This is a genomic window from Roseicyclus marinus, assembly GCF_030163795.1.
GTDB lineage: Bacteria > Pseudomonadota > Alphaproteobacteria > Rhodobacterales > Rhodobacteraceae > Roseicyclus > Roseicyclus marinus.
Genome location: NZ_JASJOF010000013.1, coordinates 1 through 55,568 on the forward strand (window position 1 = coordinate 1; position 55,568 = coordinate 55,568).

A 55,568-nucleotide genomic window follows, 5' to 3' on the forward strand; every position below is an offset into this window, starting at 1 on the left:
GGACGCGGGGACTGCCGCCTGCGCGCCCGGTCGGACCAATGGCCGGGGGGATCGGTCCGGGGCCTGGGCCAGCGCCGCCCCGCCCAGCGCCAGCGACAGGAGCGCGGCGAGATATGGCGCACCGCGCCCTTTCACGCGCCGGACACCTCGCGTTTCGCCTTGGACCGGCCGAAATCTGGGGCGTCGGTATCTTGTCCCGCCTCGATGATCCCGCGGCGGATGGCGCGGGTGCGGGTAAAATAGGCATGCAGGTGGTCGCCGTCGCCGCGCCGGATGGCGCGTTGGAGCGCGAAAAGCTCTTCGGTGAAGCGGCCGAGGATTTCCAGCGTGGCATCCTTGTTGGTCAGGAACACGTCGCGCCACATGGTCGGATCGCTGGCGGCAATCCGGGTGAAGTCACGGAAACCCGCGGCGGAATACTTGATCACCTCGCTGTCGGTGACGCGGCGCAGGTCATCGGCCACGCCGACCATCGTGTAGGCGATCAGGTGCGGCGTGTGGCTGGTGACGGCCAGCACGAGATCGTGGTGGTCGGCGTCCATCTCCTCGACCTTGGCACCGCAGCCTTCCCACAGCGCGCGGAGCCGGGCGATGGCTTGCGCATCGGTGCCCGGTTCGGGGGTGAGCAGGACATAGCGGTTGTCGAACAGCTCCGCGAAACCGGACCGAGGCCCGGAATGTTCGGTGCCGGCCAAGGGATGGCCGGGGACGAAATGGACACCCTCCGGGATATGGGGCCCGACCTGGGCAATGACATCGCGCTTGACCGAACCGACATCGGTGACGGTCGCGCCGGGGGCGAGATGGGGTGCGATCTCGGCCATGACGACGCCCATCGCACCGGGCGGTACGCAGAGAACGACCAGATCGGCACCCGCGACAGCCTCGGCCGCCGTATCGGTCACGCGGTCGCACAGCGCGATCTCACGGGCGATGGCACGGGTTTCGGCCGAGCGCGCGGTACCCGTGATTTCGCCTGCCAGATGGCCGCGCCGCATGGCATGGGCCATCGAGCCCGCGATCAGGCCCAGACCGATCAGCGCCACGCGGGTGTAGATCACGCTCATGCCGCACCCTTGAAGCTTGCCAGCGCGTCGAGCACGCGGGAATTGTCGTCCGGCTTGCCCACGGTGATGCGCAAGGCCTGCGGGAAGCCGTAGTTTTTCGGGTGGCGCACAATGATGCCCGCCCGCTTGAGATGGGCGTCGGCGGCCAGCGCCTCGGCCTCGTCCGCGAAGCGGGCAAGGACGAAATTGGCGAAACTCTCGTCGCAGCCGATGCCAAGCTGGCGCAGGCCGCCGATGAGGCGGGCGCGTTCGGCGGCGTTGACGCGCAGGCATTCGGCCACCCAATCCAGATCGCGCACCGCAGCCTCCGCCCCGGCCAGCGCCACGCCCGACAGGTTGAAAGGGCCTCGGATGCGGTTGAGGACATCCACGATCTCGCGCGGGGCGTAGCCATAGCCGACGCGCAGGCCGCCAAGCCCATAGGCCTTGGAGAAGGTGCGCATCATCACGACATTCTCGCGGGCGACGACCAGCGCCTTGCCGCCATCATAGCCTTCGGCGAATTCCGCATAGGCCCCGTCGAGGACAAGGATGCAGGTTTCGGGCAGGCCATCGGCCAGCCGCGTCAGTGCCTCGATCGGCAGGAAGGTCGCCGTGGGGTTGGCCGGGTTGGCGATGAAGACAAGCCGCGTGTCGGCATTGGCCCGGGCAAGGATCGCATCCACATCGACGACGCGGTCGCGTTCGGGCACCTCGACCGGCGTGGCCCCTGCGGCCAGCGCGCTGATGCGGTACATGGCGAACCCATGTTCGGTATGCATCACCTCAAGCCCCGGCCCGGCATAGGCTTGGCAGAGGAAATGGATGATCTCGTCCGAGCCCACGCCGCAGACGATGCGGTCGGGGTCTAGCCCATGCACCTGCCCGATCGCTGCGCGCAGGCCCGCGTGATCGGTGGACGGGTAGCGGTGGCTTTCGCCCAGCGCCCGCGCCATCGCCGCCACGGCGGCAGGCGACGGCCCGAACGGGTTCTCGTTCGAGCTGAGTTTCAGCGGTTCGGCATGGCCCGGCAGCGCGGATTGCCCGCCCTGATAGAGCGCGATGTCCAGAATGCCGGGTTGCGGGCAGATCGGGGCGGTCATGGGATGCACCGGTGAATTGGGCGTGGTCGGGTTTCTCTAACGGGCTTCAAGCCCCAAGAAAACCGCTATCAGTAGAAGCTTTGCGGGTCGATATCGACCGATAGCCGCAGGCGGGCAGAGAGCTTGATGGGCGAAATCCAGCGCGCGATGGCCGATTGAAGCGCAGCACCCTTGGGGGCCTTGACCAGAAGCCGCACGCGGTGACGCCCCCGGACGCGGGCGATGGGCGCGGGCGCGGGGCCATAGACCATGCCGCCGATGTCGCGGATCGGGCCATCGTTGCGCGCCAGCCGCGTGCCGAGATCAAAGGCCGCCGCCGCATCCTCGGCCGAGATGATGATACCCGCCAGACGCCCGTAGGGCGGCATCCCTGCGGCCTCACGCTCGGCGGCCTCGGCGCGCCAGAAGCCTTCTTCATCGCCACTCAGGATCGCGCGGATCACCGGGTGTTCGGGCTGAAAGGTCTGCAACAGCGCCGTGCCCGGCGCCTCGGCCCGGCCTGCGCGGCCCGAGACCTGCCGCATGAGTTGAAAGGTGCGTTCGGCCGCGCGCAGATCCGAGCCTTGCAGACCGAGATCCGCGTCGATGACCCCCACCAGCGTCAGCCGGGGGAAATTGTGCCCCTTGGCCACCAGTTGCGTGCCGATGATGATGTCGGTCTCGCCCGATGCGATCTCCTCGATCTGGGCCTTGAGCGCGCGGGCCGAGCCGAACAGGTCGGAGGACAGGATCGCGAGGCGCGCATCGGGGAAAACCCGCGCCGCTTCCTCTGCGATGCGTTCGACGCCGGGGCCGACGGCGGCCATCTTGCCCGTCACGCCGCAAGCGGGGCAGGTTTCGGGCAGCGGTTTCGTCTCGCCGCATTGGTGGCAGACAAGTCGTTTCTGGAACCGGTGTTCCACCATCCGCGCATCGCAGTGATCGCAGCCCACCTGCGCGCCGCAGGCGCGGCAGAGCGTAACCGGCGCATAGCCACGGCGGTTGAGGAAGAGAAGCGATTGCTCGCCCGCCTGCAACCGCTTGCCGACCTCCGATTGCAGGCTGGGCGAAATCCACGCCTGCCCCGGCAGATCCTCGGCGCGCATGTCGATCGCGCGCATCGTGGGCAGAACGGCGGTGCCGAAGCGCGCTTTCAGGTCAAGGCGCGCGTATTTCCCCGCCTCTGCATTGGCCCATGTTTCGAGCGAGGGCGTGGCCGAGGCCAGCACCACCTGCGCCTCGGTCAGGGAGGCGCGCAGGACGGCCATGTCGCGGGCGTTGTAGAGCGCGCCCTCCTCCTGCTTGTAGGAGGTGTCATGTTCTTCGTCGACGACGATCAGGCCCAGATCGCGGAAGGGCAAAAACAGCGCCGAGCGTGCGCCGACGACCAGTTGCGCGCCACCCTGCCCCACCATCCGCCACGCCCGACGGCGTTCGGTCATCGTGACGCCGGAATGCCATTCGGCAGGTTTCGCGCCGAAGCGTTCCTGAACCCGCGTGAGGAATTCGCTGGTCAGCGCGATTTCAGGCAGAAGAACAAGCGCCTGCCGCCCCTGCCTGAGACATTCAGCGACCGCTTCAAGATAGACCTCCGTCTTGCCCGAGCCGGTTACACCCTTGAGAAGCGTGGTGGCGTAGCGGCCGCTTCGGATACCCGTGCGCAGCCCGTCGGCCGCCGCCGCCTGATCTTCGGTCAGCGGTTTGCCGGGCAGATCGGGGTCGAGCGGCAGGAAGGGCGTGTCGCGGGGGGTATCGACCTCTTCCACGGCACCTTGGGCCGCCAGCCCCTTGACCACCGACGGAGTGACGCCTGCCAGATCGGCCAGTTCCTTGAGCGTGAAACCGAGGCCCCCGTATTCGACCAGCGCGGCGATGACGCGGGCGCGGGCATCGGTCATGCGATCGGGCGTGGTCTGGCCAAGGCGGTAGATCTTGCGCATGGAGGGCGGGTCGGACAGGCCGGGCGCGCGGGTGGCCAGCCGCAGCATCTGCGACAGCGGCGTCAGCGTGTAGGCCCCTGCCTTTTCAAGGAAAACACGCAATTCCTCGCGCATGGGGGCTGCGTCGAGGACCCGGCTGGCGGCGCGCACCTTGGCAAGGTCGTAGTCGCCTTGGCCCGGCCCCCAGACGACGCCGAGCACCCGGCGCGGCCCGAGCGGCACCTCGACGAAGGCCCCCAGCCAACAGCCGCCGTCGGGCGCGCGGTAATCCAGCACCCGGTCGATCGGTTCGGGCGTCAGCACGCCGATCAGCGCGCCCTCCTCGAAATAGCTGTCACTCATGCCTTCACGCCCGGGGGTCACTGCGTTAGAAGGCGGCCAACTCACCATGACCCAAGGCTGAAAGGAAGGCCCGCGATGAAATTCTTTGTGGATACCGCCGATGTCGACGCAATCCGGGAACTCAATGACCTTGGCATGGTCGATGGTGTCACCACGAACCCGTCGTTGATCGCCAAATCGGGCCGCGACATCAAGGAAGTCACGGCCGAGATCTGCGCCATGATCCCGGGCCGCCCGGTTTCGGCAGAAACGGTCGCGTTGGATGCCGAGGGCATGATCGCCGAGGGGCGGGAACTGGCCAAGATCGCCGACAACATCACGATCAAGGTCCCGCTGACCTGGGACGGGCTGAAGGCGTGCAAGGTGCTGACCGACGAGGGCCGGATGGTCAATGTCACGCTCTGCTTCTCGGCCAACCAGGCGCTTCTGGCGGCCAAGGCCGGGGCGACCTTCATTTCGCCCTTTGTCGGGCGCTTGGACGATCTCAACCTTGACGGCATGGAATTGATCGCGGAAATCCGCCAGATCTACGACAATTACGATTTCTCCACAGAGATCCTCACAGCCTCGGTCCGGACGGCCAATCACATGAAACAGGCCGCGCTGATCGGGGCGGATGTCGCCACCGCACCGCCCGCCGTGATCAAGGCGATGGCCGCCCATGTGCTGACCGACAAGGGGCTCGACGGGTTCCTCAAGGATTGGGCCAAGACGGGCCAGACCATCCTTTGACTTTCTTGGCCCGCGATCTTGCTGTACGATCGCGGGCAATGAACAAGAAAACCCGAGGGGCAGTATCCGTGAGCAGCGTGGAACCCGAGCATCTGTCGAGGTATGCCGACGACGATTGGCGCGACCGTATCATCGCGGACCCGGACCTTGTGCTGGATGACCGCGACCTGATGCGGGCGCTGATCGCAGCCAATGATCGGCAGATGGGCGGCAATATCGTCGACATGCGCGGGATCGCGATGGAGCGGCTCGAAAGCCGATTGGACCGGCTGGAGGACACCCACCGCTCGGTCATCGCTGCCGCCTATGAAAACCTTGCCGGTACGAACCAGCTGCATCGTGCGATCCTGTCGCTGCTGGACCAAGGCGATTTCACGGCCTTCCTCAAGACTTTGGCGACCGATGTTGCCGCCACGCTCCGGGTCGACCGGGTGCGGCTGGTGCTGGAAAGCGCCGAGGCCACGGCCACTGCAGCGCCCCATGTCCAGAAGCTCGAGGATGTGCTGACCATCGTCGCGCCGGGCTTTGTCGAGGGATATGTGACGGGCGGCCGCGCCATACCGCACCGGCAGGTCACGCTGCGGCAAGTGGGCGATGGCAGTGCCGCGATTTTTGGCGCGGATGCGGCTTGGATCAAATCCGAGGCGCTGATGATGCTGGATCTTGGCGCGGGCCGTCTACCGGCGCTGTTGGTCATGGGGTCCGAGGATCCGCACCAGTTCCGACCCAGCCAGGGCACCGATCTGTTGACCTTTTTCGCCGGTGTCTTCGAACGGTTGATGCGGCGCTGGCTGGATTGAGATGAGCCTCGCGCTCAGTCCCGCGGTCCGCGACCTGATGGCGGGCTGGCTGACAGACCTGGGCAGCCTGCGCGCGGCATCGGAGGCCACGACCGATGCCTATGTCCGCGATCTGACCGATTTCCTGACCTTTCAGGCGCAGCATCTGGGTGATGTCCCCGGTCCGGTCGCGTTGCGCGGCCTTGGCGCCTCCGACCTGCGGGCCTGGATGGCGGCACAGCGGGGGCGCGGGGTCGGGTCACGCTCCTTGGCGCGGCGGCTTTCCGCGGTCAAATCCTTTTACCGCTGGTGGGCGGAACGCGACGGGTTCGACGCCACAACCGTCCTGTCGATGCGCGCGCCGAAACACGGTCGCCGTCTGCCCCGCCCGCTGAGTGTCGAAGGCGCACGCGACATCATCGAGACCATAGGCCAGCAAGATGCCCGCGACTGGGTCGCCGCCCGTGACACGGCCATCGTGACACTGCTTTACGGCTGCGGCCTGCGCCGGTCCGAGGCGCTGGCCTTGGATGCGCGCGTCTTGCCGCTGGGCGAGGTGTTGCGCATCCGCGGCAAGGGCGGAAAGGACCGCGAGGTGCCGGTTCTGCCTGCGGCCCGCGACGCTGTGGCGCGCTACGCGGCGCTTTGCCCGCATGACCTGCAGCCCGGCACACCGGTCTTTCGCGGCATCAGGGGCGGGCCGCTCAACGGGCGGCTGGTTGCCAAGGTGATGGAACAGGCGCGGATGCAGCTGGGCTTGCCCGCCACGGCCACGCCTCATGCCATGCGCCACAGTTTCGCGACGCATCTTTTGAATGCGGGCGGCGATCTGCGCGCGATCCAGGAGTTGCTGGGCCATGCCTCGCTCTCGACGACGCAGGCCTATACGGCGGTGGATGCCGCGCGGCTTCTGGAGGTCTATGCCGCCGCCCATCCGCGCGCCTGAGGTCACAAAACCGTCACCCCCCTGTTGCCAAGCGCGCCACAACAGGCCATCAGGCTGACCATGCGCATTCGGGCCTATTCCGTTCACCTGTTCACCGCCGCCGGTGCTTCGCTTGCCATGCTGGCCCTTCTGGAGGCGGCGCAGCAGGATTGGGCGATGATGACGATCTGGCTGACCGTGGCCTTTATCGTCGACGGCATCGATGGCCCCCTCGCGCGCCGTTACAGCGTGACCGAGAATGCGCCGATCATCGACGGTGTGCTTCTGGACCTGATCATCGATTTCCTGACCTACGTGATGATCCCGGCCTATGCGCTTTACGGATCGGGGCTATTGCCGGGCTGGTCGGGGTGGCTGGTCGTGCTGCTGATCCCGTTCGGATCCGCGCTTTATTTCGCGGATACGCGGATGAAGACCGCCGACAAGTCGTTTCGCGGCTTTCCCGGCTGCTGGAACATGGTGACGCTGGCGCTGCTGGTGATCGTTCCAAACTGGGAGATCATCCTGGGCCTCGTGCTCGCGCTCAGCGTGGCGCAATTCCTGAACCTGAAATTCGTGCATCCGGTCAGGACGGCGCGCTGGCGCGTCGTGACCTTGCCCGTGGCGCTGATCTGGACCGGGGCCATCGCCTATGCGGCCTGGACCGGTTTCGCCCCTAATCCGGTGCTGACTAGCGTGGTCACCGGAACATCGCTCTACCTGCTGCTTGCGGGCATCGCACAGCAAGTGATCCCGACGCGCGCTTAAACTTCGCGCTCGCGGATCACCTTGGCGAATTGGTCGAAGATCGGTTCGGCGCCGGCGACGACATGGCCATCTTCGAGCAGGTCCTGCCCCTCGCGGATCGGTTGAACCAGCCCGCCCGCCTCGCGCACCAAAATGATGCCCGCCGCCATGTCCCAAGCGTTCAGCCCGCGTTCCCAATAGCCTTCGTAGCGGCCTGCCGCCACATAGGCGAGGTCAAGCGCCGCCGCCCCCCAGCGCCGCACACCCGCGCAGGTCGGCATAAGCCGCGCGAGATCCTGCAAGGTCGCGGGCAGGTAGCGCCCGCCGCCAAAGGGTACGCCGGTCGCAAAGACGCTTTCGATCATCTTGGTGCGGCCAGAGACGCGCAACCGCTTGCTGTCGTTCAGCCAGCAGCCTGCGCCCTTTTCGGCATAGAACATCTCGTCTTTGGCGGGGTCATAGACCACGCCCGCCACAATTTCGCCCTTGTGTTCGAGAGCGATCGACACCGCCCAATGCGGCATCCCGTGCAAGAAGTTGGTGGTACCGTCGAGCGGGTCGACGATCCAGCGCCGGGTCGGGTCAATGCCCTCGATCACGGTGCCTTCCTCGCCGAGGAAACCGTAGTTCGGGCGCGCCTCCATCAGCTCGGTCTTGAGGATTTCCTCGGCGGCGCGGTCAGCGCGGCTGACGAAATCGCCCGGACCCTTGGAGGAGACCTGAAGGTTCTCGACCTCGCGGAAATCCTTGACCAGGCTGCGCCCCGCCTTGCGGGCCGCCTTGAGCATGATGTTGAGGTTCGCGCTGCCCTGCATGTCTGGTCTCTCCGATCGGTCAGGGCGCGCGTATAAGCGCCGCGCCCCGGAATGCCAAGCGGGTTGATCCCTGCCCGCGCCTCAGGCCCCGGCCGGCCATTGCCCGCGGCGGATCAGAACTTCGCGCAGCAGGGTCGGGCGGTCCGTCATGATCGCGCCAACACCAAGATCGAGAAGGCGCTCCATCTCGGCCTCGTCATTCACGGTCCAGACCTGCACGTCGATCCCGCGCCTTGCGGCGGCCCGGATCAGGCGCGGGGTGACGACAGGAATGCCGTTGTGAGCGGGGGGCACCTGCACCAGCCCGAAATCCGGGGTCCGGATCGGCAGGCCCCAGCCCGCCAGCCAAAGCGCCAGAACGCCTGATTGCGCGGGCGACCAGCACAGGTCGGGGCCCAAAGCCGCGCGGATCGCCGCCGTTCGGGCGGGGGCAAAAGACCCGACGCAGATCCGGGACAGCGCGCCCGCGCGCCGGATCACCTCGGCCAAGGCCTCGGCCACTCGGTCGCATTTCAGTTCGAAGGTCACGCGAAGATGGGGAAATTGTGCGAGAAACGCGTCGACGCGGGGGATCGCCGCGCCGCCATGGGTGCGGACCCGCGCCAGATCGGCCCAATCCAGATCGGCAATGGCGCGCGGGTCGCCCGTCATCCGCATGAGCGTCGCGTCGTGGTGGATCACCGCCACCCCGTCGCGCGTCGCATGGACGTCGGTTTCGACATGGGTATAGCCCAGCGCGACGGCGCGCGCGAAAGCCTCCATCGTGTTCTCTTCCGCCTCAAGCGAACCGCCGCGATGGGCCACCGCCAAAGGGCGCGGATGGTCCAGAAACGGATGGCGCTGGGGCTTCATCCGCGTTGCAGCTTGGGCGGTTCGGTCCGGCACAGCCGCAGCATCTGCGCCATGAAGGGCTTGGCCGTATCCTCGGCGCGCGTGGCCCCGTAAAGCCGCCGGGTAATGCCCTTTTCGGTCAGACGCCGGGTGACGAGCGAGGGGTGTTTGGCCGTGTCGCGCACCACCCAATCGGGCAGAACCGCCACCCCGCGCCCCGAGGCGACCAAAAGAAGGATCACAGCGGACAATTCCACCTGACGGATCGATTTCGGCTCCACCCCCGCCGGGAACAGAAGCTGGCTGAACACATCGAGCCGCGCCCGGTCGACGGGATAGGTGATCAACGCCTGATCGGCGAAATCCTCGGCCTCGACAAAGGGTTTGGCCGCCAGCGGGTGATCGGCGGCGCAGACAAAGACAGGCTCGTAATCGAAGAGCGGCGTGAAATCGACACCCGCCAGCTTCTCCGGATCGGAGGAGACGACAAGATCAACTTCCTCGCGCATCAAGGCGGGCAGCGCTTCGAATTGCAGGCCCGGGCGGATGTCGACATCGATATCGGCCCAACCCACGCGAAACGCCTCCAGCACCGGCAGGAGCCAGTCGAAACAGGCGTGGCATTCGATGGCGATATGCAGCCTGCCGGACTTTCCTTTGCGCAGGCTGTCGAACTCATCTTCCAGCGCCGCGATGCGCGGCAGCACATCTTCGGCAAGGCGCAACAATTTCATCCCCGCCGCCGACAGCTTCATCGGCTTGGAGCGGCGCACGAACAATTCCAGCCCCGCCTGATCCTCCAACCCCTTGATCTGGTGGGAAAGCGCGCTTTGCGTGATGTGCAGCCGGTCGGCGGCACGCGCCAGCCCACCCTCCTCGTGGATGGCCTTGATCGTGCGCAGGTGGCGAAACTCAAGATGCATGTGAAACTCATATTGATCTTGAAGATTATGAATTTGTCGCAAGGCATAGTCTATGCGACATCCGATGGCGACACATCAAGGATCAGAATCGCCATGTCCGTCGCTGCGCCCCGCGTTTCCTTCGAATTCTTCCCGCCCAAGTCGCTGGAGGCCTCTTTCCGGCTGTGGGATACGCTGAACGTCCTGTCGCCCTTGGCCCCGACCTTCGTGTCTGTGACCTATGGCGCGGGCGGCACGACGCGGGCCCTGACCCATGACGCGGTCAAGACGATCCATGCCAATTACGGGGTCGAAGTCGCGGCGCATCTGACCTGCGTGGACGCGACGCGCCAAGAAACGCTCGAGATCGCGGAAAGCTATGCCGCCGCCGGCGTGACCCAGATCGTGGCGCTCCGCGGCGACCCGCCGAAAGGTCAGGGCCGCTTCACCCCCCATGCCGAGGGTTTCGCCAATTCCATCGAATTGATCGAGGCGCTGGCCAAGACCGGCAAGTTCCACCTGCGCGTCGGCGCCTATCCCGACCCGCATCCCGAAGCGCAATCGATGCAGGATTGCGTCGATTTCCTGAAGCGCAAGATCGACGCCGGCGCCTCCTCGGCCATCACGCAGTTCTTCTTCGAGGCCGAAACCTTCTTCCGCTTCCGCGATGCCTGCGCAGCCTCTGGGATCCATGCCCCCATCATCCCCGGCATCTTGCCGATCAATTCGTGGAAGGGCGTGCGCAAATTCGCCGAAATGTGCGGCACGCCGATCCCCGCATGGCTCGACGAAGCCTTCGACAAGGCGGGCCGCGACGGGCGTGAACAGCTTCTGGCCACCGCGCTTGCGACCGAGCTTTGCAGCGACCTGATCGCGGGCGGGGTGGAGGATCTGCATTTCTACACGCTCAACGCCCCCGACCTGACCCGCGATGTCTGCGCGGCGCTGGGTGTGACCCCCAAGGTCGCGCTCTCCGAGGTGGCGTGAAGAGGGGGCTCTGCCCCTGCCCCCTTGGGGCTCCCCCGGGATATTTTTGAAACAGAGAAGCTGGCCTCCATCACGTTGCCCACTTGACCCCATCAGCTTCCGTCAATTGACTTGGGCCATTCCCTGCGCAATGCAGGGCCTTTCAGTCCAGTCATGGAGACGGAGATGATCTCGCCTGTCCTGCCCAGCTACAACCGCGCCAAACTGTCCTTCGTGAAGGGCGAAGGCTCGTGGATGGTGGAGGCCGATGGGCGACGTTTCCTCGATTTCGCCTCCGGCATCGCGGTCATGTCCTTGGGCCACGGGCATCCGGCACTGGTCAAGGCGCTGACCGATCAGGCGAACGCGCTCTGGCACACGTCGAACCTCTATGTCGTTCCACAACAGCAGGCGCTGGCCGAACGGCTGGTGGAGCACACTTTTGCCGACACCGTCTTTTTCTGCAATTCGGGGACCGAGGCGACGGAACTGGCCGTCAAGATGACGCGCAAATACTGGGCCGACAGCGACACGCCCGAGCGCACCACGATCCTGACCTTCGAGGGCGCGTTCCACGGCCGCTCGATCGCCGCGATTTCGGCGGCGGGATCGGAAAAGCTGACCAAGGGCTTTGGTCCGCTCCTGCCAGGTTTCCGGCAATTGCCCTTCGGCGATCACGACGCGCTCCGCGAGGCGGCCGCCGCCCCCGATGTCGGCGCGATCATGGTCGAACCGCTTCAGGGCGAGGGCGGCATCCGCACCCTGCCCGATGCCTGCCTCAAGGGCCTGCGCGATCTCTGCGATGCACATGGGCTGCTCCTGATCTTTGACGAAATCCAGTGCGGCGTGGGTCGCACCGGGCGCCTGTTCGCGCATGAATGGGCGGGGATTGCCCCCGACATCATGATGGTCGCCAAGGGGATCGGCGGCGGCTACCCTCTCGGCGCCCTGCTTGCGACCGAAAAGGCCGCGCGCGGCATGACGGCGGGCACCCATGGCTCGACCTATGGCGGCAATCCCCTTGGCTGCGCGGTGGGCGTCGCGGTGATGGACGAAATCACGAAACCCGGCTTCCTCGAGGAGGTGCGCCAGAAAGCGGGCTTCCTGCGCCAGAAGCTCGAAGGGCTCGTCGCCGCCCATCCCGATGTCTTCGAAAGCGTGCGGGGGTCCGGCCTGATGCTTGGCCTCAAATGCCGCGCGGCCAATACCGATGTCGTCGCCGCAGGCTATGACGCGCAGGTTCTGACCGTACCGGCCGCCGACAACGTGCTGCGCATCCTGCCCGCGCTCACCATCACCGAAGACGAGATCGCCGCAGGCATCGACCGGCTCGATGCCGCCGCCAGCGCCGTCAGCCGAAAGATCGCGGCCGCCTGATCCTTTCTTCGTTTCACAAATATCCCGGGGGGTCCGGGGGGCTGGCCCCCCGGCGCCCGCCGCCAGCCGAAAGGCACCGCCGATGACCCATTTCCTCGACATCAACAAGACAGCGCCTGCCGAATTGCGCGCCATGATCGACCAGGCCGCCGCGATGAAATCCGCGCGCGCGGGCAGGCCGAAGGGCGCGCCTGACGACGACCAGCCGCTTGCCGGTCGCATGGTCGCGCTGATCTTCGAGAAACCATCGACCCGCACGCGCGTCAGCTTCGACATGGGTGTGCGGCAGATGGGCGGGCAGACCATGGTCCTCACCGGCTCCGAGATGCAGCTCGGCCATGGCGAGACCATCGCCGACACCGCCCGCGTGCTCTCGCGCTATGTCGACATGATCATGCTGCGCACCTACGAGGAGGACGTGCTGCTGGAAATGGCAGATCACGCGAGCGTTCCGGTGATCAACGGCCTGACCAACCGCACCCATCCCTGCCAGATCATGGCCGATATCCTGACCTACGAGGAACACCGCGGCCCCATCGCGGGCAAAAAGGTCGTGTGGTGCGGTGACGGCAACAATGTCTTTGCCAGTTTCGCCCATGCCGCTGGGCAATTCGGCTTTGATCTGACTTTTGCGGGGCCCGAGCCGCTGGATCCCGAGCGCGTTTTCCTCGAGGAGGCGCGCGCCAAGGGGGCCAATGTCGAGATCATCCGCGATCCGGTCCGCGCGGTCGAAGGTGCCGATCTCGTCGTCACCGATACCTGGGTGTCGATGCATGACAGCCAGACCACCCGCGAACGCCGCCACAACCAGTTGCGCCCCTACCAGGTGAACGAGGCGCTGATGAAACATGCCAAGCCCGACGCGCTCTTCATGCATTGCCTGCCCGCGCATCGGAACGAAGAGGTGACCGATGCCGTCATGGACGGCCCGCAATCGGTCGTCTTCGACGAGGCGGAAAACCGGCTCCACGCGCAAAAGGCCGTGATGCGTTGGTGTCTCGGGGTCTGACAGGGGCGCGATGACCAACCTCACCCCCCAGGGGCCGATCCCGCCCGGCGCCCTGCCCCCGCCCGGTGCCGCGGCGCCCGGTCGCGCCGTGACCCTGATGATCTGCGCCACGGCTCTGCTGGCCGGAACCACGCTGATCGCCAAGGCGTTGGGAACCGGTGCCCTTGGTCCTGCGCTTCACCCGATGCAGGTCAGTTTCGGGCGGTTCCTGTTTGCCTGGATCGTGATCGTGACGACACTTGCCGTGCTGCGCCCACGCCTGACGCGCCCCGATCTGCGCGGCCATGCCGCCCGCACGCTTTGCGGCTGGTCGGGGGTGACGCTGATGTTCGCCGCCGCCGCCGCGATCCCGTTGTCGGATGCGATCGCAATCTCCTTCCTGAACCCGGTTTTCGCCATGCTGCTGGCCATTCCCCTTTTGGGTGAAAAGGTCGGGCCATGGCGCTGGCTGGCCGCGGCGATCGCGATCACGGGTGCGATGATCCTGATCCGGCCCGGCGGCACGGCGATGCAGGCTGGCGCGCTTTTGGCTTTGGGGGCGGCGCTGGCGCTGGGTCTGGAACTGATCTTCATGAAACGGCTTTCGGGACGAGAGCGGCCGCTCCAGATCCTTGTCGTGAACAATTCGATGGGTTTGGCCATAGCCACCTGCGCGGTCGTCTGGGTCTGGCAACCGCCCACCGCGGCGCAATGGGCGGGAATGGTCGGCATCGGCGTGATCATGGCCTGCGCGCAGGGGTTTTTCATCACCGCGCTGGCCCGCGCCGACGCCAGTTTCATCACGCCTTTCTCCTATCTCACGCTGGTCTTTGCCGCGCTCTACGATGCGGCGCTCTTTGGCGTGATCCCCACAGCGTTCAGCCTTGGCGGAGCGGCGACGATCATCGCGGGGGCGGCCCTCCTCGCTTGGCGCGAGGCATTGCACCGGCGCAGGGCCTGATACGCCGCCAACCCTTGCACCACGCCCCCACGCCTATAGAATGGGGCTTCAATTCCGGGCCGAAAGCCGCCATATGGCTGGGTCTTGGGCGGGCCGCGATGGCCGACAAAGCAGGAGACGGGCATGTCCTGGACCGACGAACGGGTCGAGTTGCTGAAAAAGATGTGGACCGAGGGTCAATCGGCCAGCCAGATCGCCAAGGAGCTTGGCGGTGTGACGCGCAATGCCGTGATCGGCAAGGTGCATCGGCTTGGCCTGTCGAACCGCGCAGGCGGCGGCACGCAAGCCGCAAGTCCCGGCAAGCCCGAAGCGGCGCCCGAACCCGAGGTTGCAGCAGCCCCCAAGCCGCGCAAACCCGAACCGCGCGCTGTTCCCGCCGATCTCGACCCGCCCGAAACGGTCGCAGAACCCGAACCTGCGCCGCGTCCGTCGAATGTCACGCCGTTGCGCAAACCCATCGTGCCTGCGGGCCAACCCCTGCCGCCACAGCCCTCGGCCAATGAAATCAGCCCCGAAGCGCTGGCCAAGGTGCAGGAGGTCGAGAAATCGGCCAAGCGCATCAGCCTGATGGAACTGACCGAGCGGACCTGCAAATGGCCCATCGGCGACCCCGCGACCGAGGATTTCTATTTCTGCGGCCTGCCCGTGCAACAGGGTAAACCCTATTGCGAGGCGCATGTCGGCGTGGCCTTCCAACCGATGTCGAGCCGCCGCGACCGGCGGCGCTGACCGCCCGCAGGAGACCAGACGAAAGCCCCGGCCAGATCGACCGGGGCTTTTCATTATCCGGGGGGCGGCTCACCCCAAGGGCAGGAATGGCAGCCCCATCAGCGCCTGCACGAACAGCGCCAGCGTCAGCACCGCGTAGACCGCCGCCCCGATGCGCACCCCGCGCAGCACACCAGCGCCCCCGCGCCGGTCCAGCCACAGACCCAGAAGCGGCAGAACCTGCATCGCGTGGATCGCGGCGAAATGCGCCGGACGCAGATCACCCGTCACCCCCGACCAGCCCAGCAGCGGCAGGGTCGGCGCACCCTCGGGGTGCAGGCCCACAAAAGGCCCGCCCGTGCTGCTGAGGTATCCCGCCACGATGAAGGTCAGCACGAAGGTGCTGGCGAACCCGAGCCACACACCTTCGCGCAGGCCAACGCCCATTGCCGCCGCGCCATCGCGCCGGGCGACCCAGCCCATGACCGCGACGCCTGCGATCAGCGATACGGCACCCACCCCCATCACCGTGTACATCGTCTCGTGAAACGGGGTCGACAGGTTGAAATGCGACGCCTCGGCCCTTGCGGCCTGGTAGATCATGTAGGCCATCTCGACCAGGTAGGCCGCCGCCATCACCATGGCCGTCGTCCGCAACATCCGGCCCTCGCGCCATGCCGGCGACAGCCGCGCCTCAACCAGCGCCATGGTCCAGAACAGCACGAGAAAGCTCAGCGCGAATTTCATCGGCTTCAGCCAGACCGGAACGCCGCCGATCTGGCGCGCATCGACAAATCCCCAGGCGATGGTCAGGCCCAACAAGATCGCGGAAATCACCGTGAGGACGTGGAATTGCGACGGCTTCATGGCCGGCGTTGCGCGGACATCGGTTTCAAGAAACGACATGGCCAGTTCCCTCGATGGCGTGGGTATGGGTCGGGGCGACAACCGGGCGGGCCCGCAGACCCAGTTCGGTCAGCGCGGCCAGAAGGAAGCCGAGCGGGCCGAGCATGAAAATCGGGATCAGGATCGCCGCCTGCACGACGCGGCCCACGCCCACCCTGTCCATGCGCGCGGCCATCACCGCCCCGACGAAGAGATCGAAGGCCAGGTAATGCACCCAACCCGCCAAGAGCGCCCAGTCATCCGACAATAGCGTCGCAACCGAGGCGAGGCTGTCGAACCCGCCGCCCATGCCGGAAAACCGGCTGAGGACAATCAGGCCATAGACGCCCGATAGCCCTAGGGGGATCACCCAGAGCGGGATCGCGTTAAGCCCGGGATATCCCCGCGGGCCGAGGATCAGCAGGCCCCAGCCCGCCATCGCCGTCGTGCTGGCGAGGGAAAAGAGGTCTTCTGGTGTCATCGCCATATCTCCATTGTAAATTTCCACTGGTTACATAGGAAGCGCTCCGCCTTGCAAAGTCCAGCGCAAAAATTTACATTGGAAATATGAAGGGGTTAAATACTTGTCAGTAAATCGAAAAAACTATCATCACGGCGACCTGAAGCCGGCGCTGATCGCGGCCGGGCTCGACCTGCTGGAAGAGACGGGGCTCGAGTCCCTGTCGCTGCGCGCCATCGCCGCGCGCGTGGGCGTCAGCCATACGGCGCCCAAGAATCACTTCGACGGCCTGCGCGGCCTTCTGACCGCCATCGCGGCCGAGGGGTTTCGCCGCCATGCCGCCGAGATGCGACACGGCGTCGAGGATCACCCCCCCGGCAAGCCGCGCCTTCAGGCGGCTTGCGACGGCTATCTGCGTTTTGCCTTGGCCCATCCCGAATTGTTCAGGCTGATGTTCTCGAAGACCCTGTGCAACCATGACGACCCCGCGCTTCGGGCCGCTGCCTCGGGCAGCTATGAAGTGTTGCGCGGCATCGCCGCCGGTCTCGACTGGGACAAGGCCGATGCGCCCGGCGCGCCGCAGCGGACGGAATGGATGCTCTGGAGCATTGTCCACGGCTACGCGATGCTCCTGATCGAAGGGCAGATCCCCCGCGCCCCCGACGGCAGCGCACCTTTCCCGGCCTCCGGTGTCGTGCCCGATTTCGGTTATCGCGCTGATCTTGCAGAATGACACGGCACGAAGCACCCATAGCAGGCGTGCTGTTGTTGTCCCGTATCGGGAGGAATAGACTGAACGCGGTCGCGTCTCAGCGGCAGTGCCGGGCGATCTCGCGGTCGTTCAGGCCCGTCTCGACCAGCAGGCAGCGGTCGCGCGCTTCGAAGTAATAGCCGCGGGCATACCACATCACCGCCTCGTCGATATCGCCATCCGACACCAGCCACGCGCCGCGCAGGTAACGGCCCGCATAGGTCAGGTTCACCTCCGGATCGAGCAACCGTTCGGGCGGCCCCTCGAAGCCCATCGTGCCGGCGGTCTGGGGCAAGATCTGCATCAACCCGTAATAAGGCCCGTTGCGCGCATCGGCCCGGTAGTCGCTTTCGCGCTGGATCACGCGATGCAGCAACGGCTCCGGAATGTCATGGATTTGTGCGTAGCGCTGTACCAGCGCGCGCATCTGCGGTGTCTCGCCGGGATAAAGATCGGCCGATACAGCGCCGTCACCGGCGCCGTCGCGCCCGGCCCCGCAGGCCGCCACCGCCAGCACGGCCAGAACCGCCGCAAGACCCCTCGCACCCCACATCGTCATTCCCCTGTCAGTCGCGTCCCAGAAGACGCCGGAGTTGCTGCTCCGCCTCTTCGCGCAGGCGGCGTTCCAATTCGTCACGCGCGGCGTCTTCGGTGGTCGTGGCATCGAACTGGGTGCCCAAAGCTTCGTTGATGCGGTTGCGCGCCTCTTCCTCCAACCGCGCGGCCTCGGCGTCAAGACGGGCGCGCGCCTCGGCTTCAAGCCGGGCGGCCTCTTCGGCAAGTTCTTGCTCTGCCAGAAATTCAAGATCTGGCCGGATGCTGGGATCGGCCCAAGAGCCGGTGATCAGGATCGGCACCCGGATCGCCGCGCCGCCCTCGCCACGCGAAAGACCCGGTGTGAGGCGATAATCCAGCGTCTGTGCCCCGATGTTCACGCGGCCCGCACCGGTCACCTCGCCCCAGGGCGCATCCAGCCGCAGATCGTCATTTTCCATGACGCCGCCCGAAAAGGTCATATTGGCGGAGACGCTGTCATAAACCGTGCGCGCGCCCTCGCCCCGGAAGGACGGGTCGAAATTGCGGATCATCCCGGCAAGATCGAGACCCCGGATCGCCCCGGTGCCCAGCGCGAAATCGCCCTCACCCTCAAGGCTCGACATCAGCGTGGCCATGTCGTTGCCAACGCCCAGAACCTGCAGGCTGAGGCTGCCGCGCCCGTCGAGACGGTCATAATCCGCAAGATCGGTGAACAATGGATTGAGATCGACATCGGCAAGGATCACGTCGCTGCGCACCGACAATCCACCACGGCCATTGACCACGAATTGCCCGGCCAAGACGCCGCCGTAGGTGCCGATACGGTCGATGTCGAGGACAAGCCGCCCGTTGTCGAGCCCCGCCCGCAGCCGCGCCGGGCCCAACGTGACCCCTGCACCTTCGATCCGTTCTACGGCCAGCGCGAGTTCTGCATCGACGGCGAAAAGTCCGGATACGTCGATCGGAGCGCGCGACCAACCCGACGTCGCGGGCGCTGCCGCGCCGCCCCCGCCACCGCCCGATGCGCCGCCACTCGCGGCCTGCGCCGGGGCCGCGCCACCGCTCTCGGGCAGGATCAGCCGGGCGCCGCTGACCGTGCCCCGCACCATGGGCCGCGCGGCCCCCTGCGTCACGTCGAGTTCCAGCGCCAGCGCCGTATCGTCGAGCCCAAGCTGCGCGCCCCGAAGGTGCAAGGATCCCTCGGACGTGAGTGTCACATCGCCGGAAAACGACAGCCGGTCGCGGCCATAGCCCTGCGGCAGGTCGGGCATCGCCGCGCCGAGAATCGCGAGAAGCGGCCCCAGATCCGTCGCCTCGACCTCAAGCGCGCCGCCAAAGGACGGGTCGAGCCCGGCTTGCCCGTCAAACCGCGCGGAGCCGCCGGACCAGTCCAACGCTGCGGTGACCGCCGAAATCCTGCCTTCCGCCAGCCCACGGGGATGGCCCAGCAATGCCTCGAGCGCCAGATCGGTGCCGTTCACGGTGGCGGAGCCCGCGATCTCGGCAGCGCCTTGGGCCGGCAGGGTCAAACGCGCATCAACGCCACCGATCCGCAAACTGTCGCCGGTACCCTGATCGATATAGGTGAATCGCCCATCGGTGATCTGGGCCGCGCTGATGGCAAAGGCGCGGGCGGGCGCGGCGGTTGGTGCGTCGGAAGTCGCGACGGCGGCATCGCTGGGCGCGGTGGTGACCGGCTCTTCCACCTCGTCGAAGCTCCAGCTGACGCGTCCATCGGTGGCCCTGACCAACGTGATCTCGGGCGCGATGAGCGTGATCTGTTCGATCTGCACCTCGCCCGACAGCGCGGCGGCCCATGGCACACGCAGGCTGAGTGCCTCTGCGGCGATCAGCGGCCCCTCGCCCGCCCAATCGGGATTGCCGACGCGCAATCCCTCGGCACGGACGCCAAGATGCGGCCAAAGCGTCGGGCGCACCTCGCCCGAAAGGCGCACTTCTCGGCCCAGCGCCTGCGACAGCCGATCCGCCGCAACGGCGGCGATACGGTCGGCGGGCACCGCGAACAGGACCCCGACCATCAGGACCGCCACAAGAACAAGACCACCGATCGCCCGAAAAACCCAACGCATGACTGCCCCCCTTACGCCTCGCGTCGATCCTAACGCGAAGGGGCGGGCCTTGTGCACCCCTTTCGCATGACAAGACGGCTGGTCAGCGCTGCCCTCTTTCGCATTGGCCCGGTCCGCGCTATCTGCGCATCCCATGAGCCAGAACCCTCCCCAGCTTCGCCCCGACCTCGCCCGCGCCGAGGTGCCCGACACCACCCGCCCGGGACAGCCCCGGATCGGGATGGTCAGCCTTGGCTGTCCGAAGGCGCTGGTGGACAGCGAGCGCATCCTGACCCGGCTGCGCGCGGAGGGTTACGCGATCTCGCCCGATTACGCGGGCGCAGAGGCGGTGATCGTGAACACCTGCGGGTTTTTGGACAGCGCCAAGGTCGAAAGTCTCGAGGCGATCGGGGAAGCGCTGCGGGAAAACGGGCGGGTGATCGTCACCGGCTGCCTCGGCGCCGAGCCGGAGTACATCACCGGCGCGCATCCGTCGGTTCTGGCGGTTACGGGGCCGCATCAATACGAGCAGGTGCTGGATGCGGTCCATACCGCCGTGCCACCCGCTCCGGATCCGTTCATCGACCTCTTGCCGCCTGCGGGCGTAAAGCTGACGCCGCGCCATTACAGCTATCTCAAGATCGCGGAAGGCTGTGATCACAAGTGCAAGTTCTGCATCATCCCCGACATGCGTGGCCGCCTGCAATCGCGCCCGGTCAAAGCGGTGTTGCGCGAGGCGGAAAAACTGGTCGAGGCCGGTGTGAAGGAACTGCTGGTGATCAGCCAAGACACCAGCGCCTATGGCACCGACTGGAAGGGCCGCGAAACCAAGTTTCCGATTCTCGATCTATCCAGAGATTTATCCACACTCGGCGCGTGGGTTCGCTTGCACTATGTCTACCCTTACCCGCATGTGCGCGAGTTGATCCCCCTGATGGCGGACCCTGCGAACGGCTTGCTGCCCTATCTCGACATTCCGTTCCAGCACGCCCATCCCGACACCTTGAAACGCATGGCGCGCCCTGCCGCCGCCTCGCGCACGCTGGAGGAAATCGCGGCCTGGCGGCGCGACTGCCCTGACATCACGCTGCGGTCCACCTTCATCGTCGGCTACCCCGGCGAGACAGAGGCGGAATTCCAGACGCTGCTCGACTGGCTGGACGAAGCGCAACTCGACCGCGTGGGATGCTTCCAATACGAGAATGTCGCCGGAGCACGGTCGAACGCCCTGCCCGATCATGTCCCCGAAGAGGTCAAGCAGGATCGCTGGGACAGGTTCATGCAAAAGGCGCAGGCGATCTCCGAGGCGAAGCTGGCGGCCAAGGTCGGCCGCACCCTGACCGTTTTGGTCGATTCCGTGGACGAGGATGGCGCAACCTGCCGCACCACGGCCGATGCGCCCGAGATCGACGGGAACCTGTTCATCGACGACGGTTTCGAAGGTTTGGCCCCCGGCGACATGGTCGAGGTCGAGGTGGAAGAAGCCGGGGAATACGACCTTTGGGGCCGTATCCGCGCTTGAGACCTGTGCCCATGGCTGCGTAGACTGCGGCCATGATCCACGTCACGACCACCTGCCCCGATGCGCAAAGCGCCGAACGCCTCGCCCGCGCGGCACTGGCGGAACGCGTCGCCGCTTGCGTCAACATCGTGCCGGGCCTGCGCAGCCTCTACCATTGGGAAGGGGCAGTTGCCGAAGACGAGGAGGTGCTGGTGATCTTCAAGACCTCAGGGTCGGCGCGCGCGGCCCTTGTCGCCTTCATCGAGGCGGAGCATCCCTACGACCTTCCGGTCATCACTTGGGAAAGACTTGAGACGACGCCCGAAGCCTTGGCGTGGCTGGACCGCGAAACGGGGTGATCAGGTGGGCGCACCCGCCTGACGCACGCGGTTGAACACTTGGGCGCTTGCGCAGATGGCGGGCACCTCTGCAGCCCTGTCGTGTTGCACCGAAAGCCACCGGTCACATTCGTCGGCCCAACCGCAGCCACGGCAGCGAAGGACAACCGCAGCCCAATCGGCATGAGAGATCATGCTTTCGTCGAGCGCGCGTTGCATCGCCGCGCCGGTCTTGCGCGCCATGGAAACGGCCAGCCAGTAATGCCGGGTCTCGTCGCCCAGCAGATGGGGGATCGGATCACGCATCGCCACATTCGTTCCCCAATGTCATTCCGCCGCGAGAGCCGCGAGGATACCGCCGTTGCGGCAAAAGCCGGGGGCGGTATCGGCGGCTTGCGTCTTCGCGAGCCAATGGGCGCAGCCCTGCGGATCGGAACAACCAACGCAGGCCGACAGCATGTCGTCGCGCATCTCCGGCGGCAGGTCGCCGCGCAATTCGGCATCGTCCAGATCGGCCCCCAAGGTCCGGGCCATCCGGGTCATGAGGCGTTCGTGCTGGTCACGGGTCGTATCGGCTGGCATCGGCGGAACCTTTTGCTGCGCTGCAGGGGAAGCCCCCCATGCGGGCAAGCCTATGCCGCCGGACAGGAACCGCCTTGACCCAGATCAAATGTCGGGGCCGCGCAGCCCAAGAAGCGTCCGGCGCACCACGTCGATCCGGGCCGCGTTGGGTGGATGCGTCGACAGGAATTCGCGCGCCGGATCGGGAATGCGGGTAAAGAATTCCGCCCCGATCAAGGCGTCGTATCCTGCGCGCTCCGCGATCACCGTACCAAGCGCATCGGCCTCCAGTTCGGCCCGCTGCCCGAATTCGCGGGAGGCGACGAAAGCCCCGATCTGCGCCGCCTCGTCCACCTCCAGCTGCGAGGCGCCCCGCGCCCGCGCCAAATCGGAAAAGACGCGCGCGCCCTCAGCGGCCTGCCTTTGGCCCAAGGGCAGATGTCGGCCGATGTGATGTCCGGCTTCGTGACCCATGATGAAAGCCAGTTCGTCGACGTTGCGCGCCACGGCGATCAGGCCGAGCGTAAAGATGATGGCCGGCCGCCCCTGTGGATCGAGCGTGTGAAAGGCGTTCACGCCGCTTTCAGGGGCGCGGTCCACGTAAATGGCGAAATCGCACACCTGATCGGGTGTTTCCTCGCGGCAAACTCGTTCGGCCACAGGTTCGACGCGGCGCACCACCTCGTCGAAGTTCAGGGCCGCCTGCCGCGCCCGCGCCGCGATGTCGGGGGCTGGCGGCGGCGGGGGCGGCGGCACCATGACCTGCACGCATCCCGACAGGACAAGGGCAAGGAGCGGCAGGAGACGGATCGGGCGCATGGCGGATTGTTTCAACGGTTTGGCTTGGGTCGATGGCGTGATCGCTCTTTAAGCCTAGAGGCCCGGCGCGCGAGGTCCAGCCCGCTTTCGTAGGGTAGGCGCGGCTTGACGCAGGCGGTCCTGCCCTTACCTCAACGCGCATGACCGACATCCGTATTCTTTACAACGCGCGCTGCCCGATCTGTCGGGCCGAGATCGCCCATTACCAAAAGCGCGCGGAGGCCACCCACGCGCCGCTTTCGTTCGAAGATCTGAATGAGGCCGATCTGGGTGATTGGGCCCTGACGGCGGATCAGGCGAAACGCCGGCTTCATGCGGCCCTGCCCGACGGGCGCATCGTGAGCGGGATCCCCGCTTTCGCCGCGATCTGGTCCGCATTGCCCGGTATGGGTTGGCTGGCGCGGCTGGTGATGGCACCGGGCGTGCGGACGGTTGCCGACATCGCTTACAACCGGTTTGCGGCACCGTGGCTTTACCGGCGCCAGATACGGCGCGAGCGGCAGGGCCTTGCCGCGGGAGACGGGCGGGCCTAGGCTTGGCCCCATGTTCACAATCGAGCACGAATTCGACGCAACGCTGATCACCCTTGTCGATGACGGCGAGGCTGGGCAGCCCTTGCAAGAAGACGTGACAATCGCCGCTTTCGCGGAATGCGTGACGGTCACGCAATATGATACCCGTACCGATCGCGAGCACGTTATCACCCTGTCGCTCGCCCAGATCCGCGACCTTGCCGCAGCGCTGGACCTGCCCGAGGGGGTCTATCGTCTTGAAAAGGGCTAAGAGGACCAGCTGACTGGCCTCTACGCCACTTGGCGGCGCGGTCCATGCGAGCTTTTGTTAATCCCGCACAATCTTGGCCTGACGGGCCCAATCCAATCCGCAAACTTGCGATAAGGCGATCTGTCCCCAGCCTTGCCCACAGGCGCAGATCGTCATGGACAGCCCACGGATCCGCCCGCCATACTTGCCCTGCGAAACGGGAGAAATGCCATGGCCACCGGGTTTTTCGTCAATGAACGCTGTTTCTGGCATTCGGGCGGGAATTACAGCTTTCTCGTGCCGGTCGGCGGGTTGATGCAACCCTCGACCGGGGGCGGTCTGCCGGAAAATCCGGAGACAAAGCGGCGGTTCAAGAACCTTGTCGAGGTCACGGGGCTGATGCGGACACTGGCCACGCCCGATGCAGACCCCGCCACGGAGGAGGATCTGCGCCGCATCCATCCCGCCAGCTATCTGGAAAACTTTCGCCGCAAAAGCGCGGAGGGCGGGGGCGAATTGGGCCTCAGGACGCCCTTTGGTCCCGATGGCTATGATATCGCCGCCCTGTCGGCGGGCCTGACCAAGGCCGCGCTTTTCGAGGTCCTGCAAGGCCGGCTCGACAATGCCTATGCACTGTCGCGCCCACCGGGCCACCATTGTCTGCCGGATTTTCCCAACGGGTTTTGCCTGTTGAACAACATCGCCATCGCGCTGGAGGCCGCGCGCGCCGCAGGGCTGGCCGACCGGGTCGCCGTGATCGACTGGGATGTGCATCACGGCAACGGAACCGAAGCGATCTATTACGAACGCGCCGACACGCTGACGATCTCGATCCACCAGGAACGGAATTATCCGCGCGATTCAGGCGATTTCGAGGATCGCGGCGCAGGCTCTGGCGAAGGGCTTAACCTCAACGTGCCGCTGCCGCCCGGGGGCGGCCATGCCACCTATCTGGAAGCCTTCGAGCGGCTGGTGATCCCGCAACTCCACGCCTTCCAGCCCGATGCGATCGTGGTCGCCTGCGGTTTCGACGCTTCGGGCGTCGATCCCTTGGGGCGCATGATGGCCGGATCGGAAACCTTCCGCGCGTTGACCGAGATGACGATGGAGGCGGCAGGCGAGTTGTGCGAGGGCAAGCTGGTCCTGACCCATGAGGGCGGCTATTCCGAGGCGCATGTGCCGTTCTGCGGCCATGCCGTTCTGGAGGCGTTGTCAGGCAGCGACATCACCGCACCCGACCCGTTGAAGGACCGGATTGACAGCCAGCAGCCGGGTCCGCGTTTCGAACATTACTGTTCCACGCTGATCGCCGAAATGGAGGCCGCGCTGGAAGCCTGAGGCCGCGTTGACTTCGCCGCGACGCGGCGGCAGGGTGCGCGGCGACCACCAGATCGGAGGATGTGTGCGATGAAAAAGGTCTATGGCTCGGCGGCGGACGCGCTCGACGGTGTGCTCTTCGACGGCATGCTGATCGCGGCGGGCGGCTTTGGCCTCTGCGGCATCCCGGAACTCCTGATCGACGGGATCGTGGCATCCGGCGTCAAGGATCTGACCGTGGCCTCCAACAACGCGGGCGTCGATGATTTCGGGCTCGGCAAGCTGCTTGCCACCCGCCAGATCCGCAAGATGATGTCCTCCTACGTGGGTGAGAACGCCGAATTCATGCGCCAGTACCTGTCGGGCGAGCTGGAACTCGAATTCAATCCCCAAGGCACACTCGCCGAACGGATGCGCGCGGGCGGTGCGGGCATCCCCGGGTTCTACACCAAGACCGGCGTCGGCACAGTCATCGCCGAAGGTAAGGAGGTGAAGACCTTCGACGGGCAGGATTACATCCTCGAACGCGGGATTTTCGCGGATCTGTCGATCGTCAAGGCGTGGAAGGCGGACGAGACGGGCAATGCCGTCTTCCGCAAGACGGCGCGCAACTTCAACCCGCCCGCGGCCATGTGCGGCAAGATCTGCATAATGGAGGTGGAGGAGATCGTGCCGACCGGTTCGCTCGACCCAGACACGATCCATTTGCCCGGCATCTATGTTTACCGCCTGATCCAAGGCGAACACGAGAAGCGGATCGAACAACGCACCGTCCGGCCCCGCGCCGCCTGAGGGCGTCATGGCAAGGTCCCCCTACAGCGACCTGCCCCAGCGCGCGTTCTGGCGCGGTGGGGTCGCGGGGCCTGGGCCTTTTGACCTTCCGGATCTTTACCGCCCCCGCTTTGCCCTGACGCCGGAAACGCGGGTCTTCACCGCTGGCTCCTGTTTCGCGCAGCATGTGGGTGGGGCGCTCAAGCGCGCAGGGCTGAGCGTGATCGACACCGAGCCTGCCCTGCGTGGGATGCCGCCCGAAACGGCGAAACGCTTTGGCTACGGGGTCTATGCCGCGCGCTTCGGCAATATCTACACCGTGCGCCAGTTCCGTCAGCTGATCGAGGAAATGCTGGGCCTGTTCTCCCCGGCGCTGCCGATCTGGGAAAGGGATGGCCGGTTCTGGGATGCGCTGCGCCCCGGTATCGAACCCGAAGGGCTCACCAGCGCCGAGCAAGTGGTCGAGATGCGGACCCAGCACCTGATCGCGCTGGCGCGCGCCGTGCAGGAGGCCGAAGTGATGGTGTTCACCCTTGGCCTGACCGAAGCCTGGGAGCATCGCGAAACCGGTACTGTCTATCCCACGGCCCCGGGGACGATCGCAGGGGATTACGACCCGGATCTCTTCGTCTTTCGCAATCACGGCGTGGCCGAGATCCTCGAGGATTTCACGGCGCTGGAACGGATGCTGACCGAGATCAATCCCGGGCTGCAGTGGATCCTGACCGTTTCGCCCGTGCCGTTGGCGGCAACGGCCAGCGGCGATCATGTTCTGGCGGCAACGATGCGGTCGAAATCCGTGCTTCGCGTGGTCTGCGACCTCTTGTACGAAAGTTCGGCGGCGATCGATTATTTCCCCTCCTATGAACTGGTGATGTCGCCCGCCCACCCTGCCGGAGCTTTCGCATCGGACCTGCGCAGCGTCCGGCCCGAGGTGGTTGACGGGATCATGGAGCTGTTTCTGAAAGCCCATGGCCTCACCGCCGAGCCTATCCCAAGCGCCCCGACCGATGGGGACGGTGAAGGCGGAGACGGGGATGGCGCCCTCTGCGAAGATGTCTTGCTGGACGCCTTCCGCCCATGACTAGACGCATCGCGATCGTCGGGACCTCCAACATCGGTGCGCCGAAATATGCCGCCGAGCAGATCGCAGCGGAATATCCAAGCCTTACTGTCCGGTTCTGGGGTATGCCGGGCCGAAAATTCGCGGATTGCGCCACTGATGACGCGGGCGTGTTCCAGCCGCCTTCGGGCGATGTCGAGACGCGAAAGCTGGCCAAGCGGATCAATGGCGAAGATTGCATCGACCTGAGCACCTTCGATGCGACACTGGTGATCGCGGATACGATGGGCTTGCCCTCCGTGTTGTTCATGGCGGGGAATTACGACGTGATCGACTGGCCGCACCGCCGGGACAAGCCGCTGTTGTCCCGGCCGGGATTTCTGGCCGGGATGGAGGAGGCGATCACGGCGCGCGCCGATGACCTTGCCCAGCAGTTCCAGGGGGTGCGCCCTTTGTTCCTGACGCGAGCGCCCTACCCGACGACCATGGTCACACGCCGGGGTCCCTTACGGCTTGAGCCCTTCGCATCGGTGGCCGCGCATCCCGAGGCGGCGCAGATCGAGGCACTCTACACCAAGGCGCTGGACCGTGCGCTGGCCGCGCGCAACATTACCTTTATCGCGCAACCGGCCGAGACCATGGCAGCCCCTTTCCTGACGCGCCCCGCCTATGGCCGAGGGGCCGAGGATTTCCGCACGGCGGGCCGCATTCTTGACGATCACCGGCACATGAACGCAGCGTTTGGCGCTTCGCTTTTCCGTGCCTTTGCGTTAGCCCTATGTCCCGACAGGACCGGGGCCGCCCCGACACCTCAGACCAAGGAGTGACGCCCATGTGGGACCGCAACCAGATGGCCGCCCGCGCCGCGAAAGAACTGCGCGACGGCATGTATGTGAACCTCGGCATCGGCATCCCGACGCTGGTGTCGAACTACATCCCCGACGGCATGAGCGTAACGCTGCAATCGGAAAACGGGATGCTCGGCATGGGGCCCTTCCCCTACGAGGGCGAGGAAGACGCCGACCTGATCAACGCAGGCAAACAGACCATCACCGAATTGCCCCACACGGCCTATTTCGACAGCGCGACGAGTTTCGGCATGATCCGGGGCGGCAAGATCGCCATGGCGATCCTGGGCGCGATGGAAGTCAGCGAAAAGGGCGATCTGGCGAACTGGATGATCCCCGGCAAGCTGGTGAAGGGGATGGGCGGCGCGATGGATCTGGTCGCGGGCGTGGGCCGTGTCGTCGTGGTGATGGATCACGCCAACAAGCACGGCGAAAGCAAGGTTTTGAAGAACTGCACCCTGCCGCTGACGGGCACCGGTGTGGTGGATCTGATCATCACGAACATGGGCGTGCTGGAGGTGGTCGAGGGTGGCCTGAAACTCCTCGAACTGGCCGACGGCGTGACCGAAGCCGACCTGCGCGCCGCGACGGAAGCCACGCTTGTCTGATCCGGTTGCCGCATCCGCGGCGGAGCGGACCCCCCAAGGCACGCTGACACTTCAGACCGTGCCGATGCCCGCCGATACCAATTCAGGCGGGGATGTCTTTGGGGGCTGGGTGGTCAGCCAGATGGACATCGCGGCAGGCACGACCGCGATGGACCGTGCGCAGGGACGCTGCGCCACCGTCGCGATCGAGGCGCTGCGCTTTCACGCGCCGGTGCTCGTGGGGGACCTGTTCTCGGTCTATTCGCAGATCACGCGGACCGGGCGCACCTCCATCACCATGCATATCGAGGCATGGGTGCGCCGCCAGCGCACCGGCGAACGGATGCTGGTGACCGAGGGCGATTTCACCTTTGTCGCCATCTCGGAATCCGGCGTGACACGCCCCCTGCCCCCGGAGGAAGCGCAGCCATGAGCGAGATCATCCGCGAGATCACGGGCACCAAGGGCCGCTATGTCCTGCGCGAAAACGGCGCCGAGGCGGAATTGACCTATTCCATCCTGTCGCCCGAGCGCATCATCGCAGATCACACGGGAGTGCCCGACGCCATGCGCGGCACGGGCGCGGGTCTGAAGCTGGTGGAACGGCTGGTCGCCGATGCACGGGCCGAAGGCGTTCGGATCGTGGCGCTTTGCCCTTTCGTGAAGGCGCAGGCGCGACGGCACCCGGACTGGGCGGATGTGATCGACTGAGGCGTCAGTTCACCGCGATGGGCTGGAACACGCAGCCATCCGAGATCAACTCGGGCGGGGTGCGGCACAGACTGCGCGCAACCATCCACGTCGCCAGCACCTTGGGAACGTAATCGCGGGTTTCCTCGAAAGGCGGCACACCGTTGTTGCGTTGCACCGCACCCTCGCCCGCGTTGTAGCCTGCAAGCGCCAAGAGCGGGTCTCCGTCAAATTCGTCAAGCAACCAGTCAAGATAGGCGATGCCGCCCGCGATGTTCTGGCGCGCATCGAAAGGGTCCGCGACGCCGAACCGGGCCGCCGTGTCGGGGATCAGCTGCATCAGACCCTGCGCCCCGGCAGGGCTGACGGCCTCAGGCCGGCCAGCGGATTCGACGGCCAAGACCGCCAACACCAAGGCCGGTGAAACCTCTGTGCCGATGCTCGCCATCAGGATCTCGGCCCCGTGGGCTTCGATGATGCGGTGCAAGGTCGAAAGACGCGGCACGTTCAGAGCCGCCGCCTCTGGCGCCGAAGCAAGCAGATCCTGCGCCGCCCAGAACCGTCCTGTATCCGCAGGCAATGCAGGAGAGATCACCTGCCAGAACCAATCGGACCGGCCCGGTGCCGCCTCGCGGCGCACCTCGGGTTCGGTTCCGATCCCCACGGGCGAGGGGCGGGTGGGATCGGGCGCGCTGGTGTTGCGGGCGTGTTCCTCGGCGGTGATCTGGATCGTGATCCGGGGTCCGGTGCGTCCGGCGTCGGGCGCCGTGACGCGCCGGATCGACGCGCCCTGCCCGGTCGCCTCGTCAAGCCCCTGCGCATGGACGGGAAGGATCGACAAACACGCGAAAAGGACCGGGAAGGCGCGCGCGCAAAGGTGCCGCATGATCTTACTGCCTGCTACTCAACTACCTCGGGCGGCCTTGTTCTATTGGGCTTGGCCGGTTTCAAGGACGATGAATAGCACGAAACCGAAAGTGAATCTGCCCTTAAAGCACCCGAGAGAAATCCCACCAATTTCCAGAACAGGCCCAAATCCCGCCCCGATTCACCACCAGAAACAGGTCATCCCGAACGGCCAAGACGGCCGGGGCCAACCAAAGACCTGAACCCTATCTGGAGCAAGACCATGACCAACCTGATCAAGAATTTCGCAAAATCCGAATCCGGCGCCGTGACCGTTGACTGGGTCGTCCTGACCGCAGCTCTCGTGGGCCTTGGCCTCGCCGTCATGACGGTCGTGTCGAACGGCATCGAAGACCTGTCGGGCGACATCTCGACCGCGCTGGTCGACACCGACCCGCTCACCAACCCCTTCGCTACCAACGGCGCAGACGCCGCAGAAAACGACTGATCCGCGCAGCAGCGCGAAAGCCGGGGCCGCACCAGCGATGGTGCGGCCCCGATCCGTTTTGGCCTTGCCGATGCTCCGTAGCAGGCCATCCGGCTCGGCCCCCATGCAACGCATCAGCTGCCCCGCACGCCCCAGCATCACATCACCAAATCACCCCGCAAATTGCCCGAAAACATCCCACGCCAGCCCAGATCGTGCCCTAATCTCACAGCAAAACAGGCTCATCCCGAACGGCTAAGACGGCCGGGGCCAACCGAAGACCTGAACCCTATCTGGAGCAAGACTATGACCAACCTGATCAAGACTTTCGCAAAATCCGAATCCGGCGCCGTGACCGTTGACTGGGTCGTCCTGACCGCAGCGCTCGTGGGCCTTGGCCTTGCCGTCATGACGGTCGTGTCGAACGGCATCGAAGACCTGTCGGGCGACATCTCGACCGCGCTGGTCGACACCGATCCGATGACCAACCCCTTCGCCACCAACGGCGCAGACGTCGCGGAAAACGACTGATCCGCGCAGCAGCGACCCTCGTCGTTTCGGGGCTGTGCCGTATCCGGCGCAGCCCTTTTTGGTTCAAGCGAAAGGAAGCGGCCCTTTTGCTTTGCAAGGCGATGGAGGCAAGTCCCCGGTACGCCGCCTTTTGCACGTGACGATCGACGGAGTTTCACGATGACGACAAAGCCGATGAAAACCTTTCTCACGTCCGATGACGGCAACGTCATGGTGGATTGGATGGTATTGGCTGGGGCCCTGATCGGATTGGGCCTTGCGTTCATGGCTGTGATGTCGAACGGCGTCGAGGATATGTCCGGCGCGCTGGCCGGCGAACTCGAAAGCATGCCCGCAGATACCGAACCTTTCAGGGCCAACGGCGCAGCCATTGCGGCGAATGATCCCGTGCGGAACTGACCTGGCCCAAGCGTGGCGGGGCGCGACACGGATCGCTGCCAGAAACAAAACCCAGCGAATTTCGTCCTTTGACCATCAATCGGCCGCAATTCGCGCCCAAGACAGCCAGAGGCAGATAACGGCCGGGCCCTTCACCAACGGGACACACGGCGCGACACGTCGAAAGGAAAAGGCATGAGACTGGTTTTCGGATTGGTGCTGTTGCTTGGCATTGGGCTTGCGGGTTTTGCCGTGAAAGTCGCGATGGATCGTTTTGGTCAGTACCAGACGGCGCTGGCCCAGCAACGGCAGGCCATCATCCCCACGACCGAGGTTTTCGTCGTAACGCGCCAATTGCGCTACGGCGAACGCCTTGCACGCGACGATGTCGAAGCCATCCGTTGGCCTGCTGATTACGTCCCTTTCGGCGCCTTCACCACGCTCGACGAGATTTTCCCCGAGGGTGATGCCTCGCCTAGAACCGTATTGCGCACGATGGAACGGCACGAACCGCTGCTGGCAGCCAAGGTCACCGCACCGGGTGAGGATGCAGGCGTCGCCTCGCGGCTCGAAGAGGGAACGCAGGCCTTTACCTTGCAGATCGACGTGGTGGCGGGCGTGTCGGGTTTTCTGCGTCCGGGCGACCGGGTCGACGTCTACTGGACTGGCACAGGCCGCGACGGCGACGGTGTGACACGCCTGATCCGGTCTAGCCTCGAAATCATCGCGCTGGACCAGACCGCCGACAGCGACCGCAACAATCCGATCATCGCGCGGACCATCACTTTTGCAGCCCGCCCTACGGATATCGCCGCCCTGACGCAGGCTCAGGCTTCGGGTCGCCTGACCCTCGCGCTTGTGGGTCTCAATGACGAGACGACCAGTGAAACGGTAGAGGTTTCGCGCGACGAGTTGCTGGGCGCCCGCGAGGAAGTCGCCGCTGCGCCCGAAGGGCCGCGCATCTGCACCGTGCGCAACCGCAGGGGGGCCGATGTTGTGGAAATGCAGGTTCCATGCACCAACTGATTGGAATACATATATAAATATGGAAAGGCTCCATGGCGCTCAGCTGTGGGGCCTTTGTTGTGTCTTCGTTGCACCAATGACGAAAGACGGATCACTTGCGCCGAAGACCACTCTGATTCTTGCTTAAAATTCTTTTTTGCTTCAATTTTCACGAAAGTTGGTGCGCAAGACACCGAACCAAACAGTGATCATAGAGGCGGGATCACCATGAGCATGATGGCCTTCATGCGCGCTGTCCTGGTAGGCGGCGCGCTGGCATTCTCTCCGGCAGTCGACGCCGCGGCACAAGGCTTGCGGGTGGTCGAGGGGCAGACATCGGCCGCACTGTCGGTGCCGATGAACCGTGCGGTCGTGGTCGAAAGCGATCTCCTGTTTGCAGAAATCAGCGTTGCCAACCCGGCCATCGCGGATATCGCGACCCTGACCGAACGCTCCATCTACGTCCTGGGTCGCGCCCCGGGGCGAACAACCATGACGCTTCTGGGGCCCGACGGCACCCTGATCGCCAATATCGAGGTCCAAGTGGTACCTGACGTGGCCGAATTGCGCGAACGCTTGCGCGAGATCTTGCGTAACGAACCGATCGAAGTCCGCACCGCCAATGACGGCATCGTCCTGTCGGGCACGGTCAGTTCCGGACGGGTCGTGGAACGCGCGATGGAACTTGCCGAACGCTACACGCCCGGCCGTGTGTCCAACCTGCTTCTGGTGGGCGGAAGCCAGCAAGTGATGCTCCAGGTCCGGTTTGCCGAGATGAGCCGGACGATCCGGCAGGAACTGGGCCTGAACATGAGCGCCGCAAACATCGCCAGCGATAACGTGGCGGCATTGAACGCCGGCGACCTCGTGGATTTCCCGGTAACGGCCAATCCGCCGGGCGGCCTCCTTGCTGTCGGGCTTAGCGGCGGTGGGTTCCAATTCAACATCCTGCTCGAAGCGCTCGAAACCGAGGGTTTGGTGCGGACACTGGCCGAACCCAATCTGACCGCGCTGTCGGGGCAAACCGCCGATTTCCTCGCTGGTGGACAATTCCCCGTTCCCGTCCGCGACGACGAGGGCAATGTCACGGTCCAGTTCCAGCCCTTCGGGATCGAGGTGGAATTCACGCCCACCGTGGTCGACGAAGAGATCATCAACCTCGCCATGTCCAGCACCGTGAGCTCGATCGACACAAGCATTCCGGGAACGGGAACGATTCCGGGGCTGCGCACCCGCGAGGCCTCGACCACTGTCGAACTGCGCGACGGCGAAAGCTTTGCCATCGCGGGCCTGTTGCAGGACGATTTCCGCGATCAGATCGGGCAGGTGCCATGGCTGGGCGACATCCCCGTTTTGGGCGCGTTGTTCCGGTCTACCAGCTATCAGCGTGAACAATCCGAACTGGTGATCATCGTGACGGCGCATCTGGTACGCCCGGTGCGGGGCGAGGCCCTGACCCTGCCGACTGATCGCGTGACGATCCCCACCGAACGCGAATTGTTCCTTCTGGGACGCACGTCTGGCGCGCCGCGCGCGGGCACCGCCGCAGGCGATGTCGCGCGGCAGGATTTCACGGGCTCCTACGGCTATGTGATGGATTGAGATGATGCAGAGCCTTGGGAACACCCGCCGCCTTCGGGCTTGCACATTGGCCTTCGGATTGTCGCTTTCCATGGCGCTGGCAGCCTGTGGTCCGGGGCAAGTTTTCGACGGCAACCGCGAGGTTGGCTCGCAGATCAACGAAGGCGGCTTTGGCGATCCGACGACCAACAACGCGCTCTACCACACTGGGCAGCTCCAATATGCGCAGGTGCTGAGCCAGAGATTCGCACAAGAAGTGCCCACGACGATCACCTTCGCCTTCAACTCGGCCGTGCTGGAGCCCGAGGCGCAGGCCATCTTGCGCCAGCAGGCCCATTTCATGATGCAATTTCCCGAGGTTCGGTTTTCGGTCTACGGACACACCGATCTTGTGGGCGGTACGGCCTACAACCATCGGCTGGGACTGCGGCGCGCCCGCGCGGCGGTCACCTATCTCGTCGGCCTCGGCGTCGAACGGTCCCGGCTCGACACGCTGGTGTCCTTGGGCGAGACGCAACCGATCGTGGCCACGCAGACCGAAGAACGCCGAAACCGCCGCACGGTGACCGAGGTGACCGGGTTCGTACAACGCCACCCCATGGTGATCGATGGGCGCTACGCGCAGATCGTCTATCGCGGCTATGCCGGCGGCGAAGCGACCGGTGGTGAGGGCGGCGGCGAAAGCCAGTGATCCCTCACGCCCTTTTGGGGGCGACGCGGACACCCAGCCGATCGACCGGCATCTGCAAACGAAAACCCCATTTTTGGTCCTATTGTTGCCGTTTTTCCGCGTGAAGGTCGGACCATCGAGGCGCGATCTCCGACCGCCGAAACGGCCGGAGATCGCGACACACGGGCGCAACAAGCGTCCGGTCAGAATGACGTTCCGGAAAACCCGGGCAGCATAGGACGACAGGAATGAGCAGCGGACTTGCCTTGCGATCCGAACCGGCACCCATCGTGGCCTGCACGGTGTCACGAAACGTGCATCGTTTCGATCTGCTGATCGAGGACATGGAAGCGGAACTGGGCGAGGCTTGGGGAGATCTGGGCTTTGACGAGGTGCGTGCCTTTCTGGATCAACCCGATGCAGCGTCCCTTGAATTCATCGCCTTAGCCGTGACCCCCGATGACCTCGGCGATCTGGGCCAGATCGGAGAGATCATCGTCGCGTGCAAGGCGCGCGGGCTGGGCATCATTATCGTGGCCGATGACCTTGGCGCCGCGGCGCTGCGCGAATTGCTGCGCCTTGGTGCGGATGATTTCGTGCCTTATCCGCTGGCCGGGGGCGCGCTTCGCGATGCGATGGGTCGGATCCGCACACAGCAAGCAGCCTCCGATCCCATACCCGCGTCGGTGACAGCCCTTGCACCAGTGGCGGAGACCAAGGCCGCGCCCGATAGCGCCGATCCGACGACGCAGCCTGTTCCCGCCCGGGAAGCCGCGCCGGTCAGGATCGGACCGCGTCTTGGCGCGCAGGCCGCCGTCTTCGCCGTACAAGGCCTCGCCGGTGGCACCGGCGCATCGACGCTGGCGGTAAACCTCGCGTGGGAATTGGCCACCATCGACAAGGACAAGGCACCGTCGGTCTGCCTGATGGATTTCGACCTTCAGGCCGGCACCGTCTCGACCTTCCTCGACCTGCCCCGGCGCGACATGGTGATCGAGGTGCTGCAAGAAGCCCAAAGCATGGACGTTGAGGCGTTCAAGCAGGCGCTTTTGGGCTATGAGGGCAAGCTATCGGTCTTTCCGGCACCGCCCGAGTTGCTTCCGCTGGACCTGATCGGACCGGAGGAGGTCGAGGCACTTCTCAATCTTGCCACGCAATGCTTCGACATCGTGATCGTGGACATGCCGCACACGATGGTGATGTGGACGGAAACGGTTCTCAACCGCGCCGATGTCTATTTCGCCACCATGGAACTGGACATGCGTTCCGCGCAGAACGCGATGCGCTTCCTCAAGGCGATGCGCAGCGAGGGCCTGCCGGTCGAGAAACTGAACTTTGTGCTGAACCGTGCGCCTGGCCTGACCGATTTGAACGGCAAGGGCCGCGTCCGCAAATTGGCCGAAAGCCTTGGCGTCAAGATCGCGACCATGCTGCCCGACGGTGGCAAGCCAGTGTCGCAGGCGGGTGACCACGGCGAGCCGCTTGCCGTCACCGCCCGCAAGAACGCCCTGCGCAAGGAAATCGCGAAACTCGCCGGCGGCCTGCACAAGGCCATGCTGGGCGATGCCAAGGCCGCCAAGTAATCAAGGGTTAGCGACAGATGTTTGCCAAGTACAAGAAACCCGCCCGCCCCGATGCCGCGCCCGCCGCTGCAGCACCCATCGCGCGTACCGCGCCCGCGCCCGGCCCGTCTGGCGCGGGGACCGTCGCCCCGAGTGTCCTGCGCAAACCTGCGCCGGTGGCAGAGGTGCCGCGCACCCCTGCGCAAGTGACCGAAGGCGACAAGGACCTGAAACGCCGCCAGCGTCTCGATGAGATCAAGACCGAGATGCATTCGCGTCTTCTGGACAATCTCAACCTGGCCGCACTGGAAACCGCAAAAGAAGCCGAACTGCGGGCGGAAATCACCGCCATCGTGTCCGAACAGCTCAACGAGATGGGCGTGGTGCTGAACCGCGAGGATCGGCAGACCCTGAATGTCGAATTGTTCGACGAGGTCACGGGCCTCGGCCCGCTGGAGCCGCTCCTCAAGGACCCTGATGTCAACGACATCCTCGTGAACGGTCCGAACCGCGTCTTCGTGGAACGGGCCGGCAAGCTGTCGCTGAGCGACGTGCGCTTCAAGGATGAACGCCACCTGCTGCGCATCATCGACAAGATCGTGTCGGCTGTGGGTCGCCGAGTGGACGAATCCAACCCCTATGTCGACGCGCGCCTCAAGGACGGATCGCGCTTCAACGCGATGGTGCCGCCCGTGGCCGTCGACGGATCGCTGGTCTCGATCCGCAAGTTCAAGAAAGAAAAGCTGGGGATCGACGATCTGGTGCGGTTCGGTGCGTTTTCCGAGGAAATGGCCGCCTACCTTCAGGCTGCGGTGGCGACGCGCCTCAACGTCATCGTGTCGGGCGGTACGGGTTCGGGCAAGACCACGACGCTCAACGCGCTGTCATCCTTCATCGACAACAAGGAACGCGTCCTGACGATCGAGGATACGGCCGAGCTTCAGCTGCAACAGCTGCATGTGGGCCGAATGGAAAGCCGCCCCCCCAACGTCGAGGGCAAAGGGGCCGTGACCCAGCGCGACTGTCTCCGCAACGCGCTCCGGATGCGGCCAGACCGGATCATCGTCGGCGAAACCCGCGGCGAAGAGGTGATCGACATGCTGCAGGCCATGAACACCGGCCATGACGGGTCGATGACCACGATCCACGCCAACAACGCCCGCGATGCCGTGTCGCGTCTGGAAAACATGGTCGCCATGGCCGGGATCGAGATGCCGCTCAAGGCCGTGCGCAGCCAGATTTCCAGCGCCGTCAACCTGATCGTGCAGGCCAGCCGCCTTCAGGACGGATCGCGGCGCATGGTGTCGATCACCGAGATCACCGGCATGGAAGGCGAAGTCGTGTCGATGCAGGAGGTCTTCCGCTTTCAGCGCACCGGCCTCAAGCCCGACGGCACCATCATCGGCCATTTCACCGCCTGCGGTGTGCGGTCCTATTATGCCGAGCGGTTCCGACAGTGGGGTTATGACCTGCCCGCCTCGATCTACGAACCCGTCGCCGCGGAGTGATCGCCATGCAGCTGTCCATCGAACCCTTGATCTACATCGGGATCTTCGTCGGCATCGTGATGCTGGTCGAAGGCATCTACCTTGCCATCTTCGGCAAGTCGATCAGCCTGAACGCCCGGGTCAACCGCCGCTTGGCGATGCTGGAAAAAGGCACTTCCCGCGAAGAGGTTCTGGCCAAACTCCGCAAGGAACTGGATCAGCACAAGGGCGCGGTGCGGCTCCCCTTCTACATGCTGATCGCGGACAAGGCGCAAAAGGCGAACATCGCCTTCACGCCCGGACAATTGATCATGGTGATGTTCGGGCTGTCCGTGGCGGCCTTCGTCGGGCTGACGATCCTCACGGCGACCTCGCTGCCGATCCGGCTGCTGGTCTCGGTGGCGATGGGTGTGGGCGGTGTGTTCTACTGGGTCAGCTCCAAGGCCAAGAAACGCCTTGCGATGATCGATGAACAATTGCCCGATGCGATCGAACTGATGGTGCGCAGCCTGCGCGTGGGCCACCCCTTCGTGTCCGCCATCAATACCGTCGCGCGCGAAATCGCCGATCCGCTCGCCTCCGAACTGGGGGTGATCGCCGACGAGGCCGCCTATGGCCGTGACGTATCAGAGTCGATCCGCGCCATGGCCGAACGGCTGGACAGCCAGGATCTGCGCTTCATGGCGGTCGCGGTGGGGATCCAGCAGACCTCGGGCGGCAATCTCGCCGAAATCCTGCAAGGCCTGTCCGAGGTGATCCGCGCCCGGTTCAAGCTGTTCCGCAAGGTCAAGGCGATCACCGGCGAAGCCAAGTGGTCGGGCACCTTCCTGTCGGTCTTCCCGCTGCTTGCGCTGGTCGGCATCAACGTGATGCAGCCCGATTACTACGACGACGTGATGGGATCGCCCGTCTTTCTGCCCGCCTGCATCGTGGTGGGGGTCATGCTGATGATGAACATGATCTTCATGAAGATGCTGGTGAACATCAAGGTTTGACCCGAGGGAGCCCGCGCGATGCCGTTCATCCTGAACCTTCTCGACAAAGCCAACGCCTTTTTGGTGACGCATCTGGGCGAACTTGGGCCGCTGATCGCCGCGGGTATGCTGGGCGTGCTTCTGGTGCTGGTCGCCCTGCCCGCGATGCTGTCGCAACGCAAGGATCCGCTGGACAAGCTCAAGGAAACGCGGCTGAACGCCAGCGAGGCGCGTGTCGACACCACCGCGCTCCGCCGCAAGGGCGGCAAGGACGCGCGGCTCGACCGGTTCGCGCAATACCTCGAACCACAGGACCAGACCCAGTACAGCGCCATCAGGCTGGAGCTGGTACGCGCGGGCTACCGGTCCAAGGGCGCCGTCCAGACCTTCCATTTCGCGCAGCTGGCCATGGGGATCGGCGGGCTGGTGCTCGGTACTCTGATCGTGCTGGTGGGTGGTGGCGGATCGCCGCAAAGTTCGATCCTGTCGGTGCTGTTGCCCGGCTGTCTGGGCTATTACGCCCCCAAATACTGGGTCAAGCGCCGCGTTCAGAGCCGGGTCGACGAAATCACCAGCGGTTTTCCGGATTCGCTCGACCTGATGCTTGTCTGCGTCGAGGCTGGTCAATCGCTCGATCAGGCGATCATCCGCGTCGCCAAGGAGATGCGGACCGGCTACCCGGCCCTGTCCGAGGAATTCGAGATCGTGGCCTACGAGATGAAAGCGGGCAAGGACAAGACGCGGGTCTTGCGCGACATGGGCGACCGTGTCGGCATCCAAGACGTGAACAGTTTCGTGACCACGCTTATCCAATCGGCGACCTTCGGCACCTCGATCGCCGAGGCCCTGCGGATCTATGCCGCCGAAATGCGCGACAAGCGCGTGATGCGGGCCGAGGAAAAGGCCAACAAGCTTCCCACGAAACTCACGCTCGGCACGATGATGTTCTGTCTGCCGCCGCTCCTGATCATCCTGATCGGCCCGTCGATCTATGGCATTGCACAGAACCTGTCGGGCGGATGAACATGACGCGCGCGACGCCCGGCCCGGGGGCTAAATGATGAAACGGTTCATCAGTCTTGCGGGGTTTCTGGCGCTATCGGGCTGCATCGGATCCCAAGCCGATGATCGGCTCGATCCGCTGCCGCGAGAGCTGGAAATCGCGGCCCCCGCAGGGACCGTGGTCTTGCAAGACGAGGTCGACCAGGTGCTGGTCGGGGACCGTCTGATGGATGCCGGTCAGCACGATCTGGCGCTGAGGGCCTATTACCGCGCCGCTGCCGAACGCGGCATCGATGCCGAGGTGCTGACCTCGATCGGGGCTGCCAATCTCGCGCTCGGGCGCATCGGACAGGCCGAGAGGCAGTTCCGCGAGGCGATCGAGATCGACGAAAGCTTCGTCCCCGCCATCAACAATCTGGGCGTGGTCCTGATGGAACAGGGCGAATACGGCGAGGCGCGCCGCATATTCGAAAGAGCGTTTGCACTCGATAGTGGCAGTTCAGACGCTATTCGGGACAACCTTCGTCTTTCTATCGCACGAATGGAGGATTCCGTTTATGGTGAACGCAATAACCAAGAGGGCCTTGGGCTGATCCGGCGTGGCGGTGGGGTGTTCGAACTTCGTCGCGACCCGTGACGGAACCGAAGGTCAAGAGTTCGAGCAGTAAGAGGTTCCACATGACGCTCAGCCTCCGGCTTGCCCCGGTGATCGTTGTGGCGCTTGCCACGGCGGCCTGCGACACGCCCCGGTCGATGGATGTTAACCGGGCGGACGGGCCCCTGAACGCGATCGACGAAAGCAACCTCAACGATATCATGTTGACGGCCGCCGCCCCCGACGAGGCCGTGGCCTATTTCCACCGCGCCTATGCCGAAAGCCCCGAACGCATCGATCTGAGGCGCGGGCTTGCCGCCAGCCTCGTCCGGGCGGGCCGCGCTGACGAGGCCGTGCCGCATTGGCGCGCCATCGTGGACAGCGATGCCGCGATCGACGAGGACCGCATCGATTACGCCGGAGCGCTGATCCGCACCGGGGCCTGGGACGAGGCGGAAGCCCAGCTTGATCGCGTGCCCCCGACCCTTGAGACCTATGAACGCTACCGGCTTGAGGCGATGGTCGCAGATGCCAATCAGGAATGGGACAGGGCCGACAGTTTCTATGAAACCGCTGTCGGCCTGACCACACGACCGGCCAATGTGCTCAACAATTGGGGATATTCCCGTCTGACGCGTGGGGATTTCGACGGCGCGGAAACGCTGTTCCTGCAAGCCATCAGCTATGATCCCGACCTCTTTACCGCCAAGAACAATCTTGTTTTGGCGCGAGCGGCGCAGGGCAATTACCAGTTGCCTCTGGTCCGTATGACCGAGGTGGAACGCGCCCAATTGCTGCACACCGCTGCGCTGGCCGCTATCCGGCAGGGCGAGACGGATCTGGGTCGCGGCCTTCTGGCGGAGGCGATCGAGACCCATCCGCAGCATTTCGAGGCGGCGGTGCGGGCCCTCAACGCGCTCGAGACCGAGGTGCGCGGCTGATGACCCTTGCCCTGACCGTGACCGAAGCTCTGTGGTTCCTGCCCTTCGTGCTGCCGATCTGCCTTTGGGTCGCGTTGAGCGATCTGCGCGCGATGCGCATCCCCAATGTCGCCGTGCTGGCGTTGACGGGCGTATTTCTCGTCATCGGCCTCGTGCTGGTGATGGGCCTCGGGGTCTGGAGCTTCGAGACTTATCTCTGGCGTTGGGCCGCGCTTGTCGTCGTGCTCCTCATCGGCTTCGTGGTCACCTCGCTCGGCCTTGTGGGCGCGGGGGATGCGAAATTCGCCGCCGCCATGGCACCCTTCGTGGCGCCGGGGGATGGGCTGTTTTTTCTCATGCTTTTTTCGCTGGTGCTGATCGGCTCGTGGATCGCCCATCGCGTCGCGGGGCGGGTGCCCGCGGTACGCCGCGCCACGCCGGGCTGGACATCGTGGGACCAGGGAAAGCTTTTCCCGATGGGTGTCGCACTTGCGGGTGCGCTGGCCGTCTACCTCGTTCTGGGGCTTGGTTCGGGGGCGTGATCCAAACGCCGCCGAGCTTCCAAATACACGCCCAAGATCGGCCGTAATCGCCCCCTATCCGGAACCCGTTGCATCAAACGGGGCATAATCACATGAACGTCCGGGTTTCCGAAACCGACCTGACCGCACCGCCGCCGCTGCGCAAGCTGTCCGACACCGGCCTGACACCCGTCATGATGCGGGACATTCTGCTCAAGACGATATTCCGCAAGAACGTGGAAAAGGTCTCGGATATCGCCAAGGCCATCGCCCTGCCCCTTCCATTGACGCAGGAACTGATCGACGGTTTGCGCGACATGGGATTGATGCAAGCGACCGGCACGCTGCACGCGACCTCCAGTTCCGAGATGGGATTTCAGCTGACCGACGGCGGCAAGGCCCGCGCGCTCGATGCGCTGAGCCAATCGGAATATTACGGCGCCATGCCCGTGCCGCTCGAAGACTACAAGACGCAGGTCAAACGCCAGTCGATCCGCGACATCCGCCTGACCCGCGAGATGCTGGAACGATCAATGGGCCACCTGATCCTGCCCAAGGGCCTTATTGACCAGCTGGGGCCGGCGGTGGGCTCGGGGCGCTCGGTCCTGATGTATGGCCCACCTGGCAACGGCAAATCCTCGATCGCCGAGGGCATCCGCAACGCCATGGGCGACACGATCCATGTGCCCCATGCGCTGGCCTATGCCGGGCAGGTGATCACGCTCTTCGATCCCATCGTTCATACGCCGGTCCGGCAGGGCGACGACGCCGAGCTCAGCCCGCTGCGCCGCGCCGCTGCACGGAGCGATACGCGCTACATCCTGTGCACCCGTCCGACCGTGATGACGGGGGGTGAACTGACGCTGTCGATGCTCGACCTCAACTACAACGCCGTCAGCCGCACCTACCAGGCGAGCCTGCAACTCAAGGCCACGGGTGGCGTTTTCATCGTGGACGACCTTGGCCGACAGGAGGAATCGCCACAGGCGCTGATCAACCGTTGGATCGTTCCGATGGAAAACGCCTACGATATTCTCGCCCTGCAGTCCGGCGAGAAGTTCGAGGTTCCCTTCGACACGCTGGTGGTGTTCTCGACCAACTTTCACCCTAACGAGATCTTCGATCAGGCCGCGCTCCGCCGCATCTTCTTCAAGGTGAAGATCGATGGCCCGACGCAGGAGCAGTTTCTGAGGATCTTCGCCCTCGTCGCCAAGAAAAAGGGCATTCCGCTCGACGAGGCCTCGCTGATCCATCTGCTCAAGATGAAATACCCCACGATCAACAACACTTTCGCCAATTATCACCCGGTCTTCCTGTGCGACCAGATCAAGGCAATCTGCGATTTCGAGGGTATCCCCTACCAGATGCGCCCCGAATTCATCGACCGCGCATGGGACAATCTTTTTGTGAAACACGAAAAGATCGTTCACTAAGACCTACGCAAAGCCCCCCATGGCCAAGCGCGCGCAAGCGATTATCTAGGATCGCATGACGCGCAGCCTTCCCCCCGCCATCACCGGCTGGTTCGCCAGCCGGGGCTGGTCGATCCACCCCCACCAGCACGCGATGCTGGATCGGGCCCATGCGCCATGCCAGCTCCTTATCGCGCCCACAGGTGGGGGCAAGACCATGGCGGGTTTCCTGCCGACGCTGGCCGATCTTGCGGATGGCACCCACAAGGGGCTTCATACGCTCTATGTCTCGCCCCTCAAGGCGCTGGCGGCTGACATCAAGCGCAACCTGACCGGCCCGATCACGGAGATGGGCCTACCCATCCGGGTGGAGGATCGCACCGGCGACACCTCCTCGCACACCAAGCGCCGCCAGCGCGCCGACCCGCCCCATATCCTGCTGACAACGCCTGAATCCCTTGCGTTGATGGTGTCCTACGAGGATGCACATCGCACCTTTGCCGGGTTGCAGCGCATCATCGTCGATGAAATTCACGCGCTGGCCGAAAGCAAACGGGGCGATCAGCTCATGCTTGCGCTCTCGCGCCTGTCCGCCCTTGCCCCGGGGCTGCGGCGCGTCGGTCTGTCGGCCACGGTCGAAGATCCCGCCGCCATCGCCCGCATCCTTGCCCGCCATCCCGATCCCTGCGAGATCCTGGAGGCCGATCCCGGCCCCGATCCCGATATCGCGATGCTGACGACGGAGGCCCCGCCGCCGTGGTCGGGCGGTGGCGGCAAATATGCCATTCCCGCCGTTCTGGAACAGGTGAAACGCCACCGCACAACGCTGATCTTCCACAACACCCGCGCGCAGGCAGAATTGTTCTTTCACCACCTCTGGCTCGCCAACGAGGACCAGCTGCCCATCGGCATCCATCATGGCGCGCTGGCCCGCGAACAGCGCGAAAAGGTGGAACAGGCCATGGTCGACGGGCGGCTGCGCGCGATCGTCTGCACGGGATCGCTCGATCTCGGCATCGATTGGGGCGATGTCGACCTCGTGATCCAGGTCGGCGCACCCAAGAACGTCAAACGCTTGGTCCAGCGCATCGGGCGCGCCAATCACCGCTACAACGCGCCCTCCAAGGCGCTGATCGTCCCCGCCAACCGGTTCGAGGTCATCGAATGCACCGCGGCGCTGGAGGCCGTGCGCGCCCGCCAGCTGGACGGCGACACCGACCATACCGGCCCGCTCGACGTACTGTGCCAGCATATCCTGATCCGGGCCGCGGCCGGACCCTTTCTCGCCGATGACCTGTTCGCGGAAATCCGCACCGCCGGGGCCTATGCGACCCTGCCCCGCGACAGCTTCGACCGATGCCTCGATTTCGCGGCGACGGGGGGCTACGCGCTGCGCGCCTATGATCAATGGCAGCGGCTGGTCCAACGCCCCGACGGCCAATGGCAGCTGCGCGATCCCCGCGCGACCACACGCATCCGCATGAACATCGGAACCATCGTCGATGCCGACAAAATGCAGGTCCGCTACCAGAAAACGCGGGGCGGCGCGCCCTTGGGCGAGGTCGAGGAATATTTCGCCTCGATGCTGCGCAAGGGCGACACCTTCCTGATCGGCGGCCAGATCGTGCGCTACGAAGGCATGCGCGAGATGGTGGTGGAGGTCAGCCGCACCCCCTACCTCAAGCCCAAGATCGCGACGTTCATGGGCACGAAATTCGCCACCTCGACCCAATTGTCCGACCGCATCCTGCACATGTTCCGGGCCAAGGATTGGCCTGACCTGCCCATCCACACCCGCGAATGGCTGCACCTGCAACGTCGGGTCAGCCGCCTGCCCGAACGGGACCGGTTGCTGGTCGAAAGCTTTCCCCATGACGGGCGCGAACATGTCGTGGCCTATGGCTTTGCGGGCCGCAACGCGCAGCAGACGCTGGGTCTTTTGCTCAGCCAGCGGATGGAGATGATGGGTCTGAACCCGATGGGCTTTGTCGCCACCGATTACGCGACGCTGATCTGGGGGCTTGATCCATTGGACGATCCCCGCCCCCTGTTCACCCGCGACAACCTTGTGGAGACGATGGAGGCATGGTTGGCCGACAACGCGGTAATGAAACGTACCTTCAAGGCCAGCGCCATCATCGCGGGCCTGATCGACCGCAACCAGCCCGGCGGCAAGCGCAAGACCGGACGGCAGGCGACATTCTCGACCGATATCCTCTACGACACGCTGCGCAAATATGACCCCGGCCACGTGATGCTCGACATCACCCGGGCCGAGGCGATGCGCGGCCTCGTGGATTTCGGCCGGATCGAAGCGATGCTCGACCGCATCGGGGACAGGATCGACCATGTCCGGCTGACCCGTGTCACCCCCCTTGCCGCGCCGCTGTTCCTTGAACCGGGCAGGGTTCCCATCGCGGGATCCGCCGACCAGCGCCTGCTCGAGGAAGAGGCGCAGCGCCTGATGACGGCAGCGGGCCTTGCCGAGATCGCGACCTGACCCCTTGCACGGCCCTGCCTCGCGGCCTTATGAACAAAGCATGAACGCCCTGCCCTTCGACTTTCGCGGCGAAACGCTGCATCTCTTGCCGTCCGGCGCCCTGCACTGGCCCGCGCCGCGCACCCTTTGCGTGGCCGACCTGCATTTGGGCAAATCGGAGCGGATGGCCCGGCTGGGCGGGCCAATGCTGCCCCCCTACGAGACCGAGGAAACGCTGACCCGGTTGACGCAGGATATCGCGCTGACCGATCCAGCCACGGTCATCTGCCTTGGCGACAGTTTCGACGACATGGCCGCGGCACAGGGCCTTGAGACGACAATGACCGACCGGCTGGCGAGCCTGATGGCCGGGCGATCCTGGGTCTGGGTTCTGGGCAATCACGATCCGGGGCCGGTCAATCTTGGCGGTTCCTGCCGCGCAGAATATCGCGCGGATCCGCTGGTCTTTCGCCATATCGCGGAACCCGGCGCGATGGGCGAGATCTCAGGCCATTACCACCCCAAGGCCCGGATCAGCCTGCGGGGCCGTTCTCTCTCGCGGCGCTGCGCGGTTGTCGATGCTACTCGGGTGATCCTGCCGGCCTATGGGGCCTATACGGGCGGGTTGTTTTGCGACCGGCCGGAATTGGAGCGGCTGGTGTCATCGGATGCCGACATGTTGGTTTTGGGTCCGTCCCCGATCCGCCTGCCGCTCGCATCGTCGTCCATCAGGCCGGCACGGCGCAGTTCGTCCACATAGGCATCACTGACCGGCAGCACCTTGCCTGATACAAGATCGGCAAGATGACGTCTGCCATCCAGCCTCACCCGGACCAGTTCAGGCTGGGCAACCCAATGCGACCGGTGGATTCGGAAACCGGGTAGCGCCTGCAGCTCGGTCATCGCGTCGCGGAACCGCATCAGGACCCGCCCGCGCCCATGGGTCGTGGTCACGTCCAGATAGTGATCGTCGGCAGATACCACCAGAACGTCACCCGGCAAGCCGGGATCGACCCGATCGAGAAAGCTCGGACGAAGGGGGGCCTCGGCCCCATCCTGCGCTGCGTCAAGCGCGAGCAGCGCCTCCGCCTCCGCCTGCGCCAACCTGCGCGCGCGTGCCACCTCGTAGCGGACCAGCGCCACGCACAGCGCGATCAGCAACATGATCAACGTCAGTTCCGCCAGCCAGCCCAAGCCTTCGGTCTCGAAGCCAAAAACACGGGTGTTGAGCGTCCATATCATCGGCCCGAGGACCAGCGCCTGTGCACAGGCCACGCCCAGCAACAGGCCCATGGTCTCGCCGGGAAAGCGGCTCAAAATGACTGCCCGGATGACGGCGGCAACAATGATTGCCAAGGCGTTGACGCTACTCCAATATCCCAGCCGTTGGAGGAAATCGTAGGACATCACGTCATTGTAGGGTCCGGCAAAGGCGACGGCGAGCGACAGCAGGGCCCATGCCGCAGTGCGGTAGACCCAGATCATGCGGCTCACCTTGGCTGACGCATCACCCATCCAAAGTTCCCCAGAGGATTATCTAAAGTTGCTACCGTCAAAACACTTACCCCCCCCTCTTCCGACCATCAACCCATGCCGAGACATAATATTTCGTGACGAATCCTGAATATATCACACACTCCACGGCCGTTGACCGCTCCATCCGCGAAAGCTTTGCCCGGCAGGGCCTGATGACCACGATGCAGGCCCGGATCGACGACATCGCGATCGGCCGCGTGATCTTGCGGATGCCGATCACCGATGCGGTCGGCCAACAACACGGCTTTGCCCATGCCGGGGCCAGTTTCGCGCTTGGCGACAGCGCCGCCGGCTACGCCGCTCTTTCCACCATGCCCGAGGGTGCAGAGGTTTTGACGATCGAGATGAAAATCAACCTGATCGCGCCCGCGCGCGGAGTGTTCTTGTGGGCTACGGGCGAGGTGCTCAAGGCCGGCCGCCGCCTCACCGTGGTCCGCGCCACGGTCGAGGCGGAAGCCGCCGATGGCAGCCGCACCCCGGTCGCTCTTTTGCAAGGAACGATGATCCCGACCTAGGCCGGGCTCACACCGTCAGGCCTTCAGGCTCCGGCAGGCCATGCGCCCGACAGCAGGCGGTCAGCGTATTGGCCAGCAGACAGGCGATGGTCATCGGCCCGACGCCGCCGGGCACCGGCGTGATCGCACCGGCGACCGCGGCGCAACTGTCGAAATGGCAATCGCCCACCAGCCGCGTCTTGTTCGGATCGTCCGGATGCGGCACCCGGTTGATCCCCACATCGATCACCGTGGCGCCCGGTTTGACCCAATCGCCGCGGATCATCTCGGGCCGCCCCACCGCCGCCACCAGGATATCGGCACGGCGGCAAACCTCGCCCGGGTCGCGGGTGCGCGAATGGGCCACCGTCACCGTGCAGCTCTCGCCAAGCAGCAATTGCGCCATCGGCTTGCCCACGATGTTGGACCGTCCGACGACGACCGCCTCCATCCCCGACAAAGATCCGTGGTAATCGCGCAGCATCATCAGGCAGCCCAACGGGGTACAGGGCACCAGCGCCTTCTGCCCGGTCCCCAAAAGCCCCACGTTCGAGATATGAAACCCGTCCACATCCTTGGCCGGGTCGATCGCGTTGATCACCTTGGCGCTGTCGACATGGCCCGGCAGCGGCAATTGCACCAAGATACCATGAACGGCCGGATCTGCGTTCAGCCGCGCGACCAACGACAGGATCTCGGCCTCGGACGTCGCGGCATCCAGCTTGTGCTTGAAGCTTGCCATGCCGGCCTCGACGGTCTGGACCCCCTTGTTCCGGACATAGACCTGGCTTGCCGGATCCTCGCCCACCAGAACCACGGCCAGCCCCGGCACGATGCCCTGCGCGGCCTTCAGCGCCGCGACCTGTTGCGCGACCCGCTCCCGCACCTTTGCGGCAAAGGCCTTTCCGTCGATGATCTCAGCCGCCATGCCCTTGCCCTTCATCTTCCTTAAAATACGGCTACCGCCCCAGCCAAGCATGCGCAGACCAAAGGACACCGCGCACCGCTGACAGGCGGCGTTCGCGGCGGCGGGGGCTCGATGCCCCTGCCGCCGCACCCCCTTGACCTCAGAACAGTCCTTCGATCAAGCCCGCATCGTTCAGGCGGATCGTCTCGGAGGCGGGAACCTTGGGCAGGCCGGGCATGGTCATGATCTCGCCGCAGATCGCCACGACGAAGCCCGCCCCGGCCGACAGCCGGACCTCGCGCACGGGGATCGTATGCCCTTCGGGCGCGCCGCGCAGGTTCGGGTCGGTCGAAAAGGAATATTGCGTCTTGGCCATGCAGACCGGCAGATGGCCATATCCCGCTTCTTCCCAAGCCTTGAGCTGCGCGCGCACGCCCGCATCCGCCGTCACGCTTCCGGCGCGGTAGATGCGGGTGGCGATGGTCTCGATCTTGTCCATCAGCCCCATCTCGTCGGGGTAGAGCGTCTTGAAATCCGCCGACCCGCCATCGGCAAGCTCCGCCACGCGGCGCGCCAGATCCTCGATACCCGCGCCGCCCTCGGCCCAGTGGCGGCACAAGATCGCCTCGGACCCGAGCCCCGCGACATACGCCTTCACCGCTGCGATCTCGGCCTCGGTGTCGCCCGCGAAATGGTTGATGCCGACCACGACCGGAACACCGAAGCCCTGCACGTTCTCGATGTGGCGGCCCAGATTGGCGCAGCCCTTTTTCACCGCCTCCACATTCTCGGCCCCCAGATCGGCCTTGGCGACGCCGCCGTTCATCTTCATCGCGCGGACGGTCGCCACGATCACCACCGCATCGGGTGCAAGCCCGGCCTTGCGGCATTTGATGTTCATGAATTTCTCGGCACCCAGATCGGCGCCAAAGCCCGCCTCGGTCACGACGTAATCGGCCAGCTTCAACGCCGTGCGCGTCGCGATCACGCTGTTGCAGCCATGCGCGATATTGGCGAAGGGGCCGCCGTGGACGAAGGCGGGATTGTTTTCCAGCGTCTGCACGAGGTTGGGCTGCATCGCATCCTTGAGCAGCACCGTCATCGCCCCGTCGGCCTTGATATCGCGGCAATAGATCGGCTTCTTGTCAGGGGTGTAGGCAATGATCATGTCGCCCAGACGACGCTCCAGATCGGCCAGATCGCTGGCCAGACACAAGATCGCCATGACCTCGGAGGCGACCGTGATGTCGAAACCCGTCTGGCGCGGGAACCCGTTGGCGACGCCGCCAAGGCTTACCACCATGTCACGCAGCGCGCGGTCGTTCATGTCCATGACGCGCCGCCAGACGATGCGCCGTTCGTCGATGTCCAGCGCATTGCCCCAGTAGATATGGTTGTCGATCATCGCCGACAGCAGGTTGTGGGCGCTGGTGATGGCGTGAAAATCACCGGTAAAATGGAGGTTCATGTCCTCCATCGGCACGACCTGCGCGTAACCACCCCCTGCGGCTCCACCCTTCATCCCGAAATTCGGGCCAAGGCTCGCTTCGCGGATGCAGACCGCGGCGCGCTTGCCGATGCGGTTCAGGCCATCGCCCAGACCGACGGTCGTGGTTGTCTTGCCCTCACCCGCAGGTGTGGGGTTGATCGCGGTGACGAGGATGAGCTTTCCATCCGGGCGGGAGCCGAGGCCGGAGATGAAATCCTGTCCGATCTTGGCCTTGTCGTGACCATAGGGCAGCAGCGCCTCGGTGGGGATGCCAAGCTTGGCCCCGATCTCCTGGATCGGTTTCTTCTGCGCCGCGCGGGCGATTTCGATGTCGGTCTTGAAGGCCATGTCGGCGGGCTCCCTTTCCCTTGCGGGCATGTATGTCAGCTCACCTCATAGCGGGCGCCGAGGTGCGTGTAAGGATTGATTGCGACACATTCGTGGGCCTTGTCGTCACCGGAGGTTTCCGATCGGACACGGCTGTCACCGGGCGGCTCTACGCGCCGCTTCGAGATGGGGCCAAGGCGGCTGGTCGGGAATGTGCAGGCGGAGCGTCGCGCCGAGGCGGATCGTGCCTTCGCGCTCGACCCATGCTGTGACGCCGCGGCGGCTGACGGCGGCGCGTTTGAAGGCCTTGCCGAAGCCGGGATGGCGCGCCTCGATCGGGGCGGCAGGCAGGTGGCAGGGACGGTTTTCCATGTCGATCGTCAGCGTCGTGCCGCTGGCCTCGTCCTGAAGCCGGGAGGAGGGCGGGATATGGGAGAAATCGGGGATGCCCGCGATCACCATGGAGGCCCCGACCAGCGCGGGGTCGAGCGCATCGAGACCCATGTCTGCGGCGATGGAGGCGAGGTCTTCGGCCGACAGGATGGAGAGTTGGCGGGTGTTGCGGATCGGCGTGCCGCGTTTGTATTGCGCGCGGACGCGGCTGTCAGCGGGACGGGTGAGGCCCGCGTGGCTTTCGCCCTCATACCCCTGGAAAGTCAAGGACATTTCGGTCATGGCCCGGCTTTCCAGCGCCGCGTCGCGATCCGGATTTGCGCCCAGCCACGTGACTTTGGCGGTGAAGGGGGTGGGGATCAGGGCAGGCATTTCCGGTCTCTCCGAGGGACTACGATGATCTGAAAGCGCGGCAGTCGGGGATGCAAGCCGAAACCCTGCACAAGCGTGCGGCAACCGTGTTAGGGTGATCGTACCACCCTGATCGGAAGGACTGAAAATGGCTGAAAAAACCGATTTCATGGCGCAGGCCAAGGCGCAGATGGACGCGTGGAACGCGGAAATGAAGAAGATGCAGGCCAAGATGATGGATGCCGGCACGCAGCAGCAGGAGCAGATGAAGAAGCAGATGGCTTCGCTTCAGGAGCAGCGCGACCACATGCAAAAGCACATGGAAGAGCTGGGGCGCGCCAATATGGACGCGATGAAGGAGATCCAGTCGACCATGCAAGACGCATGGAAAGAGATGGAAAAGTCGATGGAAGCGGCCCGCAAGAAGTTCATGGGCGGTTAATATCGGCGGCTCTTTCCTGACGAAGGGTAAAGATTGACCGCCAGATCCTGACGAATCGTGACCGGTTCCAGGACGTGGCAGGATTTCGTTAAGAATTCGCGGCAGGAGCCACCGCAAAAGCAAAACCCCCGGTCAGCGACCGGGGGTTTTTCATTCGGATCGATCAAGGCCGGCATCAGGCCGAAGGCTCGGGCTCCATGTCGCCCGAAGGGCGCGACTTGGGCTTGAGCTTGGGGATCGCTGTGATCGACGGCGTGCCGCCCGAGGTCGAAGACGCGTCATCGTCATCGCCGCGGTTCAGCGCTTCGCCGTTGATGACCTTCTGGATCTCGGCCCCGGTCAGGGTCTCGTATTCGAGAAGGCCTTGGGCTAGCCGTTCCAGATCGTCGCGCTTTTCGGTCAGGATGCGCTTGGCGGTCTCGTAGCCTTCGTCGATGAATTCCTTCACCTTGCCGTCGATCCGCTTCTGCATCTCTTCGGAATGGTTGGTGCCGCCGCCGTAAGCGCCCAGATAGCTCTGCTGCTCGTTGGCGTAATCGACATATCCCAGTTCCTCGGCATAGCCGAATTGGGTGACCATGGCGCGGGCGATCTTGGACACCTGCTGGATGTCGGAGGCCGCGCCGGAGGTGACCATTTCCTTGCCGAAGACCAGTTCCTCGGCCACGCGGCCGCCCATCGCCATGGCGATCTTGGACGTGTACTTGCGGTAGCTGACCGAAAGCTGGTCGCGTTCGGGAAGCGACATGACCAGACCCAGCGCGCGGCCGCGCGGGATGATCGTTGCCTTGTGGATCGGATCGTGGTCGGGGACGTTGAGACCGACGATGGCGTGACCAGCCTCGTGATAGGCGGTCAATTTCTTCTCATCTTCGGACATGACCATGGAGCGGCGTTCCGCGCCCATCATCACCTTGTCCTTGGCGGATTCGAAATCTTCCATCGTCACGAAACGACGGTTCACGCGGGCGGCCATCAGCGCCGCCTCGTTCACGAGGTTGGCGAGATCGGCACCCGAGAAACCGGGCGTGCCGCGCGCGATGATGCGCAGGTCGACATCCGGACCCAGAGGCACCTTGCGGGCGTGAACGCCCAAGATCCGCTCGCGGCCCTTGATGTCGGGGTTCGGTACCTGAACCTGACGGTCGAAACGGCCGGGGCGCAGGAGCGCGGGGTCGAGCACGTCGGGGCGGTTGGTGGCCGCGACGATGATGATCCCCTCGTTCGCCTCGAACCCGTCCATCTCGACGAGAAGCTGGTTCAGCGTCTGTTCGCGTTCGTCGTTGCCGCCACCATAGCCCACGCCACGCGACCGGCCCACGGCGTCGATCTCGTCGATGAAGACGATGCAGGGCGCGTTTTTCTTGGCCTGTTCGAACATGTCGCGGACGCGGGACGCACCCACACCGACGAACATTTCCACGAAATCGGAACCCGAGATGGTGAAGAAGGGAACGCCCGCCTCGCCCGCGATCGCGCGCGCAAGCAGCGTCTTACCCGTGCCGGGCGGGCCGACGAGCAGCGCGCCCTTGGGAATCTTGCCGCCCAAGCGGCTGAATTTCTGCGGATTGCGGAGAAACTCGACGATTTCTTCAAGCTCTTCCTTGGCCTCGTCGATGCCCGCGACGTCATCGAAGGTCACGCGGCCATGTTTCTCGGTCAGGAGTTTCGCCTTGGATTTGCCAAAGCCCATCGCGCCACCGCGACCGCCGCCCTGCATCCGGTTCATGAAGAAGATCCAGATGCCGATCAGCACCAGAACGGGCAGCCAAAGCGAGAGAACCGAAAGGAAGCCCGATTGTTCCTGCGGCCGCGCCTCGATCCGGACGCCGTTGTTCAAGAGCACATCGGTGGTGTTCGCATCGCCCGGCGCGATGGTGGAATAGGTGCCATCGGCGGTGGTGAACTGAACGTTCTCGCCATCGAGCGTCGCGGAAACAACCTGCCGGTTTTCGACTTGGCTGATGAATTCGGAATAGGCCACGCCACGCTGTGCCACTTGGTTCTGGCCACCCGAGAACAGGTTGAACAAGGCCAGGATCAGCAGGAACAGGATGACCCAGAATGCGACGTTTCTCGCGTTGCCCAAGGCAGTCTCCCTCACGGATCGCGCAGGCCAAAGGAGCGGCCCGCTGTCCATGCTAAGATAAGCGCTTGGGCCGGGACTTCAACGCAATTGCAGGAATGCGACAAATGACCCAGCCGGGCGGAGAAGCGTGCATTCCTGCGCGGGGCCGAAGCCAAGCGGCGCGCAGGCGATCAGGATGTCGCCGTCGAAGACCGCCGGAAGGCCGAGCGCGGCCTCGTAAGGTGGGGCATGATCCGGTTTTTCGGGGATCTGCGCCCAGCCCGCAGGCCCGAGCGCGCGGGTGGTCAGGCCGTCGACGGTAGGGCCGTTCAGACGCCAGCGCCCATCCCAGAGCACATCGGGGCCGGTCGGGGACGAATGGTCGCGGACGGCGGCATATTCGCGGAAAAGCCGCAGGCGGTCGCGGGCGAGCATGACCTGCGCACCAAGGAGCGTGCCGCCCGCCCCGCCGAGGATCCGGTCGAGCAGGCCCTCGAGCGCGCTGGCGCGGGGGCGGTAGGGCCCGCCGCCCACCCATTGCAGCGCGGCGGCGAGAAGGCGCAATTGCGTGTCGCGTTCGACGGCGGCGAGCCCGTCGCGGTCGAGCACAAGCTGACCGGTCGCGGGATCGTCTTGCACGACAAGGGTGTGCGCCACGCTGGCGGCGCGGGCGGCCAAGGCCGTGCGGGCGCGGTCCATGCGGGCGGCGGTGTCTGCCAAGCCGTCGGCGGTGAGGCCGAGATCGGCAAGTGCGGCCAGCGCGCGGCGGGCGCGGACACGGTCGAAGCGGGGATCGTCGTTGGAGGGATCGTCGACGAAGGGCAGGCGCAAAGTGGTGGCGTAATGGCGCAGGTCGGCGCGGGAGATGTCGAGAAGCGGGCGCACCTGCCAAAAGCCGTGCCCCTGCGGGCGGCGCAAGGGGGCCATGGCCGAGAGCCCCTCCACCCCCGAGCCGCGGGACAGGCGCATCAGGAGCGTTTCGGCCTGATCGTCGCGGCTATGGGCGAAGAGGACATGGGCGATGTCGCCACGCCAGTCGTCGATCAGGCGCAGGCGCGCGGCGCGGGCGGCATCCTGAAGGTTGCCCTGCCCGTCCCAATTCCAGCGGAGGGTGGCATGGGGATGGCCAATCGCCGCGCATTCGGCACCGACCATCGCGGCCTCGGCCGCGCTGGCGGCGCGCAGGCCGTGGTCGATGGTGACGACATGCAGGGCGATCCCCATGACGCGCGCCCATCCATGGGCCAGCGCCAGCATCGCCATGCTGTCACCCCCGCCGGAAACGGCAAGGGCGATACGGGGCGGGAAATCGGGGCCGAGGATCGCGCCCATGCTGGCGGCGAAGCGGGCCTCGAGGCTGTTGTGGGTATCGGGTCTGGTCGGGGTCACGAACAGCCGAGACGCAGCCGCGCGGCCTCGGCCTCGGAGGTGGCGGGGTCGCCGGGGTAGCGCAATCCGACCTCGGAGAGCGTCAGGCAGGCCTCGTCGGTCTGACCGAGTTGGCCCAGAGAGGTGCCGAGATTGACGAGGGCGGCGGGGGCGCGGGGACCTTCGGGATTTGCGGTGAAGGCATCGAGATAGGCGCGGGCGGCGCGGCTCCAGGATGCTTGCTCGGCCTCGGCGCGGCCGCGCAGGAAATGCGCCTCGGCACTCAATGGGCCGCCCGGATAGGTCTGGGTGAAGGCTTCGAACAACTGGGCGGCGGTGGCGTAATCGCCGCTTTCATAGGCCGCGAGCGCGCGTTCGTAATCGCCGCGTTCGGCCACGGCGAGGTTGGCGCCGCCCGTGGGCTGGCTGGGCGCGATGGCGGGCGCGGGCGCGGCATTGGCGGTGCCGCCGCCAAGGCGGGGCGTGTCGCCAAGGCTGGAGATGTCGCAATCGGTTTCCAGCTCGCACAGGCGGAATTCGAGGTCGCCGATGCGGTTGGTGCCGTCGGTCACGATGGTGTCGACGCGGATCTGGAGGCTTTCGGTCAGGCTGGTGAGGCGGCGCAATTCGGCCTCGATCGCGT

The 55,568-nt window shown here is 65.1% G+C and carries 59 protein-coding genes and 1 pseudogene (1 of these 60 running past the window's edge); 39 read left to right on the forward strand and 21 right to left on the reverse strand.

What is annotated here, in order from left to right; genetic code table 11:
* Positions 1-131: 131 nt before the first annotated feature.
* From QQK63_RS15775 to QQK63_RS15785, 3 genes are all read right to left on the reverse strand, one after another.
* Positions 132-1,067, reverse strand: coding sequence for a prephenate/arogenate dehydrogenase family protein (locus QQK63_RS15775; RefSeq protein WP_277826909.1), 936 nt, complete (start codon positions 1,065-1,067; stop codon positions 132-134).
* On the reverse strand, positions 1,064-2,149 hold the full coding sequence (gene hisC, locus QQK63_RS15780; protein ID WP_277826907.1) for a histidinol-phosphate transaminase: 1,086 nt from the start codon (positions 2,147-2,149) through the stop codon (positions 1,064-1,066). The genes QQK63_RS15775 and hisC overlap by 4 nt, the downstream gene beginning before the upstream one ends.
* Positions 2,150-2,217: 68 nt before the next feature.
* Positions 2,218-4,410, reverse strand: a complete 2,193-nt coding sequence (locus QQK63_RS15785) for a primosomal protein N' (protein ID WP_277826905.1) — start codon at positions 4,408-4,410, stop codon at positions 2,218-2,220.
* A 75-nt stretch (positions 4,411-4,485) separates the two neighbouring features.
* Between QQK63_RS15785 and fsa the strand changes: the two genes are divergently transcribed.
* From fsa to QQK63_RS15805, 4 genes are all read left to right on the forward strand, one after another.
* Positions 4,486-5,142 carry a fructose-6-phosphate aldolase gene (gene fsa / locus QQK63_RS15790; RefSeq protein WP_277826903.1) on the forward strand — a complete coding sequence of 219 codons (657 nt, stop codon included), beginning with the start codon at positions 4,486-4,488 and terminating at the stop codon, positions 5,140-5,142.
* A gap of 68 nt (positions 5,143-5,210) precedes the next feature.
* Positions 5,211-5,942: a DUF484 family protein gene (locus QQK63_RS15795; protein ID WP_277826901.1), complete on the forward strand. Its 732-nt coding sequence runs from the start codon at positions 5,211-5,213 to the stop codon at positions 5,940-5,942.
* Between the two features lies 1 nt (position 5,943).
* The gene (locus tag QQK63_RS15800) at positions 5,944-6,867 is read left to right on the forward strand and encodes a tyrosine recombinase XerC (protein ID WP_277826899.1); all 924 of its coding nucleotides are present in this window, start codon (positions 5,944-5,946) and stop codon (positions 6,865-6,867) included.
* A gap of 54 nt (positions 6,868-6,921) precedes the next feature.
* Positions 6,922-7,614 carry a CDP-alcohol phosphatidyltransferase family protein gene (locus QQK63_RS15805; protein WP_277827802.1) on the forward strand — a complete coding sequence of 231 codons (693 nt, stop codon included), beginning with the start codon at positions 6,922-6,924 and terminating at the stop codon, positions 7,612-7,614.
* Here QQK63_RS15805 and QQK63_RS15810 read toward each other — a convergent pair.
* From QQK63_RS15810 to QQK63_RS15820, 3 genes are all read right to left on the reverse strand, one after another.
* Entirely contained in the window at positions 7,611-8,408 is a 798-nt protein-coding gene (locus QQK63_RS15810) for an inositol monophosphatase family protein (RefSeq protein ID WP_277826897.1), read from the reverse strand. The genes QQK63_RS15805 and QQK63_RS15810 overlap by 4 nt on opposite strands.
* 81 nt (positions 8,409-8,489) lie before the next feature.
* The gene (locus QQK63_RS15815; RefSeq protein WP_277826895.1) at positions 8,490-9,260 is read right to left on the reverse strand and encodes a glycerophosphodiester phosphodiesterase family protein; all 771 of its coding nucleotides are present in this window, start codon (positions 9,258-9,260) and stop codon (positions 8,490-8,492) included.
* Positions 9,257-10,162 carry a LysR family transcriptional regulator gene (locus QQK63_RS15820; RefSeq protein ID WP_277826893.1) on the reverse strand — a complete coding sequence of 302 codons (906 nt, stop codon included), beginning with the start codon at positions 10,160-10,162 and terminating at the stop codon, positions 9,257-9,259. The genes QQK63_RS15815 and QQK63_RS15820 overlap by 4 nt, the downstream gene beginning before the upstream one ends.
* A 93-nt stretch (positions 10,163-10,255) precedes the next feature.
* Here QQK63_RS15820 and metF point away from each other — a divergent pair, with 93 nt between their 5' ends.
* The 5 genes from metF (at position 10,256) to QQK63_RS15845 (ending at position 15,162) form a co-directional block, all read left to right on the forward strand.
* A complete protein-coding gene (gene metF / locus QQK63_RS15825) occupies positions 10,256-11,128 on the forward strand; it encodes a methylenetetrahydrofolate reductase [NAD(P)H] (protein WP_277826891.1) in 873 nt (290 codons plus the stop codon).
* Positions 11,129-11,293: 165 nt separating this feature from the next.
* On the forward strand, positions 11,294-12,484 hold the full coding sequence (locus QQK63_RS15830; RefSeq protein ID WP_277826889.1) for an aspartate aminotransferase family protein: 1,191 nt from the start codon (positions 11,294-11,296) through the stop codon (positions 12,482-12,484).
* 82 nt (positions 12,485-12,566) lie between these two features.
* Positions 12,567-13,493: an ornithine carbamoyltransferase gene (gene argF / locus QQK63_RS15835; protein ID WP_277826887.1), complete on the forward strand. Its 927-nt coding sequence runs from the start codon at positions 12,567-12,569 to the stop codon at positions 13,491-13,493.
* 10 nt (positions 13,494-13,503) lie between these two features.
* Complete coding sequence (locus QQK63_RS15840) at positions 13,504-14,433, forward strand: DMT family transporter (protein WP_377134458.1); 930 nt, start codon at positions 13,504-13,506, stop codon at positions 14,431-14,433.
* A 123-nt stretch (positions 14,434-14,556) separates the two neighbouring features.
* The gene (locus QQK63_RS15845) at positions 14,557-15,162 is read left to right on the forward strand and encodes a GcrA family cell cycle regulator (RefSeq protein WP_277826886.1); all 606 of its coding nucleotides are present in this window, start codon (positions 14,557-14,559) and stop codon (positions 15,160-15,162) included.
* A gap of 69 nt (positions 15,163-15,231) precedes the next feature.
* Here the strand turns inward: QQK63_RS15845 and QQK63_RS15850 are convergent, their stop codons facing one another.
* A complete protein-coding gene (locus QQK63_RS15850; RefSeq protein WP_277826884.1) occupies positions 15,232-16,047 on the reverse strand; it encodes a hypothetical protein in 816 nt (271 codons plus the stop codon).
* Positions 16,034-16,507 carry an ABA4-like family protein gene (locus QQK63_RS15855; protein WP_277826882.1) on the reverse strand — a complete coding sequence of 158 codons (474 nt, stop codon included), beginning with the start codon at positions 16,505-16,507 and terminating at the stop codon, positions 16,034-16,036. The genes QQK63_RS15850 and QQK63_RS15855 overlap by 14 nt, the downstream gene beginning before the upstream one ends.
* Before the next feature lie 103 nt (positions 16,508-16,610).
* Here QQK63_RS15855 and QQK63_RS15860 point away from each other — a divergent pair, with 103 nt between their 5' ends.
* Positions 16,611-17,219, forward strand: coding sequence for a TetR/AcrR family transcriptional regulator (locus QQK63_RS15860; protein ID WP_277826880.1), 609 nt, complete (start codon positions 16,611-16,613; stop codon positions 17,217-17,219).
* A gap of 76 nt (positions 17,220-17,295) precedes the next feature.
* Here the strand turns inward: QQK63_RS15860 and QQK63_RS15865 are convergent, their stop codons facing one another.
* Together QQK63_RS15865 and QQK63_RS15870 are read right to left on the reverse strand one after the other, a co-directional pair.
* Positions 17,296-17,796: a transglycosylase SLT domain-containing protein gene (locus QQK63_RS15865; protein WP_377134463.1), complete on the reverse strand. Its 501-nt coding sequence runs from the start codon at positions 17,794-17,796 to the stop codon at positions 17,296-17,298.
* Between the two features lie 7 nt (positions 17,797-17,803).
* Complete coding sequence (locus QQK63_RS15870) at positions 17,804-19,864, reverse strand: AsmA family protein (RefSeq protein ID WP_277826878.1); 2,061 nt, start codon at positions 19,862-19,864, stop codon at positions 17,804-17,806.
* 133 nt (positions 19,865-19,997) lie between these two features.
* Here QQK63_RS15870 and rimO point away from each other — a divergent pair, with 133 nt between their 5' ends.
* Positions 19,998-21,365 carry a 30S ribosomal protein S12 methylthiotransferase RimO gene (rimO, locus tag QQK63_RS15875; protein ID WP_277826876.1) on the forward strand — a complete coding sequence of 456 codons (1,368 nt, stop codon included), beginning with the start codon at positions 19,998-20,000 and terminating at the stop codon, positions 21,363-21,365.
* A 32-nt stretch (positions 21,366-21,397) separates the two neighbouring features.
* Positions 21,398-21,703 carry a divalent-cation tolerance protein CutA gene (gene cutA / locus QQK63_RS15880; RefSeq protein WP_277826874.1) on the forward strand — a complete coding sequence of 102 codons (306 nt, stop codon included), beginning with the start codon at positions 21,398-21,400 and terminating at the stop codon, positions 21,701-21,703.
* Here the strand turns inward: cutA and QQK63_RS15885 are convergent, their stop codons facing one another.
* The 3 genes from QQK63_RS15885 to QQK63_RS15895 form a co-directional block, all read right to left on the reverse strand.
* Positions 21,704-21,988 (reverse strand): DUF6455 family protein, encoded by a 285-nt coding sequence (locus QQK63_RS15885; protein ID WP_277826872.1) that lies wholly within the window; start codon positions 21,986-21,988, stop codon positions 21,704-21,706. It abuts the gene before it with no gap.
* A 21-nt stretch (positions 21,989-22,009) separates the two neighbouring features.
* Complete coding sequence (locus QQK63_RS15890) at positions 22,010-22,264, reverse strand: DUF6455 family protein (protein WP_277826869.1); 255 nt, start codon at positions 22,262-22,264, stop codon at positions 22,010-22,012.
* A gap of 84 nt (positions 22,265-22,348) precedes the next feature.
* A complete protein-coding gene (locus QQK63_RS15895; protein WP_277826867.1) occupies positions 22,349-23,062 on the reverse strand; it encodes a M48 family metallopeptidase in 714 nt (237 codons plus the stop codon).
* Positions 23,063-23,202: 140 nt separating this feature from the next.
* Between QQK63_RS15895 and QQK63_RS15900 the strand changes: the two genes are divergently transcribed.
* The 9 genes from QQK63_RS15900 to QQK63_RS15940 all read left to right on the forward strand — a co-directional run bounded on the left by QQK63_RS15900 (position 23,203) and on the right by QQK63_RS15940 (position 29,121).
* Positions 23,203-23,595 (forward strand): thiol-disulfide oxidoreductase DCC family protein, encoded by a 393-nt coding sequence (locus QQK63_RS15900; protein WP_277826865.1) that lies wholly within the window; start codon positions 23,203-23,205, stop codon positions 23,593-23,595.
* 10 nt (positions 23,596-23,605) lie between these two features.
* The gene (locus tag QQK63_RS15905) at positions 23,606-23,845 is read left to right on the forward strand and encodes a DUF8831 family protein (protein WP_277826863.1); all 240 of its coding nucleotides are present in this window, start codon (positions 23,606-23,608) and stop codon (positions 23,843-23,845) included.
* A gap of 210 nt (positions 23,846-24,055) precedes the next feature.
* Positions 24,056-25,162, forward strand: a complete 1,107-nt coding sequence (locus QQK63_RS15910) for a class II histone deacetylase (RefSeq protein WP_277826861.1) — start codon at positions 24,056-24,058, stop codon at positions 25,160-25,162.
* A 69-nt stretch (positions 25,163-25,231) separates the two neighbouring features.
* Entirely contained in the window at positions 25,232-25,933 is a 702-nt protein-coding gene (locus tag QQK63_RS15915) for a CoA transferase subunit A (RefSeq protein WP_277826859.1), read from the forward strand.
* 7 nt (positions 25,934-25,940) lie between these two features.
* Positions 25,941-26,996 carry a GSCFA domain-containing protein gene (locus QQK63_RS15920; protein ID WP_277826857.1) on the forward strand — a complete coding sequence of 352 codons (1,056 nt, stop codon included), beginning with the start codon at positions 25,941-25,943 and terminating at the stop codon, positions 26,994-26,996.
* A complete protein-coding gene (locus QQK63_RS15925; RefSeq protein ID WP_277826855.1) occupies positions 26,993-27,802 on the forward strand; it encodes a hypothetical protein in 810 nt (269 codons plus the stop codon). The genes QQK63_RS15920 and QQK63_RS15925 overlap by 4 nt, the downstream gene beginning before the upstream one ends.
* A gap of 5 nt (positions 27,803-27,807) precedes the next feature.
* The gene (locus QQK63_RS15930; protein ID WP_277826853.1) at positions 27,808-28,431 is read left to right on the forward strand and encodes a 3-oxoacid CoA-transferase subunit B; all 624 of its coding nucleotides are present in this window, start codon (positions 27,808-27,810) and stop codon (positions 28,429-28,431) included.
* Positions 28,424-28,843: an acyl-CoA thioesterase gene (locus QQK63_RS15935; RefSeq protein WP_277826851.1), complete on the forward strand. Its 420-nt coding sequence runs from the start codon at positions 28,424-28,426 to the stop codon at positions 28,841-28,843. Before QQK63_RS15930 ends, QQK63_RS15935 begins: the two co-directional genes overlap by 8 nt.
* Positions 28,840-29,121: a GNAT family N-acetyltransferase gene (locus QQK63_RS15940; protein WP_277826849.1), complete on the forward strand. Its 282-nt coding sequence runs from the start codon at positions 28,840-28,842 to the stop codon at positions 29,119-29,121. The genes QQK63_RS15935 and QQK63_RS15940 overlap by 4 nt, the downstream gene beginning before the upstream one ends.
* Before the next feature lie 4 nt (positions 29,122-29,125).
* Here QQK63_RS15940 and QQK63_RS15945 read toward each other — a convergent pair whose 3' ends face one another.
* Positions 29,126-29,986 carry a lytic transglycosylase domain-containing protein gene (locus tag QQK63_RS15945; protein ID WP_277826847.1) on the reverse strand — a complete coding sequence of 287 codons (861 nt, stop codon included), beginning with the start codon at positions 29,984-29,986 and terminating at the stop codon, positions 29,126-29,128.
* Between the two features lie 243 nt (positions 29,987-30,229).
* Between QQK63_RS15945 and QQK63_RS15950 the strand changes: the two genes are divergently transcribed.
* The 16 genes from QQK63_RS15950 to pdeM all read left to right on the forward strand — a co-directional run bounded on the left by QQK63_RS15950 (position 30,230) and on the right by pdeM (position 46,310).
* A complete protein-coding gene (locus QQK63_RS15950) occupies positions 30,230-30,454 on the forward strand; it encodes a hypothetical protein (protein ID WP_277826845.1) in 225 nt (74 codons plus the stop codon).
* A 285-nt stretch (positions 30,455-30,739) separates the two neighbouring features.
* The gene (locus tag QQK63_RS15955) at positions 30,740-30,964 is read left to right on the forward strand and encodes a hypothetical protein (protein ID WP_277826843.1); all 225 of its coding nucleotides are present in this window, start codon (positions 30,740-30,742) and stop codon (positions 30,962-30,964) included.
* 159 nt (positions 30,965-31,123) lie between these two features.
* Positions 31,124-31,363 carry a hypothetical protein gene (locus tag QQK63_RS15960; protein WP_277826841.1) on the forward strand — a complete coding sequence of 80 codons (240 nt, stop codon included), beginning with the start codon at positions 31,124-31,126 and terminating at the stop codon, positions 31,361-31,363.
* A 174-nt stretch (positions 31,364-31,537) separates the two neighbouring features.
* A complete protein-coding gene (gene cpaB, locus QQK63_RS15965) occupies positions 31,538-32,368 on the forward strand; it encodes a Flp pilus assembly protein CpaB (protein ID WP_277826839.1) in 831 nt (276 codons plus the stop codon).
* Positions 32,369-32,575: 207 nt separating this feature from the next.
* On the forward strand, positions 32,576-33,949 hold the full coding sequence (locus QQK63_RS15970) for a type II and III secretion system protein family protein (RefSeq protein ID WP_277826837.1): 1,374 nt from the start codon (positions 32,576-32,578) through the stop codon (positions 33,947-33,949).
* A gap of 1 nt (position 33,950) precedes the next feature.
* Positions 33,951-34,619, forward strand: coding sequence for an OmpA family protein (locus QQK63_RS15975; protein WP_277826835.1), 669 nt, complete (start codon positions 33,951-33,953; stop codon positions 34,617-34,619).
* Positions 34,620-34,846: 227 nt separating this feature from the next.
* Positions 34,847-36,181 (forward strand): CpaE/TadZ family protein, encoded by a 1,335-nt coding sequence (locus QQK63_RS15980; protein WP_277826833.1) that lies wholly within the window; start codon positions 34,847-34,849, stop codon positions 36,179-36,181.
* 17 nt (positions 36,182-36,198) lie between these two features.
* The gene (locus QQK63_RS15985; RefSeq protein WP_277826831.1) at positions 36,199-37,668 is read left to right on the forward strand and encodes a TadA family conjugal transfer-associated ATPase; all 1,470 of its coding nucleotides are present in this window, start codon (positions 36,199-36,201) and stop codon (positions 37,666-37,668) included.
* 5 nt (positions 37,669-37,673) lie between these two features.
* Positions 37,674-38,642, forward strand: coding sequence for a type II secretion system F family protein (locus QQK63_RS15990; RefSeq protein ID WP_277826829.1), 969 nt, complete (start codon positions 37,674-37,676; stop codon positions 38,640-38,642).
* Positions 38,643-38,672: 30 nt separating this feature from the next.
* On the forward strand, positions 38,673-39,644 hold the full coding sequence (locus tag QQK63_RS15995; RefSeq protein ID WP_377134785.1) for a type II secretion system F family protein: 972 nt from the start codon (positions 38,673-38,675) through the stop codon (positions 39,642-39,644).
* Between the two features lie 34 nt (positions 39,645-39,678).
* A complete protein-coding gene (locus QQK63_RS16000; RefSeq protein WP_284283245.1) occupies positions 39,679-40,260 on the forward strand; it encodes a tetratricopeptide repeat protein in 582 nt (193 codons plus the stop codon).
* A gap of 41 nt (positions 40,261-40,301) precedes the next feature.
* Positions 40,302-41,159, forward strand: coding sequence for a tetratricopeptide repeat protein (locus tag QQK63_RS16005; RefSeq protein WP_277826823.1), 858 nt, complete (start codon positions 40,302-40,304; stop codon positions 41,157-41,159).
* Entirely contained in the window at positions 41,159-41,680 is a 522-nt protein-coding gene (locus tag QQK63_RS16010) for a prepilin peptidase (protein ID WP_277826821.1), read from the forward strand. The genes QQK63_RS16005 and QQK63_RS16010 overlap by 1 nt, the downstream gene beginning before the upstream one ends.
* A 92-nt stretch (positions 41,681-41,772) precedes the next feature.
* A complete protein-coding gene (locus QQK63_RS16015) occupies positions 41,773-43,092 on the forward strand; it encodes a DUF8689 domain-containing protein (RefSeq protein ID WP_277826819.1) in 1,320 nt (439 codons plus the stop codon).
* Between the two features lie 55 nt (positions 43,093-43,147).
* Positions 43,148-45,571 (forward strand): ligase-associated DNA damage response DEXH box helicase, encoded by a 2,424-nt coding sequence (locus QQK63_RS16020; protein WP_277826817.1) that lies wholly within the window; start codon positions 43,148-43,150, stop codon positions 45,569-45,571.
* A 40-nt stretch (positions 45,572-45,611) separates the two neighbouring features.
* A complete protein-coding gene (gene pdeM, locus QQK63_RS16025) occupies positions 45,612-46,310 on the forward strand; it encodes a ligase-associated DNA damage response endonuclease PdeM (RefSeq protein ID WP_277826814.1) in 699 nt (232 codons plus the stop codon).
* Between the two features lie 38 nt (positions 46,311-46,348).
* On the opposite strand, the pseudogene QQK63_RS17715 reads toward pdeM, so the two are convergent.
* A pseudogene (locus QQK63_RS17715) lies at positions 46,349-47,065 on the reverse strand (LytTR family DNA-binding domain-containing protein); the annotation flags it as partial.
* A 173-nt stretch (positions 47,066-47,238) separates the two neighbouring features.
* Here QQK63_RS17715 and QQK63_RS16035 point away from each other — a divergent pair.
* The gene (locus tag QQK63_RS16035; protein WP_277827796.1) at positions 47,239-47,601 is read left to right on the forward strand and encodes a PaaI family thioesterase; all 363 of its coding nucleotides are present in this window, start codon (positions 47,239-47,241) and stop codon (positions 47,599-47,601) included.
* Between the two features lie 7 nt (positions 47,602-47,608).
* Here the strand turns inward: QQK63_RS16035 and folD are convergent, their stop codons facing one another.
* The 3 genes from folD to QQK63_RS16050 all read right to left on the reverse strand — a co-directional run bounded on the left by folD (position 47,609) and on the right by QQK63_RS16050 (position 51,068).
* Positions 47,609-48,508 carry a bifunctional methylenetetrahydrofolate dehydrogenase/methenyltetrahydrofolate cyclohydrolase FolD gene (gene folD / locus QQK63_RS16040; protein WP_277826812.1) on the reverse strand — a complete coding sequence of 300 codons (900 nt, stop codon included), beginning with the start codon at positions 48,506-48,508 and terminating at the stop codon, positions 47,609-47,611.
* Between the two features lie 139 nt (positions 48,509-48,647).
* Positions 48,648-50,324, reverse strand: a complete 1,677-nt coding sequence (locus QQK63_RS16045) for a formate--tetrahydrofolate ligase (protein WP_277826810.1) — start codon at positions 50,322-50,324, stop codon at positions 48,648-48,650.
* A gap of 135 nt (positions 50,325-50,459) precedes the next feature.
* Positions 50,460-51,068 carry an MOSC domain-containing protein gene (locus tag QQK63_RS16050; RefSeq protein ID WP_277826808.1) on the reverse strand — a complete coding sequence of 203 codons (609 nt, stop codon included), beginning with the start codon at positions 51,066-51,068 and terminating at the stop codon, positions 50,460-50,462.
* A 127-nt stretch (positions 51,069-51,195) separates the two neighbouring features.
* On the opposite strand from QQK63_RS16050, the gene QQK63_RS16055 reads away from it, so the two are divergent.
* The gene (locus QQK63_RS16055) at positions 51,196-51,489 is read left to right on the forward strand and encodes a sll1863 family stress response protein (protein WP_277826806.1); all 294 of its coding nucleotides are present in this window, start codon (positions 51,196-51,198) and stop codon (positions 51,487-51,489) included.
* A gap of 175 nt (positions 51,490-51,664) precedes the next feature.
* Here the strand turns inward: QQK63_RS16055 and ftsH are convergent, their stop codons facing one another.
* The 3 genes from ftsH to ybgF all read right to left on the reverse strand — a co-directional run.
* Positions 51,665-53,578: an ATP-dependent zinc metalloprotease FtsH gene (ftsH, locus tag QQK63_RS16060; protein WP_277826804.1), complete on the reverse strand. Its 1,914-nt coding sequence runs from the start codon at positions 53,576-53,578 to the stop codon at positions 51,665-51,667.
* A gap of 78 nt (positions 53,579-53,656) precedes the next feature.
* Positions 53,657-54,946 carry a tRNA lysidine(34) synthetase TilS gene (tilS, locus tag QQK63_RS16065; protein ID WP_277826801.1) on the reverse strand — a complete coding sequence of 430 codons (1,290 nt, stop codon included), beginning with the start codon at positions 54,944-54,946 and terminating at the stop codon, positions 53,657-53,659.
* Positions 54,943-55,568, reverse strand: partial view of a tol-pal system protein YbgF gene (gene ybgF, locus QQK63_RS16070; protein WP_277826799.1) — the 3' portion only. It continues 211 nt past the right edge of the window; 626 of the gene's 837 nt are visible here — the last part of the coding sequence; its start codon lies off the right edge, out of view — the gene reads right to left on this strand; it ends in the stop codon at positions 54,943-54,945. The genes tilS and ybgF overlap by 4 nt, the downstream gene beginning before the upstream one ends.

Coding starts and splice junctions, on each gene's coding strand:
- QQK63_RS16010 (WP_277826821.1), top strand. CDS start 41,159: ATGACCCTTGCCCTGACCGTGACCGAAGCTCTGTGGTTCCTGCCCTTC.
- QQK63_RS15900 (WP_277826865.1), top strand. CDS start 23,203: ATGACCGACATCCGTATTCTTTACAACGCGCGCTGCCCGATCTGTCGG.
- argF (WP_277826887.1), top strand. CDS start 12,567: ATGACCCATTTCCTCGACATCAACAAGACAGCGCCTGCCGAATTGCGC.
- QQK63_RS15840 (WP_377134458.1), top strand. CDS start 13,504: ATGACCAACCTCACCCCCCAGGGGCCGATCCCGCCCGGCGCCCTGCCC.
- QQK63_RS15775 (WP_277826909.1), bottom strand. CDS start 1,067: ATGAGCGTGATCTACACCCGCGTGGCGCTGATCGGTCTGGGCCTGATC.
- QQK63_RS15960 (WP_277826841.1), top strand. CDS start 31,124: ATGACGACAAAGCCGATGAAAACCTTTCTCACGTCCGATGACGGCAAC.
- QQK63_RS15800 (WP_277826899.1), top strand. CDS start 5,944: ATGAGCCTCGCGCTCAGTCCCGCGGTCCGCGACCTGATGGCGGGCTGG.
- QQK63_RS15975 (WP_277826835.1), top strand. CDS start 33,951: ATGATGCAGAGCCTTGGGAACACCCGCCGCCTTCGGGCTTGCACATTG.
- QQK63_RS15895 (WP_277826867.1), bottom strand. CDS start 23,062: ATGCGCCCGATCCGTCTCCTGCCGCTCCTTGCCCTTGTCCTGTCGGGA.
- QQK63_RS16050 (WP_277826808.1), bottom strand. CDS start 51,068: ATGCCTGCCCTGATCCCCACCCCCTTCACCGCCAAAGTCACGTGGCTG.
- QQK63_RS15990 (WP_277826829.1), top strand. CDS start 37,674: ATGCAGCTGTCCATCGAACCCTTGATCTACATCGGGATCTTCGTCGGC.
- QQK63_RS15890 (WP_277826869.1), bottom strand. CDS start 22,264: ATGCCAGCCGATACGACCCGTGACCAGCACGAACGCCTCATGACCCGG.
- QQK63_RS15865 (WP_377134463.1), bottom strand. CDS start 17,796: ATGACGATGTGGGGTGCGAGGGGTCTTGCGGCGGTTCTGGCCGTGCTG.
- fsa (WP_277826903.1), top strand. CDS start 4,486: ATGAAATTCTTTGTGGATACCGCCGATGTCGACGCAATCCGGGAACTC.
- QQK63_RS15950 (WP_277826845.1), top strand. CDS start 30,230: ATGACCAACCTGATCAAGAATTTCGCAAAATCCGAATCCGGCGCCGTG.
- QQK63_RS16045 (WP_277826810.1), bottom strand. CDS start 50,324: ATGGCCTTCAAGACCGACATCGAAATCGCCCGCGCGGCGCAGAAGAAA.
- cpaB (WP_277826839.1), top strand. CDS start 31,538: ATGAGACTGGTTTTCGGATTGGTGCTGTTGCTTGGCATTGGGCTTGCG.
- QQK63_RS15915 (WP_277826859.1), top strand. CDS start 25,232: ATGAAAAAGGTCTATGGCTCGGCGGCGGACGCGCTCGACGGTGTGCTC.
- hisC (WP_277826907.1), bottom strand. CDS start 2,149: ATGACCGCCCCGATCTGCCCGCAACCCGGCATTCTGGACATCGCGCTC.
- QQK63_RS15845 (WP_277826886.1), top strand. CDS start 14,557: ATGTCCTGGACCGACGAACGGGTCGAGTTGCTGAAAAAGATGTGGACC.
- rimO (WP_277826876.1), top strand. CDS start 19,998: ATGAGCCAGAACCCTCCCCAGCTTCGCCCCGACCTCGCCCGCGCCGAG.
- QQK63_RS15980 (WP_277826833.1), top strand. CDS start 34,847: ATGAGCAGCGGACTTGCCTTGCGATCCGAACCGGCACCCATCGTGGCC.
- folD (WP_277826812.1), bottom strand. CDS start 48,508: ATGGCGGCTGAGATCATCGACGGAAAGGCCTTTGCCGCAAAGGTGCGG.
- QQK63_RS16020 (WP_277826817.1), top strand. CDS start 43,148: ATGACGCGCAGCCTTCCCCCCGCCATCACCGGCTGGTTCGCCAGCCGG.
- QQK63_RS16015 (WP_277826819.1), top strand. CDS start 41,773: ATGAACGTCCGGGTTTCCGAAACCGACCTGACCGCACCGCCGCCGCTG.
- QQK63_RS15905 (WP_277826863.1), top strand. CDS start 23,606: ATGTTCACAATCGAGCACGAATTCGACGCAACGCTGATCACCCTTGTC.
- QQK63_RS15925 (WP_277826855.1), top strand. CDS start 26,993: ATGACTAGACGCATCGCGATCGTCGGGACCTCCAACATCGGTGCGCCG.
- QQK63_RS15815 (WP_277826895.1), bottom strand. CDS start 9,260: ATGAAGCCCCAGCGCCATCCGTTTCTGGACCATCCGCGCCCTTTGGCG.
- QQK63_RS15810 (WP_277826897.1), bottom strand. CDS start 8,408: ATGCAGGGCAGCGCGAACCTCAACATCATGCTCAAGGCGGCCCGCAAG.
- QQK63_RS16005 (WP_277826823.1), top strand. CDS start 40,302: ATGACGCTCAGCCTCCGGCTTGCCCCGGTGATCGTTGTGGCGCTTGCC.
- QQK63_RS15885 (WP_277826872.1), bottom strand. CDS start 21,988: ATGCGTGATCCGATCCCCCATCTGCTGGGCGACGAGACCCGGCATTAC.
- QQK63_RS15920 (WP_277826857.1), top strand. CDS start 25,941: ATGGCAAGGTCCCCCTACAGCGACCTGCCCCAGCGCGCGTTCTGGCGC.
- QQK63_RS15820 (WP_277826893.1), bottom strand. CDS start 10,162: ATGCATCTTGAGTTTCGCCACCTGCGCACGATCAAGGCCATCCACGAG.
- QQK63_RS16055 (WP_277826806.1), top strand. CDS start 51,196: ATGGCTGAAAAAACCGATTTCATGGCGCAGGCCAAGGCGCAGATGGAC.
- QQK63_RS15985 (WP_277826831.1), top strand. CDS start 36,199: ATGTTTGCCAAGTACAAGAAACCCGCCCGCCCCGATGCCGCGCCCGCC.
- QQK63_RS15955 (WP_277826843.1), top strand. CDS start 30,740: ATGACCAACCTGATCAAGACTTTCGCAAAATCCGAATCCGGCGCCGTG.
- pdeM (WP_277826814.1), top strand. CDS start 45,612: ATGAACGCCCTGCCCTTCGACTTTCGCGGCGAAACGCTGCATCTCTTG.
- QQK63_RS16035 (WP_277827796.1), top strand. CDS start 47,239: ATGACCACGATGCAGGCCCGGATCGACGACATCGCGATCGGCCGCGTG.
- QQK63_RS15910 (WP_277826861.1), top strand. CDS start 24,056: ATGGCCACCGGGTTTTTCGTCAATGAACGCTGTTTCTGGCATTCGGGC.
- QQK63_RS15830 (WP_277826889.1), top strand. CDS start 11,294: ATGATCTCGCCTGTCCTGCCCAGCTACAACCGCGCCAAACTGTCCTTC.
- QQK63_RS15855 (WP_277826882.1), bottom strand. CDS start 16,507: ATGACACCAGAAGACCTCTTTTCCCTCGCCAGCACGACGGCGATGGCG.
- QQK63_RS15945 (WP_277826847.1), bottom strand. CDS start 29,986: ATGCGGCACCTTTGCGCGCGCGCCTTCCCGGTCCTTTTCGCGTGTTTG.
- metF (WP_277826891.1), top strand. CDS start 10,256: ATGTCCGTCGCTGCGCCCCGCGTTTCCTTCGAATTCTTCCCGCCCAAG.
- QQK63_RS15930 (WP_277826853.1), top strand. CDS start 27,808: ATGTGGGACCGCAACCAGATGGCCGCCCGCGCCGCGAAAGAACTGCGC.
- cutA (WP_277826874.1), top strand. CDS start 21,398: ATGATCCACGTCACGACCACCTGCCCCGATGCGCAAAGCGCCGAACGC.
- QQK63_RS15970 (WP_277826837.1), top strand. CDS start 32,576: ATGAGCATGATGGCCTTCATGCGCGCTGTCCTGGTAGGCGGCGCGCTG.
- QQK63_RS15785 (WP_277826905.1), bottom strand. CDS start 4,410: ATGAGTGACAGCTATTTCGAGGAGGGCGCGCTGATCGGCGTGCTGACG.
- QQK63_RS15870 (WP_277826878.1), bottom strand. CDS start 19,864: ATGCGTTGGGTTTTTCGGGCGATCGGTGGTCTTGTTCTTGTGGCGGTC.
- QQK63_RS16000 (WP_284283245.1), top strand. CDS start 39,679: ATGATGAAACGGTTCATCAGTCTTGCGGGGTTTCTGGCGCTATCGGGC.
- QQK63_RS15850 (WP_277826884.1), bottom strand. CDS start 16,047: ATGTCGTTTCTTGAAACCGATGTCCGCGCAACGCCGGCCATGAAGCCG.
- QQK63_RS15940 (WP_277826849.1), top strand. CDS start 28,840: ATGAGCGAGATCATCCGCGAGATCACGGGCACCAAGGGCCGCTATGTC.